Origin of the sequence: Pseudomonas macauensis (assembly GCF_047902425.1) — a bacterium.
Classification (GTDB): Bacteria; Pseudomonadota; Gammaproteobacteria; order Pseudomonadales; family Pseudomonadaceae; genus Pseudomonas.
Genome location: NZ_CP138377.1, coordinates 4645948 through 4702516 on the forward strand (window position 1 = coordinate 4645948; position 56569 = coordinate 4702516).

General features: G+C 63.7%; 54 protein-coding genes and 1 tRNA gene (2 of these 55 running past the window's edge). 15 read left to right on the forward strand and 40 right to left on the reverse strand.

Annotated features, from left to right (window positions below):
• On the reverse strand, positions 1-1841 hold the 5' portion of the coding sequence (locus tag SD196_RS21230) for a TonB-dependent copper receptor (RefSeq protein ID WP_343577689.1). It extends 253 nt beyond the left edge of the window; 1841 of the gene's 2094 nt are visible here — the first part of the coding sequence; it begins with the start codon at positions 1839-1841; its stop codon lies off the left edge, out of view.
• Positions 1842-1948: 107 nt separating this feature from the next.
• Entirely contained in the window at positions 1949-2401 is a 453-nt protein-coding gene (locus SD196_RS21235) for a DUF2946 domain-containing protein (protein ID WP_343577687.1), read from the reverse strand.
• Positions 2402-2796: 395 nt separating this feature from the next.
• On the opposite strand from SD196_RS21235, the gene leuA reads away from it, so the two are divergent.
• Both leuA and SD196_RS21245 read left to right on the forward strand, forming a co-directional pair.
• Positions 2797-4467 carry a 2-isopropylmalate synthase gene (gene leuA / locus SD196_RS21240; RefSeq protein ID WP_275608348.1) on the forward strand — a complete coding sequence of 557 codons (1671 nt, stop codon included), beginning with the start codon at positions 2797-2799 and terminating at the stop codon, positions 4465-4467.
• A gap of 73 nt (positions 4468-4540) precedes the next feature.
• Entirely contained in the window at positions 4541-5017 is a 477-nt protein-coding gene (locus tag SD196_RS21245; protein WP_343577685.1) for a hypothetical protein, read from the forward strand.
• Positions 5018-5071: 54 nt separating this feature from the next.
• On the opposite strand, the gene SD196_RS21250 is transcribed toward SD196_RS21245, so the two are convergent.
• Positions 5072-5404, reverse strand: a complete 333-nt coding sequence (locus SD196_RS21250) for a DUF5629 family protein (protein ID WP_343577683.1) — start codon at positions 5402-5404, stop codon at positions 5072-5074.
• 64 nt (positions 5405-5468) lie between these two features.
• On the reverse strand, positions 5469-6335 hold the full coding sequence (dapA, locus tag SD196_RS21255) for a 4-hydroxy-tetrahydrodipicolinate synthase (protein WP_343577680.1): 867 nt from the start codon (positions 6333-6335) through the stop codon (positions 5469-5471).
• A gap of 366 nt (positions 6336-6701) precedes the next feature.
• Here dapA and SD196_RS21260 point away from each other — a divergent pair, with 366 nt between their 5' ends.
• Positions 6702-7655 (forward strand): aldo/keto reductase, encoded by a 954-nt coding sequence (locus SD196_RS21260; protein WP_343577678.1) that lies wholly within the window; start codon positions 6702-6704, stop codon positions 7653-7655.
• A 151-nt stretch (positions 7656-7806) separates the two neighbouring features.
• On the opposite strand, the gene SD196_RS21265 is transcribed toward SD196_RS21260, so the two are convergent.
• The 21 genes from SD196_RS21265 to trmJ all read right to left on the reverse strand — a co-directional run bounded on the left by SD196_RS21265 (position 7807) and on the right by trmJ (position 26480).
• Positions 7807-8601 (reverse strand): amidohydrolase, encoded by a 795-nt coding sequence (locus tag SD196_RS21265; protein WP_275608353.1) that lies wholly within the window; start codon positions 8599-8601, stop codon positions 7807-7809.
• Positions 8589-9737 (reverse strand): pyridoxal phosphate-dependent aminotransferase, encoded by a 1149-nt coding sequence (locus SD196_RS21270; RefSeq protein WP_343577674.1) that lies wholly within the window; start codon positions 9735-9737, stop codon positions 8589-8591. The genes SD196_RS21265 and SD196_RS21270 overlap by 13 nt, the downstream gene beginning before the upstream one ends.
• Positions 9738-9818: 81 nt before the next feature.
• Entirely contained in the window at positions 9819-11306 is a 1488-nt protein-coding gene (gene der, locus SD196_RS21275; RefSeq protein WP_275608355.1) for a ribosome biogenesis GTPase Der, read from the reverse strand.
• An 85-nt stretch (positions 11307-11391) separates the two neighbouring features.
• Positions 11392-12534 (reverse strand): outer membrane protein assembly factor BamB, encoded by a 1143-nt coding sequence (gene bamB, locus SD196_RS21280; protein WP_343577672.1) that lies wholly within the window; start codon positions 12532-12534, stop codon positions 11392-11394.
• Between the two features lies 1 nt (position 12535).
• Positions 12536-13180 (reverse strand): YfgM family protein, encoded by a 645-nt coding sequence (locus tag SD196_RS21285; RefSeq protein ID WP_343577670.1) that lies wholly within the window; start codon positions 13178-13180, stop codon positions 12536-12538.
• 25 nt (positions 13181-13205) lie between these two features.
• Positions 13206-14495: a histidine--tRNA ligase gene (hisS, locus tag SD196_RS21290; protein ID WP_275608358.1), complete on the reverse strand. Its 1290-nt coding sequence runs from the start codon at positions 14493-14495 to the stop codon at positions 13206-13208.
• 18 nt (positions 14496-14513) lie between these two features.
• Positions 14514-15626: a flavodoxin-dependent (E)-4-hydroxy-3-methylbut-2-enyl-diphosphate synthase gene (gene ispG / locus SD196_RS21295; protein ID WP_275608359.1), complete on the reverse strand. Its 1113-nt coding sequence runs from the start codon at positions 15624-15626 to the stop codon at positions 14514-14516.
• Between the two features lie 2 nt (positions 15627-15628).
• Positions 15629-16660, reverse strand: a complete 1032-nt coding sequence (locus tag SD196_RS21300) for a RodZ family helix-turn-helix domain-containing protein (RefSeq protein ID WP_331319148.1) — start codon at positions 16658-16660, stop codon at positions 15629-15631.
• A complete protein-coding gene (gene pilW, locus SD196_RS21305) occupies positions 16657-17415 on the reverse strand; it encodes a type IV pilus biogenesis/stability protein PilW (protein WP_275608361.1) in 759 nt (252 codons plus the stop codon). Before pilW ends, SD196_RS21300 begins: the two co-directional genes overlap by 4 nt.
• Positions 17416-17431: 16 nt before the next feature.
• Entirely contained in the window at positions 17432-18580 is a 1149-nt protein-coding gene (gene rlmN / locus SD196_RS21310) for a 23S rRNA (adenine(2503)-C(2))-methyltransferase RlmN (RefSeq protein ID WP_275608362.1), read from the reverse strand.
• A gap of 27 nt (positions 18581-18607) precedes the next feature.
• Positions 18608-19039 carry a nucleoside-diphosphate kinase gene (ndk, locus tag SD196_RS21315; RefSeq protein ID WP_015478499.1) on the reverse strand — a complete coding sequence of 144 codons (432 nt, stop codon included), beginning with the start codon at positions 19037-19039 and terminating at the stop codon, positions 18608-18610.
• A gap of 251 nt (positions 19040-19290) precedes the next feature.
• The gene (gene iscX, locus SD196_RS21320; RefSeq protein WP_331319149.1) at positions 19291-19491 is read right to left on the reverse strand and encodes a Fe-S cluster assembly protein IscX; all 201 of its coding nucleotides are present in this window, start codon (positions 19489-19491) and stop codon (positions 19291-19293) included.
• A gap of 14 nt (positions 19492-19505) precedes the next feature.
• Complete coding sequence (fdx, locus tag SD196_RS21325) at positions 19506-19844, reverse strand: ISC system 2Fe-2S type ferredoxin (RefSeq protein WP_015478501.1); 339 nt, start codon at positions 19842-19844, stop codon at positions 19506-19508.
• 6 nt (positions 19845-19850) lie between these two features.
• A complete protein-coding gene (gene hscA, locus SD196_RS21330; RefSeq protein ID WP_275608364.1) occupies positions 19851-21710 on the reverse strand; it encodes a Fe-S protein assembly chaperone HscA in 1860 nt (619 codons plus the stop codon).
• A 45-nt stretch (positions 21711-21755) separates the two neighbouring features.
• Positions 21756-22277, reverse strand: coding sequence for a co-chaperone HscB (gene hscB, locus SD196_RS21335; protein WP_275608365.1), 522 nt, complete (start codon positions 22275-22277; stop codon positions 21756-21758).
• An 8-nt stretch (positions 22278-22285) separates the two neighbouring features.
• Positions 22286-22609, reverse strand: a complete 324-nt coding sequence (gene iscA, locus SD196_RS21340) for an iron-sulfur cluster assembly protein IscA (RefSeq protein ID WP_207887490.1) — start codon at positions 22607-22609, stop codon at positions 22286-22288.
• 28 nt (positions 22610-22637) lie between these two features.
• A complete protein-coding gene (gene iscU, locus SD196_RS21345) occupies positions 22638-23024 on the reverse strand; it encodes a Fe-S cluster assembly scaffold IscU (RefSeq protein WP_015478505.1) in 387 nt (128 codons plus the stop codon).
• 27 nt (positions 23025-23051) lie between these two features.
• Positions 23052-24266 carry an IscS subfamily cysteine desulfurase gene (locus SD196_RS21350; protein WP_275608366.1) on the reverse strand — a complete coding sequence of 405 codons (1215 nt, stop codon included), beginning with the start codon at positions 24264-24266 and terminating at the stop codon, positions 23052-23054.
• Positions 24267-24294: 28 nt separating this feature from the next.
• Entirely contained in the window at positions 24295-24789 is a 495-nt protein-coding gene (gene iscR, locus SD196_RS21355) for a Fe-S cluster assembly transcriptional regulator IscR (protein WP_152225360.1), read from the reverse strand.
• Between the two features lie 139 nt (positions 24790-24928).
• Positions 24929-25708, reverse strand: a complete 780-nt coding sequence (gene cysE / locus SD196_RS21360; protein ID WP_275608367.1) for a serine O-acetyltransferase — start codon at positions 25706-25708, stop codon at positions 24929-24931.
• A complete protein-coding gene (trmJ, locus tag SD196_RS21365; RefSeq protein ID WP_343577652.1) occupies positions 25701-26480 on the reverse strand; it encodes a tRNA (cytosine(32)/uridine(32)-2'-O)-methyltransferase TrmJ in 780 nt (259 codons plus the stop codon). The genes cysE and trmJ overlap by 8 nt, the downstream gene beginning before the upstream one ends.
• A gap of 149 nt (positions 26481-26629) precedes the next feature.
• On the opposite strand from trmJ, the gene suhB reads away from it, so the two are divergent.
• Complete coding sequence (gene suhB, locus SD196_RS21370; protein ID WP_275608369.1) at positions 26630-27445, forward strand: inositol-phosphate phosphatase; 816 nt, start codon at positions 26630-26632, stop codon at positions 27443-27445.
• 209 nt (positions 27446-27654) lie between these two features.
• Here suhB and SD196_RS21375 read toward each other — a convergent pair whose 3' ends face one another.
• From SD196_RS21375 to queA, 6 genes are all read right to left on the reverse strand, one after another.
• Positions 27655-28191 (reverse strand): glycine zipper 2TM domain-containing protein, encoded by a 537-nt coding sequence (locus SD196_RS21375; RefSeq protein ID WP_275608370.1) that lies wholly within the window; start codon positions 28189-28191, stop codon positions 27655-27657.
• 159 nt (positions 28192-28350) lie between these two features.
• Positions 28351-29268: a protein translocase subunit SecF gene (gene secF, locus SD196_RS21380; protein ID WP_343577647.1), complete on the reverse strand. Its 918-nt coding sequence runs from the start codon at positions 29266-29268 to the stop codon at positions 28351-28353.
• 10 nt (positions 29269-29278) lie between these two features.
• The gene (gene secD / locus SD196_RS21385) at positions 29279-31141 is read right to left on the reverse strand and encodes a protein translocase subunit SecD (RefSeq protein ID WP_275608372.1); all 1863 of its coding nucleotides are present in this window, start codon (positions 31139-31141) and stop codon (positions 29279-29281) included.
• Positions 31142-31205: 64 nt separating this feature from the next.
• Entirely contained in the window at positions 31206-31547 is a 342-nt protein-coding gene (gene yajC, locus SD196_RS21390; RefSeq protein ID WP_152225372.1) for a preprotein translocase subunit YajC, read from the reverse strand.
• Between the two features lie 36 nt (positions 31548-31583).
• Positions 31584-32702 (reverse strand): tRNA guanosine(34) transglycosylase Tgt, encoded by a 1119-nt coding sequence (gene tgt, locus SD196_RS21395; protein ID WP_416311762.1) that lies wholly within the window; start codon positions 32700-32702, stop codon positions 31584-31586.
• A 12-nt stretch (positions 32703-32714) separates the two neighbouring features.
• Complete coding sequence (gene queA / locus SD196_RS21400; RefSeq protein WP_343577643.1) at positions 32715-33758, reverse strand: tRNA preQ1(34) S-adenosylmethionine ribosyltransferase-isomerase QueA; 1044 nt, start codon at positions 33756-33758, stop codon at positions 32715-32717.
• Positions 33759-33864: 106 nt separating this feature from the next.
• Between queA and SD196_RS21405 the strand changes: the two genes are divergently transcribed.
• Positions 33865-33951: transfer RNA gene (locus SD196_RS21405), tRNA-Leu, on the forward strand.
• A gap of 216 nt (positions 33952-34167) precedes the next feature.
• Here SD196_RS21405 and SD196_RS21410 read toward each other — a convergent pair.
• The 7 genes from SD196_RS21410 to SD196_RS21440 all read right to left on the reverse strand — a co-directional run bounded on the left by SD196_RS21410 (position 34168) and on the right by SD196_RS21440 (position 42373).
• The gene (locus SD196_RS21410) at positions 34168-34674 is read right to left on the reverse strand and encodes a GspH/FimT family pseudopilin (RefSeq protein ID WP_343577641.1); all 507 of its coding nucleotides are present in this window, start codon (positions 34672-34674) and stop codon (positions 34168-34170) included.
• Between the two features lie 9 nt (positions 34675-34683).
• Positions 34684-37746 (reverse strand): pilus assembly protein, encoded by a 3063-nt coding sequence (locus SD196_RS21415; protein WP_416310628.1) that lies wholly within the window; start codon positions 37744-37746, stop codon positions 34684-34686.
• Between the two features lie 2 nt (positions 37747-37748).
• Positions 37749-38237 (reverse strand): hypothetical protein, encoded by a 489-nt coding sequence (locus tag SD196_RS21420; RefSeq protein WP_343577637.1) that lies wholly within the window; start codon positions 38235-38237, stop codon positions 37749-37751.
• On the reverse strand, positions 38234-39343 hold the full coding sequence (locus tag SD196_RS21425) for a PilW family protein (protein WP_343577635.1): 1110 nt from the start codon (positions 39341-39343) through the stop codon (positions 38234-38236). Before SD196_RS21425 ends, SD196_RS21420 begins: the two co-directional genes overlap by 4 nt.
• On the reverse strand, positions 39340-39891 hold the full coding sequence (gene pilV, locus SD196_RS21430) for a type IV pilus modification protein PilV (protein ID WP_343577757.1): 552 nt from the start codon (positions 39889-39891) through the stop codon (positions 39340-39342). The genes SD196_RS21425 and pilV overlap by 4 nt, the downstream gene beginning before the upstream one ends.
• 5 nt (positions 39892-39896) lie before the next feature.
• A complete protein-coding gene (locus SD196_RS21435) occupies positions 39897-40289 on the reverse strand; it encodes a type IV pilin protein (RefSeq protein WP_343577633.1) in 393 nt (130 codons plus the stop codon).
• 533 nt (positions 40290-40822) lie between these two features.
• A complete protein-coding gene (locus tag SD196_RS21440) occupies positions 40823-42373 on the reverse strand; it encodes an EAL domain-containing protein (RefSeq protein ID WP_343577631.1) in 1551 nt (516 codons plus the stop codon).
• A 165-nt stretch (positions 42374-42538) separates the two neighbouring features.
• Between SD196_RS21440 and SD196_RS21445 the strand changes: the two genes are divergently transcribed.
• A complete protein-coding gene (locus SD196_RS21445) occupies positions 42539-43051 on the forward strand; it encodes an RDD family protein (protein ID WP_343577629.1) in 513 nt (170 codons plus the stop codon).
• A gap of 73 nt (positions 43052-43124) precedes the next feature.
• On the opposite strand, the gene lptG is transcribed toward SD196_RS21445, so the two are convergent.
• Positions 43125-44192: an LPS export ABC transporter permease LptG gene (lptG, locus tag SD196_RS21450; protein ID WP_275608382.1), complete on the reverse strand. Its 1068-nt coding sequence runs from the start codon at positions 44190-44192 to the stop codon at positions 43125-43127.
• Positions 44185-45309, reverse strand: a complete 1125-nt coding sequence (gene lptF / locus SD196_RS21455) for an LPS export ABC transporter permease LptF (RefSeq protein WP_275608383.1) — start codon at positions 45307-45309, stop codon at positions 44185-44187. The genes lptG and lptF overlap by 8 nt, the downstream gene beginning before the upstream one ends.
• Before the next feature lie 201 nt (positions 45310-45510).
• Here lptF and SD196_RS21460 point away from each other — a divergent pair, with 201 nt between their 5' ends.
• The 9 genes from SD196_RS21460 to rlmF form a co-directional block, all read left to right on the forward strand.
• Complete coding sequence (locus SD196_RS21460) at positions 45511-46998, forward strand: leucyl aminopeptidase (RefSeq protein ID WP_331319155.1); 1488 nt, start codon at positions 45511-45513, stop codon at positions 46996-46998.
• Positions 46999-47158: 160 nt separating this feature from the next.
• Positions 47159-47587: a DNA polymerase III subunit chi gene (locus SD196_RS21465; RefSeq protein ID WP_416310629.1), complete on the forward strand. Its 429-nt coding sequence runs from the start codon at positions 47159-47161 to the stop codon at positions 47585-47587.
• Positions 47588-47606: 19 nt separating this feature from the next.
• Positions 47607-47987: a DNA polymerase III subunit chi gene (locus tag SD196_RS21470; protein ID WP_343577626.1), complete on the forward strand. Its 381-nt coding sequence runs from the start codon at positions 47607-47609 to the stop codon at positions 47985-47987.
• 191 nt (positions 47988-48178) lie between these two features.
• On the forward strand, positions 48179-51028 hold the full coding sequence (locus SD196_RS21475; protein WP_275608386.1) for a valine--tRNA ligase: 2850 nt from the start codon (positions 48179-48181) through the stop codon (positions 51026-51028).
• Positions 51029-51362: 334 nt separating this feature from the next.
• The gene (locus SD196_RS21480; protein ID WP_416310630.1) at positions 51363-53018 is read left to right on the forward strand and encodes a thiamine pyrophosphate-binding protein; all 1656 of its coding nucleotides are present in this window, start codon (positions 51363-51365) and stop codon (positions 53016-53018) included.
• 107 nt (positions 53019-53125) lie between these two features.
• The gene (locus SD196_RS21485; protein ID WP_416310631.1) at positions 53126-54955 is read left to right on the forward strand and encodes an SLC13 family permease; all 1830 of its coding nucleotides are present in this window, start codon (positions 53126-53128) and stop codon (positions 54953-54955) included.
• Positions 54956-54987: 32 nt separating this feature from the next.
• Positions 54988-55284 carry a winged helix-turn-helix domain-containing protein gene (locus SD196_RS21490; RefSeq protein WP_275608389.1) on the forward strand — a complete coding sequence of 99 codons (297 nt, stop codon included), beginning with the start codon at positions 54988-54990 and terminating at the stop codon, positions 55282-55284.
• Between the two features lie 10 nt (positions 55285-55294).
• A complete protein-coding gene (locus SD196_RS21495; protein WP_416310632.1) occupies positions 55295-55873 on the forward strand; it encodes a VTT domain-containing protein in 579 nt (192 codons plus the stop codon).
• A gap of 52 nt (positions 55874-55925) precedes the next feature.
• Positions 55926-56569: the 5' portion of a 23S rRNA (adenine(1618)-N(6))-methyltransferase RlmF gene (rlmF, locus tag SD196_RS21500; protein ID WP_416310633.1), read on the forward strand. It continues 367 nt past the right edge of the window; the window shows 644 of its 1011 coding nt (coding positions 1-644); the start codon lies at positions 55926-55928; its stop codon lies off the right edge, out of view.

Here is a 56569-nt window from a genome sequence, read left to right on the forward strand (position 1 = left end):
GCGACCCGTCCCTGGCGCGCCACCACCCGCCAGAGACCGCCGGCGCTCCAGGCGTCCCGCTCGTAGCTCAGGCCGAAGCGCGCTTCCAGAGGCGGCATCTGCGGCAGGGCGCGGTCGTCGGTGGTGTTCTTGCCCCAGGCGTAGGCCAGGGTCGCGTCCGTCGTCCAGTTCGTGGTGAGTGCATAGGCCGCGCCCAGTTCGCCGCCCATGATGCGCGCATCGACGTTCCGCGCCTGGGAGGTGGTGCCCATCATGCCGTCGCTGTACTCGAACAGGATGTAGTCGCGGATCACGCCGACATAGCCGGACGCCCAGGCCTTGAGCTTCTCGTCCTCGTACTGGGCACCGAAGTCCAGCTGGGTGGTCTTCTCCGGCTTGATGCTGTCGAAGGCGTTGACCGAGCCGGCCGGGCCGCTATCAGGGGAGAACAGCTCCCAGTAGTCGGGGAAGCGCTGCACATGGCCAAGGCCGGCGTACAGGGTGGTCGGCGTATCGGCCAGGTCGTGCTCGTAGCGTACGAAGCCGCTGGGCAGGGTATCGGCGCGAGTATCGTCGGCGGTGGGATTGGGATGGGTCATGTGCCCCGATCCCGTGGTCTGCCGGTAGTCCTTGGCCGAGGCGCGGTCCAGGCGCGCGCCGCTGATCACCCGGTCGCGCTCGGCGGCGTACCAGGTCAGCTCGCCGAAAGCGCCGTAGTTGTGGAAGACCGCGTCCTTGTTCCACGGCTGGTCATCGTAGGTATTGATGCCCATGCCCATTCGTTCGCGGTGCTCGTTGGTCTGCGCATCGACACCGGAAACCAGCTTGAAGTCGTCCCAGCGCCAGGTGGCGGCCAGGCGCCCGCCGAGGGTGCGGCGGTCGACGTTGGAGGCCATGGGGCCCGCCATCATCCCTGTACCCGAGGGCGTGCGCAGGCTGTAGTTGTCCATCACGTGGTCGGCGTAGTTGTAGTAGACCTGCGCCTCCAGCTTGTCGAGCACCTCGCCGAGATTGGACTTCTCAAAGCGCAGGCCGAGGCTTTCGCGCTTGAACTGCGAGCCATCCATTCCGCGTCCGGCGTAGCGGGCCTCGCCGTCGCCCTTGCCGGCGGTGAGTTCGACCAGGGTGTCGGCATCCGGCGTCCAGCCCACGGCCACGTCGCCGTTCCACTTGTTCCAGCGCGAGGGTACGGTGTCGCCGGCGCCGTCCTCGTAATCATCGGACTGCGATTTGTTACCGGTGAAGCGCAGGTAGCCTTCCGGCCCTCCGGCGGCGGCATCCAGAACACGGTCGAAGCGGCCGTTGGAACCGGCCACCAGGCTGCCGTTGATCCGCGAGCCCAACTCGCCAAAGCGTTCCGGCTCGCGGTCGAAGCGGATGGTGCCGGCCGATGCGCCCGGCCCCCAGACCACGGTTTCCGGGCCCTTGACCACGGTGAGCTTGTCGTAGGTTTCCGGCGAGATATAGGAGGTCGGCGCGTCCATCCGCGCCGGGCAGGCGCCGAGCATGGTGGTGCCGTTGGTGAGGATGTTCAGGCGCGATCCGAACATGCCGCGCAGCACTGGATCGCCGTTGGTGCCGCCGTTGCGGATGGCGGAGAAGCCGGGAATGGTCTTGAGGTAGTCGGCGCCATCGCTGGCCGGGATCGGCTGGCGCGGCTGCTTCGGGTCGGTGACGACGGTGAGCGGCGAGCTCTGCGCCACGGCAGTGATGACGCTGGGCTCCAGTTCCACGGCGTGGACGGCGTGGTCATCGTTCTCGGCCAGGGCCGGGACAGCAGTGAAACCGCCAAGGGCGGTCAGCGCGCACAGGGCGCGCAAGCCGACGGCACGTGGCCGACGGCGCATTGGCATGCGGGACATTGCATCTATTCCATGATCGGTGAATACGCCCGTTCCACGCGGACACGCACGGCGCACAGGCAACAGCGGTCATCCGCGCCTGCGGTCGATGGATTCGGGAGAAGGGATCAGCCGATCAGGGTCGGTGGAGCGCGGGAGCGTGCGCCGGGGAAGACCGGCGAGGCGGGAATGGTGCTGGAGGTGAACTGGACGGCGGGTGTACCGACGGCAGGCAGGCTGTGGTCCAGCAGGACCGGCGGCGGCGTCAGCGGGGGGCTATGGATCAGCAGGCTGCAGTAGCCGCACTTCTCCATGAAGGCATCGGCGGTGAGCGGCTTCCCGTCATGGGGGGCCGGGGCGGCGTGCTGGCCCGAAGCGCGATGACCGTCGGAGCAGGCCATCTCGTCCATGTCGGCCATGTCGTGCGCCGTGGACGCGCCATGCTCCATCGGCATGACGTGATCCATGGGCATAGGGTGATCCATCGGCAGCGACTGGGATACCAGCGGGCCGACATAGATCATCAGCATGGCGAACAGCGCCAGCCAGGTTCCTATGCCTTGTCGGGTGCGACGGGTCACGAAATGTCCTTGCGGATGGAGGCCCCGCCTTGAGCGGGTGCGCAATGATCGCACGGAGTTCCGCAGCTCCGCTGCGGCACGTGGACGCAGAATCAGTTAAGCACAGCGAAGGCATCTAATAAAAATTGCCAAATCCACATTATTTCAGCAATTTTTTATCATCCCAGGCAACAAATAGAGTTTTTCTACCAATTTTTAACGAATGCTTGCCATCACCCTCTCAGGCCATTAGGTTGGCACTCATGAAAACCGCACACACCCTCATCCTGCTTCGCCAACACGCCTGCCTGCGCCTGGTCAGCCCGCGACTGCGTGGCTGAACCCTCTTCCCGGTTTCATCTCTTTTTCATTTTTTCGCGCAGGCCCGCTGGCCAGAAAGAACAAGGATTCCGCTCATGAGCATGCTGAAAGATCCGTCGAAGAAGTACCGCCCCTTCACCCAGATCACCCTGCCCGACCGCACCTGGCCGGACAAGATCATCGACAAGGCGCCGATCTGGCTGTCCACCGACCTGCGCGACGGCAACCAGTCGCTGATCGAGCCGATGGACGCCGAGAAGAAGATGCGCTTCTTCAAGTGCCTGGTTCAGGTCGGCCTGAAGGAAATCGAAGTGGGCTTCCCGTCCGCCTCGCAGACCGACTTCGACTTCGTTCGCGAGCTGATCGAGGGCGGCCACATTCCCGATGACGTCACCATCCAGGTGCTGACCCAGGCCCGCGACGACCTCATCGAACGCACCTTCGAATCCCTGAAGGGCGCGAAGAAGGCCATCGTCCACTACTACAACGCCTGCGCACCGAGCTTCCGCAAGATCGTCTTCAACCAGGACAAGGCCGGCGTGAAAGCCATCGCCGTGGCCGCCGGCCAGACCATCAAGCGCCTGGCCGCCGCCGCGCCGGAAACCCAGTGGGGCTTCGAGTACTCGCCGGAAGTGTTCAGCTCCACCGAGACCGACTTCGCCGTCGAGGTGTGCAACGCGGTGATCGAGGTGTTCCAGCCGACTCCGGCGAACCGCCTGATCCTCAACCTGCCCGCCACCGTCGAGTGCGCCACCCCGAACAACTACGCCGACCAGATCGAGTGGTTCGGCCGCCAGATCAACAAGCGCGACAGCGTGATCATCAGCCTGCATACCCACAACGACCGTGGCACTGGCGTGGCTGCTTCCGAACTGGCCCTGATGGCCGGCGCCGACCGCGTCGAAGGCTGCCTGTTCGGCAACGGCGAGCGCACCGGCAACCTGTGCTTGGTGACCATGGCGTTGAACATGTACACCCAGGGCATCGATCCCGAACTGGACTTCTCCGACATCGATGCCGTGCGCAAGGTGGTCGAAGAGTGCAACCAGATCCCGGTGCACCCGCGTCATCCGTACGTCGGCGACCTGGTCCACACCGCCTTCTCCGGCTCCCACCAGGACGCCATCCGCAAGGGCTTCGCCCAGCAGAAGGAAGACGCCGTGTGGGAAGTGCCCTACCTGCCGATCGACCCGGCGGACATCGGCCGCAGCTACGAGGCCGTCATTCGCGTGAACAGCCAGTCCGGCAAGGGCGGCATCACCTTCCTGCTGGAGCAGGAATACGGCATCAGCCTGCCGCGCCGCATGCAGATCGAGTTCAGCCAGGTGGTACAGAACGAAACCGATCGCCTGGGCCTGGAAATGACCGCCGAGCAGATCTACAACCTGCTGCAGAACGAGTACCTGCAAGCCGTCTCCCCGTTCGGCCTGAAGAACTACCGCCTGCAGGAAGAGAACGGCATCTGCGCCATCGACATCGACGTGACCCACAAGGGCGAACAGCACCGCTGGCACGGCAAGGGCAAGGGCACCCTGGAAGCCCTGGTCGCCTCGCTGCCGGTGGACGTCGAGATCATGGACTACAACGAGCACGCCATCGGCGCCGGCACCAACGCCCGCGCGGCCGCCTACATCGAACTGCGCGTCGAGGGTGGTCGTTCGCTGCACGGCATCGGCATCGATGAAAACATCACCACCGCGAGCTTCCGTGCGCTGTTCAGCGCCCTGAACCGCGCCGTAACGCTGGGCCACGCGAAAGCCGCGTAAACCCGGTAACACCGCTGTCCCCTTTACCCTGGACGCCTCGCGCGTCCAGGGTCGTTTTCGAAGGAACGAAAACATGAGCGCACCCAAGGACAATCCGTTCCAGACACCGTCCGCCGTTCTGAAGAATGCGCCCGGCATGGCTGACGGCGAAGCGCTCTACCGACTCAGGGCTGTTGGCATCGCCACCTTTTTCGGCACTCCGCTTGCCGGGGCCTGGGTCATGACGCAGAACCTCCGCCACCTGGGCCTTCACGATCGCATTCAACAAGTCTGGTACGTAGGAATTGCCATCTCTATCGGGCTTGCATTGCTTGGGCTGCTCCCGGACGGCATCCCCCTGGCTCCCTTTACCATCGTCGCCGTGCTCTCCATGCATGAATACGCGAAACAGGTGACCGGAGATGCATTGGAGCAGCACGCGAGCCGTGGCGGAACGTTCCTCTCCAACTGGCGAGCCTTTGGCATCAGCCTGCTGTTCCTGCTAGCGGCATGGGGGGCTATCTTCGTCGTTACCCTGATCGTTGCCTACCTGCTGGGCATGAATACCTGAGTTTCGCCGGGCAAGCCCCAGAAACACCGAAGGCCCCACCGGAGCCTTCACGTCTTACTCGTCGTCGCCGCTGGCACTCACCGCCCCCAGGCAGCACAGGCGATGCTCCTTGTCACCGGCGTGCAGCAGCCATGCCTCCTCCCCAGCCTGATAGCGCGCCTCCATCACCTCGTTGTAGGTGAAGGCCCACTGACGGCGGTCGCGGCCATCAATGGACTCGATCAACAGCACCACCTCCTCGCTGGCAAAGGGCTGGTCCGAGTGGGCGGCGGCATCGGCCTGGTCGAGCAGTGACTCGTTCAGCTCGAACTGCCAGGCGTGCAGGCCGTCGATCAACAGCATGTCGGCGGTTTCCAGCTGGTCCAGCAGGTAGGGAGTCGTGGTCATGGCGGGCACTCGGCAATGGGCAGGCCGTCATGATAGAGCAAAACCCATTGCCGGCCCTCCCCTCCTAGTCAGCCAGCGCCGCCAGCACCCCGCGCAGCCGCTCGATGGTGGCCGGGGCGCAGCGCTGCATCGGCTCGCGCAGCTCGTCGGCGATTACCCCCTGCAAGGCCAACGCTGCCTTGACTGCTGCCGGGTTGGGCTCGGCGAAGGCGGCCTGGATCCATGGCAGCAGACGGTAGAAGGTCGCCCGCGCCGCGGCGAGATCGCCCGACTCGACCTGGCGCTGCATCCGCACATAGAGATCGGCGCGCACATGGGCCGACGCGGAAATCGCCCCGGCTCCGCCCTGGCACAGGTTGTTGAAGATCTGCAGGTCCTCGCCCGTGAGCACCTCGACCTCGCCATCGGCGATCAGCGCCAGGGTGGTCTCGAGGTCGCCGGCGCAGTCCTTGACCGCGGCGATGCGCGGATGACGCACGATGCGCCGCAGGGTCTCGCGATCGATGCGCGCTCCGGTGCGATAGGGAATGTCATAAAGCACCACCGGCACAGTGGCGGCATCGGCCACGGTCTGGAAGAAGGACTCCAGCCCCACCTGCGACGGACGGATGTAGTACGGCGCCGGCACCAGCAGACCGGCCAGCGGGCGGCGCTGGATCTCTTCCTGGAAGGCCAGCAGCTCACGCAGGTTATTGCCCGCCAGGCCCATGATCACCTGCGCGGGCGGCACCCACTGCAGCACGGCATCGAGGACGGCGAGTTGCTCCTCATGGCTCAGCGCCGCCGCCTCCCCGGTGGTGCCGCAGACCACGAAGCCAGCGACGCCATCTTCCAGCAGTCGGGAAACCAGGTTGTGCAGCGCGGCGAAATCGACTTCCCCGGCACGGAAGGGAGTGGCCAGGGCCACCCAGATTCCACGAAACGTAGACATGCAAAAACTCCTTGTGGCTGACCGTCTGGTCGCCGTCAGGGAGGGGTGCGGGAATCAAGCGGGGAGAATTGAAGACCTGGCGCCTTGTGTCCTGTCAGCCCATCTGACGGGACAGCACGCCCCGGTCAAATGAGCGACTGTTTCTTCGATTTCTTGGCAACGACGACGCATACGCCAGCCTGGGCGGAGAAGCCCGGGAGCGGCAGCGAGAAGTCGAAGTTGGCAAGCATGGGCAATTTCTGTGTGCGAAATCAGGTCACCGATAGTGCGCAAGCTCCTATACACCTGTCAACCATGTCCCACGTCTATCACGTCTCTGCCGTCTATGCTGGTTCAACGACAGTGCAGCCGGGGGAGACCTGACAGATGAAACGTCGCGAACTGGGCCAGTCCGGACTGGCGATTCCGCCCCTGGTGTTCGGCGGCAACGTGTTCGGCTGGTCGGCGGACGAAGCCACCTCCTTCCGCCTGCTGGATGCGGTGGTCGACGCGGGAATCAACTGCATCGACACAGCCGACGTGTATTCGCGCTGGGTGCCCGGGCACGTCGGCGGCGAGTCGGAAATCCTGATCGGCAAGTGGCTGAAGAAGACCGGCAAGCGCAATGAGGTGCAGATCGCCACCAAGGTCGGCATGGACATGGGCAACGGCCACAAGGGCCTGTCGGCGGTGTACATCGAGCAGGCCCTGGAACGCTCGCTCAAGCGTCTGCAGACCGACTACATCGACCTCTACCAGGCACATTGCGACGACCCGCACACGTCCCTGGAGGAAACCATGGGCGCCTTCGCCGAAGCGGTGGAGAACGGCAAGGTGCGGGTGATCGGCGCCTCCAACCTCGACGCCCGGCGCCTGCGCGAGGCCCGCGAGCTCTGCGACCGCCTGAAGCTGCCGAACTACCAGAGCCTGCAACCCAACTACAACCTCTACGACCGCGCCAACTACGAGACCAATCTGGAACCCACGGTGAAGCAACTGGGGCTCGGGGTGATCAGCTTCTACTCCCTCGCGGCGGGTTTTCTCACCGGCAAATACCGCAGCGAAGCGGACCTCAACAAGAGCAGCGTGCGCGGCTACAAGGTGAAGAACTTCATGAACGAGCGCGGCTTCGCCATCATCGATGCGCTGGAGGAAGTGGCCAACGAATTGAACGCGACGCCGACGCAGGTCGCCCTGGCCTGGCTGATGGCGCGGCCGACCATCACCGCACCGATCGCCAGTGCGTCGAAGCTGGAGCAGTTGCCGGACCTGATCGCGGCGATCGAACTGAAACTCAGCGATGAAGCGATCCAGCAGCTGAACACCGCCAGCGCGTACTGAAGGCCGAATAGACCTGTAGGAGCGAGCTTGCTCGCGAACGCTCTGGCTCTTGAGCGGGGTGGTTCGCGAGCAAGCTCGCTCCTACAAAAGCCGCATCGATCCTGGGTCGCTGGAATATCGGACTCTTAAGAGCATCGCGGACGAACTGATATCAGAGCTGGATATCGAACCGGTCCGCATCCAGATAGGCCGGGAAGCGCTCCCGGTAAGCCGCCAGCTCCGCTGCGCTCAGGGCGATCTGGAACACGCCATCGGCACTCCCCGCCGCCAGCAGGTTGTCGCCCTGGAAATCCAGCACCTGGCTGTCGCCGGAATAGGCGTGGCCCTTGCCGTCTTCACCGACGCGGTTGACCGCCGCGACATAGCACAGGTTCTCGATGGCCCGTGCCGGCAGCAGACGGTTCCAGTGCTGCCGACGCGCGGCCGGCCAGTTGGCGGTGTAGAGCAGCAAATCGGTGTCCCGGGCATCGCGGCTCCACACCGGGAAGCGCAGGTCGTAGCAGACCAGCGGGCGAATCCGCCAGCCCTTCCACTCCAGCAGCACCTGCTGTTCACCCGGCGTGTAGTGCTTGTGCTCACCGGCCATGCGGAACAGGTGGCGCTTGTCGTAGTGCTGCACCTCGCCGTCCGGGCGCGCCCAGAGCAGGCGGTTGCGATGGCTGCCGTCGGCAGCGCGGATGATCACGCTGCCACAGACCACGGCATCGAGCTTCGCGGCTTGCCCACGCAGCCAGGCGTAGGTCTCGCCCTCCTCCGCCTCGGCCAGCGCCTCGGAGTCCATGGAGAAGCCGGTGGTGAACATCTCCGGGAGTATCACCACGTCCGCGCCACGGGCGCTTTCCAGCAGCGCCTCGAAGCGCTCGCGGTTGGCCTTGGCGTCATGCCAGACCAGGGTGGTCTGCACCAGGGCCAGCTTGAGGTCGGGCAGTTGGCTCAGATCGCGCATAGTCTTTCCGCCGCCTGGCGCAGCGTCTCCTCTTTCTTGGCGAAGCAGAAGCGCACCAGGCGCATGTCCGCCGGGGCCTGCTGATAGAACACCGAGACCGGAATGGCGGCCACGCCATGCTCGCGGGTCAGCCATTCGGACATGGCGACGTCGTCCAGGTCCGGGCGGATCGCCGAGTAGTCCACCACCTGGAAGTAGGTGCCGGCGGCGCGCTGGAAGCGGAAGCGCGAACCTTCCAGCAGGTCGCAGAACAGGTCGCGCTTGGCCTGATAGAAGCCCGGCAGTTCACGCAGGTGTTCGGGGTGCGCGGCCATGAAGTCAGCCAGCGCCCACTGCAGCGGAGTCACGCCGCAGAAGTTCACGTACTGGTGGATCTTGCGCATTTCCGCCGACAGCGCCGGTGGCGCTACCACGTAGCCGGTCTTCCAGCCGGTGACGTGGTAGGTCTTGCCGAAGGAGCTGATGACGAAGGCGCGCGGGTAGAGCTCGTCATGGGCCAGCACGCTGGCATGCTGCACGCCGTCGTAGATCAGGTGCTCGTAGACCTCGTCGCTGATGACATAGATCTCGCGGTCGCGAATCAGCGCCGCTAGGCGATCCAGGTCGGCGCGGTCGATCAGCGCACCGCTGGGGTTGTGCGGGCTGTTGAGGAAGATCAGGCGGGTGCGCGGGGTGATGGCGTCGGCCATGCGCTGCCAGTCGATGCGGAAGTCCGGCAGGCTCAGCGGCACATGCACGCAGCGGCCGCCGGCCAGTTCCACCGAGGGCTCGTAGCTGTCGTAGCAGGGGTCGAGGACAATGGCCTCGTCGCCCGGGCGAATCAGCGCCTGCACCGCGCAGAAGATCCCTTCGGTAGCACCGGGGACGATGGTCACCTCGGTATCGGCGCTGACCTTGCGGCCATAGAAATCGGCGACTTTCAGCGCGACCTGCTCGCGCAGGGCCGGCAGGCCGGTCATCGGGCTGTACTGGTTATGCCCGGCCAGCACATGGCGGGCGACGGCTTCGAGCAAGGGCGCGGGGCTGTCGAAGTCGGGGAAACCCTGGGAGAGGTTCAGCGCACCACATTCGGCGGCGAGCTGGGACATGCGGGTGAAGATGGTGGTGCCGACGTTCGGCAGTTTGCTGGTGAGCATGGCGTGACTACAGGCTGCGGGCGATAAGAGGGAGGCCCCTACTCTATCGCCTACAGCCGTACGCCTGAAGTCCGACAGACGTTATTTACGCTTGTCTTTCTTCTTCTTCTCGGCCTTCTTGTGGTGCGACATCAGCCGGCGCTTCTTGTTGACCTGGCGTTCGGTGAGCTGGGTCTTCTTGCCCTCGAACGGGTTGTCGCCGCCCTTGTACTCGATGCGGATCGGCGTGCCGACCAGCTTGAGGACGCGGCGATAGGTTTTCTCCAGGTAACGGGTATACGCCTTGGGCACCGCATCCACCTGGTTGCCGTGGATAACGATAAGCGGCGGGTTGGCGCCGCCCAGGTGGGCATAGCGCAGCTTGATGCGACGGCCATTGACCATCGGCGGCTGGTGCACCTGGATGGCGTCTTCCAGGATCTGCGTGAGCTTGCTGGTGGGCCAGCGGGTCACGGCGGAGCGGAAGGAGTCCTGCACCGACTTGTACAGGTGACCGACACCGGTGCCATGCAGCGCGGAGATGAAGTGGATGTCGGCGAAGTCGGCGAACATCAGCCGGCGCTCGAGCTCGGTCTTCACGTACTCGCGCTCGGCCGACTCCATGCCATCCCACTTGTTCAGGGCGATGACCAGCGCGCGGCCGGTTTCCAGCACGAAGCCGAGCAGGTTGAGGTCATGCTCGACCACACCCTCGCGGGCATCCATGACGAAGATGACCACGTTGGCATCCTGGATCGCCTGCAGGGTCTTCACCACGGAGAACTTTTCCACCGCTTCGAAGATCTTGCCGCGACGGCGCACGCCGGCGGTGTCGATCAGGGTGTACTTCTCTTCGTTGCGCTCGAAGGGGATGTAAATGCTGTCGCGGGTGGTGCCGGCCTGGTCGTACACGATCACACGCTCTTCACCGAGCATGCGGTTGACCAGGGTGGACTTGCCGACGTTGGGACGGCCAATGATGGCGATCTTGATGCCATCCTTCTCGCTCGGACCGGGGATGCGCTTGGCTTCCTCGCCCTCGGCGACTTCTTCCAGCTCGCCGGGCAGGTCGTTGTCTTCCGGCGCCTCGGGCTCCGGAGCGAACATCTCGCCCAGGGCTTCCTGCAGCATCTGGGTGATGCCACGGCCGTGGGCGGCGGCAATCGGGATCGCGTGCCCCAGGGCCAGCGGGCTGAACTCGGCGCGGGCGATGTCCGGATCGACGGTGTCGACCTTGTTGGCCACCAGGAAGCTGCGCTTGTTCTTCTTGCGCAGGTGCTCGGCGATCATCTCGTCGGCGGCGGTGAGGCCGGCGCGGGAATCGACCATGAACAGGACGGCATCGGCCTCTTCGATGGCCTGCAGCGACTGCTCGGCCATCTTGGCGTCGATACCCTCTTCGTCACCGGAGATACCGCCGGTATCGATGACGATGAATTTCTTGCCCTGCCACTTGGCCTCGCCGTACTGCCGGTCGCGGGTGAGCCCTGCGTACTCGGCGACGATGGCGTCACGGGTGCGGGTCAGGCGGTTGAACAGGGTGGACTTGCCGACGTTCGGGCGGCCCACCAGGGCTATTACGGGAACCATGCGGCTCTCCAGGAAATTTCAGATTTTCAGAAAACACGACGGCCGCTGCCGTTTTTCACGGCAGCGGCCGGCAGTAACACTCAGCTTAGCGGAGCGTGTAGGCGACCAGCTTGCCGCTGTTGCCGAACACGTACATCCAGCTGCCGACTACCAGCGGGCGAACCCGCACGCCGTCACCGTCGACCTTCTCGCGGCCAACGAAACGACCATCCACCTGGCTCAGCAGGTGCACGTAACCTTCCAGGTCGCCTACCACTACGTTGCTCGAGAACACGGCCGGAGCGGACAGCTGGCGGCGAGCCAGGGCGTCGTTGCTCCACAGCGAGGACGAGCCACGGGAATCCAGGCTTTCCACAGTGCCAGATGCCTGGCTGACGAACACGCTGCCAGTACCTTCGGCGACGCCGACATAGCTGGAAGCTTCACGCTGCCACAGTACTCGGCCGGTGGTTTCGTCCAGTGCAGCGGCACGGCCCTGGTAGCTGACAACGTACAGAACGCCGTCCTGCAACACCAAGCCGCCGTCGATGTCGACTACGCGGTCCAGTTCGGAACGGCCCTGCGGAATGGCAACGCGCTGTTCCCACACCGGCAGGCCACGCTGTACGTCCACAGCAACGACCTTGCCGCTGGCCAGGCCAGCCAGCGCCAGGCGTCCGTCGATCAGCGGAGCACCGGTACCGCGCAGGGTCAGCACCGGTACGGTGCCTTCGTAGATCCAGCGCTGGTTGCCGGTGGCGGCATCGAAGGCGATCAGTTTGTCGTCCTGGGTCTGCACCACCACCACGTCACCGTTGGTGGCCGGGGCCGCCAGCACTTCGCTGGTGACCTTGGCGCGCCACTTCTGTTCGCCGCTGCCGGCGTTCAGGGCGATCACGTCGCCACGCATGGTGCCCAGCAGGACCAGTCCGTTGCCAACGCCAACGGCGCCGGAAACCGGCAGGTCGAGATCCTTTTTCCACAGCACGTCGCCGCTTTCGCGCTGGATCGCCATCACCCGGCCTTCGGCGGAGGCGGCGTAGATGGTCTGGCCATCCACCGCCGGTTCGATCAGGTTGTACAGCTCGCCCTGGCCGTCACCGACCGAGCGGCTCCATTGCTTCTCCAGACGGACCTCTTCCTTGAAATCGGTGAGTTCCGCCGGCGGCAGTTCTTTCTTGCTGTTGCTGCTGCAACCTACGGCCAACAGAGTCAGCGCGAGCAGCGCGGCATGTTTCCAGCGCAGCATGTCAGGCGTCTCCCTTGGCCAGGTCGTCGAGTTTCATCTGCAGGGCACCGACGGCGGCGTCTTCCGGCAGGGCGGCCTTGGCCTTCTCGTAGGCGCTGCGCGCCTCGTCTTCACGCTTGAGCTGGACCAGCAGGTCGCCGCGCAGTTCTTCGCGGGTGGCGACATAGGCCTTGTCGGCGTTGCCTTCGAGCAGCTTCAGCCCTTCCTCGGCCTTGCCCTGGGCGCCCATCACACGGGCCAGGCGCTGGCGCGCCAGCTCGCCGAGGGTAGCGTCCACCGGCTTGTCGACGATGGCCTTGAGTTCCAGAACGGCGTCATCCAGCTTGCCGTTGTCCACCGCGACCTTGGCGACGAACAGGCGGCCATACTGGGAGTACGGGGTACCGGCGTATTCGCTGGTCAGCTTGTTGGCCAGCTCGGCAACCTTGGCGGTGTCCGGCTTGCCAGTAGGGTTTAGGGCGGTTTCCAGCAGGGCCTGGTAAACCACGGAGGCACCCTGGGCCTGGTTGTTCTGGTACTTCTTCCAGGCTTGCCAGCCGAATACCACCACCAGTGCCAGGGCGGCACCGGTCAGCAGGGGCATGCCGTTGCGCTGCCACCAGTCCTTGATGTCGGCGATCTGTTCTTCTTCGGTACGCGTACTCACCCCAATACTCCTATCCGCTCGATTCTCAAGCCTGCTGCAGGCAGGCTGCCAGGTGCTCGGGCAGAGCGTCCCAGGCGATGTTCTGTTGTTCGCCCTCGCCACGCAGGGGCTTGAAACCTACCACGCGGTTGGCCAGTTCGTCGTCACCCAGAATCATTGCGAACTGTGCACCGCTCTTGTCAGCCTTCTTGAACTGGCTCTTGAAGCTGCCACCGCCGGCGTTGACCAGCAGGCGAATGCCGGGGATGGCGTTGCGCAGGCGCTCGGCCAGGCTCAGGCCGGCAAGCTCGGCCGCCTCGCCGAAGGCGCAGAGGTAGAGGTCAGCCGGACGGCTGAGTTCCTCGGGCACCAGGCCCAGGGTTTCCAGCAGCAGCACCAGGCGCTCCACGCCCATGGCGAAGCCCACGCCCGGGGTCGGCTTGCCGCCGAACTGGCTGACCAGGCCGTCGTAGCGGCCACCGCCGCAAACGGTGCCCTGGGAGCCGAGCTTCTCGGTAACCCACTCGAACGCGGTACGGCAGTAGTAGTCCAGGCCGCGCACCAGCTTCTGGTTGATCTCGTAGCGCAGGCCAACCGCGTCCAGACGGGCCTTCAGGCCCTCGAAGTGGGCGAGCGACTCTTCGTCCAGATAGTCGTGCAGGGTCGGCGCGCCGACCAGCAGGGCCTGGGTGCTCTCCACCTTGCTGTCGAGGATGCGCAGCGGGTTGGTGGTCATGCGGCGCTGGCTGTCTTCGTCGAGCTGGTCGAAGCGATCCTGGAGATAGGTGACCAGCGCATCACGGTAGCGCGCACGGGCCTCGCTGGAACCCAGGGTGTTCAACTGCAGGGTCACGGCATCGGCCATGCCCAGCTTCTGCCACAGGCGCCAGGTGAGGATGATCAGCTCGGCGTCGATGTCCGGTCCGGGCAGGTTGAAGACTTCCACGCCAATCTGGTGGAACTGGCGATAGCGGCCCTTCTGCGGCTTCTCGTAGCGGAACATCGGGCCGGTGTACCACAGCTTCTGCACCTGGCCGCCGCCGGAAAGGCCGTGTTCGAGCACGGCACGCACGCAACCTGCGGTACCTTCCGGACGCATGGTGAGGGATTCGCCGTTGCGGTCGAGGAAGGTGTACATCTCCTTGTCGACCACGTCGGTGCCTTCACCGATGCCGCGGGCGAAGAGTTCGGTGAACTCCAGGATCGGCAGGCGGATTTCTTTGTAGCCGTAGCCATCGAGCAGCTCGGCGAAGGTACTTTCCAGATAGCGCCAGGCCGGGGTCTGTTCCGGCAGGATGTCGTTCATGCCACGGATGGCTTGCAGGGACTTGCTCACGTAGGGTCCTTGTTGCGGTCAGCCACGCACGATCAGTGCGGCGTCGGCTTCGGCCTTCTCGGCCGCTTTTTCGCGGATCAGCCGTTCCAGCTCATCCACCAGGTTTTCGTTCTGCAGCTTCTGCGCCGGCTTGCCGTCGATGTAGATCAGGTTGCTCGGCGTGCCACCGGTGAGGCCGATGTGGGCTTCCTTGGCTTCGCCGGGGCCGTTGACCACGCAGCCGATCACGGCAACGTCCAGCGGCACCAGCAGGTCCTCCAGGCGGCCTTCGAGTTCGTTCATGGTCTTCACCACATCGAAGTTCTGCCGCGAGCAGCTCGGGCAGGCGATGAAGTTGATGCCACGGGAGCGCAGGCGCAGCGACTTGAGGATGTCGAAGCCAACCTTGATCTCTTCCACCGGATCGGCAGCCAGGGAGATGCGGATGGTGTCGCCAATGCCTTCGGCGAGCAGCATGCCCAGGCCGACGGCGGACTTCACGGTGCCCGAACGCAGGCCACCGGCTTCGGTGATGCCCAGGTGCAGGGGTTGTTCGATTTCCTTGGCCAGCAGGCGGTAGGCGGCGACGGCCATGAACACGTCGGAGGCCTTCACGCTGACCTTGAAGTTCTGGAAGTCCAGGCGCTGGAGGTGATCCACGTGGCGCATGGCCGATTCCAGCAGGGCTTCCGGGGTCGGTTCGCCGTACTTCTTCTGCAGGTCCTTTTCCAGGGAACCGGCGTTGACGCCGATACGGATCGGGATGTTGCGATCGCGAGCAGCATCCACCACGGCCTTCACGCGGTCTTCGCGACCGATGTTGCCGGGATTGATGCGCAGGCAGTCGACACCCAGTTCGGCGACGCGCAGGGCGATCTTGTAGTCGAAGTGGATGTCGGCAACCAGCGGAACCTTGACCTGCTGCTTGATCTTGCCGAACGCCTCAGCGGCGTCCATGTCCGGTACGGAGACGCGCACGATGTCGGCGCCGGCCTCTTCCAGACGGCGGATTTGGCCGACGGTGGCGGCCACATCCAGGGTGTCGGTGTTGGTCATGCTCTGCACGGCGATGGGGGCATCCCCACCCACCGGCACGTTACCCACCCAGATCTTGCGGGACGGGCGGCGTTTGATCGGAGACTCGCAATGCATCGTTACTGTCCACCCAAGGTCACGCGCGCGGTACCGCCGCGCGCCGGTGTCACTGCGACCGGCTGGCCGTTATAGCTGACCTGCGCACCGCGGGCGAAGCCCAGGCGCAGTTGCACCGGAGCCTTGGCCGCCAGCTCCAGGGTGTCACCCTTGCGCTTGAGCGAGCCGAACAGGACCTTGCCGTCGGCATCGGTAACCTGGGTCCAGCAGTCTTCAGTGAACTGGATCTTGACCACACCCTGACCCGCGGCGGCGACCACCGGAGCGGCCGGCTGGGCTTCGACCGGTGCGACCGGAGCAACCGGTGCAGCAGGCTGCGGAGCGGCGGCTGGTTGAGCGGGGGCTGCCGGAGCCTGGGCCGGAGCGGCCTCGGTGGCGACGGGCGCGCTCGGCAGCGCCGGAGCAGCGGGGTTGGCCGCAACCGGGGGCGTGCCTTCGGCCGGAGCCTCGGCAGCGACATTATCGCCGGCCGGCTCGGCAGGCACGGTCGAGGGATTGGCCTGGTCTTCGGCAACCGCCTGGTCTTCCGGCTCGTCGAGCGTATGGATTTCGGTGGTGCCGTCGGCGCTCTCGACCTCGACGTGCTCCATGTTCAGGCTGCCACTCTCGGCGGTGCGCGCTGCGCGCTCCTGCCACCAGAAGTAGCCAAAGCCGATCAGCAGGGCGAGCAGCACCAGGCTGAACAGGCGCAGCAGGTTACGCGACAGACGCACCGGCTCGACCACGCGGCCGAGGCTGTGCACGTTGCTGCCGGTGGCATCGGTGCCGGTGTACTGGTCGAACGCCTGGACCATCTGTCCCTGGTCCATGCCCAGCAGCTTGGCGTAGGCACGGACGTAACCACGGGCGAAGGTGTGGCCGGGCAACTGATCGAAGGAGCCCTGCTCCAGCTGGCGCAGGGAATGTTCGGTCAGGTTCAGCTGGCTTGCAACCTGGGCAACGCTCCAGCCTTTGTTCTCGCGCGCCTGGCGCAGCGTGTCGCCAGGATTGGCGCGGGTCGTGCCGATGACATCGGACTGCGACGTGCTCATCATTTATCCGCCTGGTATGCCTGGTATTCAGGAGAAGCGGGATACAGGCGCTTGAGTTGCAGCCCGTAGCTGGCAGCGGTATCCCGGTCGTCAAAGATCTTCGCCAGTCGAATTCCCAGCAGCAGGCTGCGCGCGGTCTGCGGGCCCTGCTTGAGGTATTCCTGGTAGTAGGCTCGCGCCGGAACGTACTGACGATCCTGGTAATTGAGTTCGGCCATCTCGATCAGCGCACTGGGCTGATTGCGATTGAGGCGAATGGCCTTCTCGAAGTATTCCTTGGCCTGCTCGCGCTGCTTGAGCTGCAGGCTGACCAGCCCGAGGTTCTCGAAGATGCGCGAACGCTCGGGATACAGACCATCCTCGGCGGCCTTGATATAGACGTCGTAGGCTTCCTTGTAGCGTTTCTGCTCGAACAGGAAGCCGCCGTAGTTGTTCAGGATGCGCGCATCATCCGAACGGGACGAAAGCGCCTTGCGGTATTCGGTCTCGGCCAGCTGCGGCTCCATCTCGGTCTGGTAGACCGCGGCGAGTGCGGTATGCGCATCGGCACTGGATGGATCGAGTTCCAGTGCCTGGCGCAGCGGGACCTTGGCCTGTTCGGCATTGCCGGCCCGCAGGTAGCCGAGCCCCAGCTGGATGTAGGCGTCACGCGCCTCATCCCGGCCCTTCTCGGTTTTCAGAGGATCCTGTTTACCAGACGTCACGCAACCCGTCAGCACGGTTGCCAACAGCAAGAACAGCGCGGCGCGCAGGGTCATTGGAATCCTCCCTTGATCAGTTTCGATTGGCGGCGTTCGACGCCTGCTCGTTTTCCGTCGCCAGCTGGCGGACGGCGATGTAGCGTTCGCTGCGGCGGGTGCGGTCCATCACCTGGCCCACCAATTGACCACAGGCGGCATCGATGTCGTCACCACGGGTGGTGCGCACCGTCACGTTGAAGCCACCTTTGTGCAGCATGTCCTGGAAACGGCGGATGGCATTGTTGCTCGGCCGCTCGTAACCTGAATGCGGGAACGGATTAAACGGAATCAGGTTGATCTTGCAAGGGAAATCCTTGAGCAATGCGATCAGTTGCTCGGCATGCTCGGGCTGGTCGTTGACGTTGGCCAGCAGGGTGTACTCGACGGTCAGCACGCGTTCCTTGCCCAGGCGCGTGATGTAGCGATAGCAGGCGTCGAGCAGCATATCCAGCGGGTACTTCTTGTTGATCGGTACCAGCTTGTTGCGCAGTTCGTCGTTCGGCGCGTGCAGCGACAGGGCCAGCGACACGTCGGTCACCTCGGCGAGCTTGTCGATCATCGGCACCACGCCGGAGGTGGACAGGGTCACCTTGCGCTTGGAAATGCCGTAGCCGAGGTCTTCCATCATGATGCTCATGGCGGTCACGACGTTGTCGAAGTTCAGCAGCGGCTCGCCCATGCCCATCATCACCACGTTGGTGATGGCACGGTCGATCTTGCCCGGGATGGTCCCGAACGATTGGTTGGCGATCCACACCTGGCCGATGATCTCGGCGGAGGTCAGGTCGCTGTTGAAGCCTTGCTTGCCGGTGGAGCAGAAGCTGCAGTCCAGCGCGCAACCGGCCTGGGACGACACACACAGGGTGCCGCGGCCGCCCTGGGGAATGTACACGGTCTCGACGCAACTGCCCGAGGCCACGCGCACCACCCACTTGCGGGTACCGTCAGAGGAAATGTCCTGGCTGACGATCTCCGGGGGACGAATTTCGGCAACGGCCTTGAGCTTTTCGCGCAAGGCCTTGCCGACGTTCGTCATGGCGTCGAAATCGACGGCGCCAAAGTGGTGAATCCATTGCATCACCTGGCCGGCGCGGAAGCGCTTTTCACCGATGGACTCGAAGAATTCCTCGAGCTGGGGCTTGGTCATGCCCAGCAGGTTGGCCTTTACAGCGGTATCAGTCATGGATTCACCCTCGCTCATTCGCCTGGATTAGCGAATGCGCTCGCACACCTCGGTGCTGGAGAAGAAGTAAGCGATTTCGCGAGCTGCGGAAGCTTCCGAGTCGGAACCGTGTACGGCGTTCTCGTCGATGGAAACGGCGAAGTCGGCGCGGATGGTGCCGGCGTCGGCTTTCTTCGGATCGGTGGCGCCCATCAGCTCACGGTTGCGCAGGATGGCGTCTTCGCCTTCCAGAACCTGAACGACAACCGGGCCGGAGGTCATGAAGGCAACCAGGTCCTTGAAGAAGGGACGCTCTTTGTGCTCGGCGTAGAAACCGCCAGCTTCGCGCTCGGACAGTTGAACCATCTTCGAAGCGACGACGCGCAGACCGGCTTTTTCGAAGCGGGTCAGGATTTCGCCGATGACGTTCTTGGCAACAGCGTCGGGCTTGATGATGGAGAAGGTACGTTGCAGGGCCATGGAAATAACTCCGGAAAGCAAGGTTGGTAAAGCCAAGAAGCCCCTGGCATAGGCCAGGAGCTCCTGTGATTCAAGGGTTTGCCGCAGGCGCCGCCCGGCGGACGGCGACGCGGGACCGTCCCCGACTGCTGCGGGGCCGGCGGCTGAAGAAATTCCCTCGGGAATTTTTTCAGAGCACACCTAAAGATAAAACCCGCGAATTATACGCGGGTTCATGACAAATGGGTACGCGGCAAGCGTGCCGCGCGCCCTCAGTCGAGCTCTTCGATCCAGGCGGCCTGGATGGCTTCCAGGACCTTTTCACCGCCGCGGGAAGGATCGTCGCTGAACTCCGGCAATGCCAGCACCCAGGAGTGCAGATCGACGAAATTCACGTAGCGCGGATCGACATCCGGCTTGGATTCGGCCAGTTGGATGGCGATTTCGAGCACATCAACCCATTTCAGACTCATCGTTGGCGCTCCGCTCAGTGACCTTCGGACACCTGGTTGATGGTGTACTTCGGAATCTCCACCACCAGATCTTCCTCGCCGACTACGGCCTGGCAGGACAGGCGCGAATCCGGCTCCAGGCCCCAGGCCTTGTCCAGCATGTCGTCTTCCAGCTCGTCGGAGGCTTCCATGGAGTTGAAGCCTTCGCGCACGATCACGTGGCAGGTGGTGCAGGCACAGGACATCTCGCAGGCATGCTCGATCTCGATGCCGTTGCGCAGTGCCGCTTTCATGATGGTTTCGCCCGGCTGGGCCTCGATCACCGCACCTTCCGGGCAATGTTCGGCGTTCGGCAGAAATACGATCTGCGGCATCTTGGCTTATTCCTCGATTTCGTTGAGCCGGCGACCGGCCAGTGCGGCCTTGACGGTGGCGTCCATACGGCGCGCGGCAAAGGCGTCGGTCACCTGGGACAGGCGCTTGATCTGTTGTTCGATGGCGGCGGTATCGCTGCCGGCCGCCAGTTCGCGCAGGGATTCCATGTTGGCATCAATCGCCACGCGCTCCTCGGCGTCCAGCAGGCGCTCGCCGTCGGCGTCCAGGGCCGACTGCACAGCCTCCAGCAGACGCTGGGCCTCAACCTGCTGCTCGCGCAGGGCGCGGGCGGCCATGTCGTCACCGGCGTACTGGAAGGAATCCTGCAGCATGCGGGCAATCTCGCCATCGGTCAGGCCGTAGGACGGCTTGACCTGGATGCTCGCCTCAACGCCCGAGGACAGCTCACGGGCAGACACGCCCAGCAGACCGTCGGCGTCGACCTGGAAGCTGACGCGGATCTTCGCCGCACCGGCCACCATCGGCGGAATGCCACGCAGCTCGAAGCGCGCCAGGGACCGGCAGTCCTTGACCAGCTCACGCTCGCCTTGCAGCACATGAATCATCATGGCCGTCTGGCCATCCTTGTAGGTGGTGAACTCCTGGGCGCGGGCCACCGGGATGGTGGTGTTGCGCGGAATCACCTTCTCCATCAGCCCGCCCATGGTTTCCAGGCCGAGCGACAGAGGAATTACGTCCAGCAGCAGCAGCTCTTCGCCGCGCTTGTTGCCAGCCAGGGCATCAGCCTGGATGGCGGCACCGATGGCGACCACCTGGTCCGGATCGATATCGGTCAGCGGCTCGCGACCGAACAGCTCGCCCACCAGTTCACGCACACGCGGCACGCGGGTGGAACCACCGACCATGACCACCGCGCTGACCTCTTCCAGCTCGACACCGGAATCGCGCACGGCGCGCCGGCAGGCCTTGAGGCTGCGCTGGATCAGCGGATCGATCAGCGACTCCATGTGCGAGCGACTCAGCTCACCACTCCAGCCCTCGTAGGCTACCGGAGTGCTGGCGCTATCGGTCAGCGCCTCCTTCGCCGCGCAAGCCGTCTGCAGCAGACGACGCTGGGCGCCCGGATCGAGATCGGCCGAGATACCAGACTGCTCGATGATCCAGCCGGCGATGACATGGTCGAAATCGTCGCCACCCAGAGCGCTGTCGCCGCCGGTGGCCAGGACTTCGAAGACACCACGAGTCAGGCGCAGGATGGATATGTCGAAGGTACCGCCGCCCAGGTCGTAGATGGCGACCACGCCCTCGGCGTTCTTGTCCAGGCCGTAGGCCACTGCCGCAGCGGTCGGCTCGTTGAGCAGACGCAATACGTGCAGGCCAGCCAGACGCGCGGCGTCCTTGGTGGCCTGGCGCTGCGCGTCGTCGAAATAGGCGGGAACGGTGATCACCGCACCGACCAGCTCGCCACCCAGGGTGGATTCGGCGCGCTGACGCAGGGTACGAAGGATTTCCGCCGAGACTTCCACCGGGCTCTTGGCGCCCTGGACGGTCTCGATGAAGGGCATGTGCGACTCGCCCTGAACGAAACGGTACGGCAGTTGGCCACCGAGCTGCTTCACATCCTCCAGGCCGCGCCCCATCAGACGCTTGACCGAGATGATGGAGTTCAGCGGGTCCAGGGCCGCACCGGCACGCACGCTCTCCCCCACCTCGATACGATCGGCGAGGTAGCGCACCGCCGACGGAAGGATGACTTCGCCGCGCTCATCGGGCAACGGAGCGGCAACGCCGCTACGCACGGCGGCGACCAGGGAATTGGTGGTGCCCAGGTCGATCCCCACGGCCAGCCGACGCTGGTGTGGCTGGGGGCTCTGTCCGGGCTCGGCGATCTGCAGTAGGGCCATGCGGTTTCTAATCAGGCTTATCGGGCGCGGCACGGGCCGCGCGGATTAATCGTCGAGTCGCTCTTCGAGCTGCCGCACTTCCTGCGCCAGCTTGTCGAGGAACTGCATGCGCCGCACCAGGCGCTCGGCCAACTCGCGGCGGGCCGGGTCATCCCAGCAATCGGCGAACTCCGCGTCCAGCTGCTGCTGGGCCGATTTCAGCTGGCGCTTGAAGTACGCCACGCCATCGAGATCGGCGCTGTCCTGCAGGTCTTCCAGCTCCTCGCGCAGACGCATCTGCTGCAGGAGGAACTCCGGATCCTGCACCGTGGCTTCCAGTGGCAACGCGTTGCCACGCAAGGCCAACAGGTAAAGGGCACGGCGCGGAGCGCTCTTGAGCGTCTGGTACGCGTCGTTGAGCTCGGCGGCCTTTTCCAGCGCCAGTCGCTGCTCGCGCTCGGAGGCATCGGCGAAACGATCCGGATGGACGTTGCGCACCAGCTCGCGGTAGCGGTTGCCAAGGGCTTCCAGGTCGATCCGGAAGCCTGGCTGCAGGTCGAACAGCGCGAAGTGACAGGGACTACCCACGCCCGACCTCAGACGTTGAAGCTTTCGCCGCAGCCACACTCACCGCGCACGTTCGGGTTGTTGAACTTGAAGCCCTCGTTGAGGCCTTCCTTGGTGAAGTCCAACTCGGTGCCGTCGAGGTAGACCAGGCTTTTCGGGTCGATGATGACCTTCACGCCGTGACTCTCGAACACCTGGTCCTCGGCTGCCAGCTCGTCGACGAACTCCAGCACATAGGCCAGACCGGAACACCCGGTGGTGCGCACGCCAAGACGAATGCCCTCGCCCTTGCCGCGCCCTTCGAGGGAGCGGCGAACGTGGTTGGCGGCGGCTTCGGTCATGCTGATGGCCATGGGAACTCCTTACTCAACGAATCGCAGTTCAGAGAAGACCTTTCTTCTGCTTGTAGTCGCGTACGGCCGCCTTGATGGCGTCCTCGGCGAGCACCGAGCAGTGGATCTTCACCGGCGGCAGGGCCAGCTCTTCGGCGATGGTGGTGTTCTTGATGGATTCGGCTTCATCCAGGGTCTTGCCCTTCATCCACTCGGTGGCGAGGGAGCTGGAAGCGATAGCCGAGCCGCAGCCGTAGGTCTTGAACTTCGCGTCTTCGATGACGCCCTGCTCGTTGACCTTGATCTGCAGGCGCATCACGTCGCCGCAGGCCGGCGCGCCGACCATGCCGGTACCGACGTCCGGGTCCTCGGCGTTGAGCTTGCCGACGTTGCGCGGGTTTTCGTAGTGGTCGATGACCTTGTCACTGTAAGCCATGGCTAATCCTCACATCTATGGGGCGGGTCAGTGGGCCTGCCATTCGACCTTGGACAGGTCGACACCCTCTTTGAACATATCCCACAGCGGCGAGAGTTCACGCAGCTTGGAAACGGCTTCCACCACCTTATTGGCGGCATAGTCGACCTCTTCTTCAGTGGTGAAGCGGCCGAAGCTGAAACGGATGGAGCTGTGCGCCAGTTCGTCGTTGCGACCCAGGGCGCGGAGCACGTAGGACGGCTCCAGCGAGGCCGAGGTGCAGGCGGAACCGGACGATACGGCCAGGTCCTTGAGCGACATCATCAGCGACTCGCCCTCGACGTAGTTGAAGCTGACGTTGAGGATGTTCGGTGCGTAGGAAGTGGCGCTGCCGTTGACGTACAGCTCTTCCAGGCCCTGGACCTGCTCGAAGAAGCGCTTGCGCAGGCCTTCGATACGAGCCATTTCCTGGTGCATTTCTTCCTTGGCGATGCGGAAGGCCTCGCCCATGCCGACGATCTGGTGGGTCGCCAGGGTGCCCGAACGCATGCCGCGCTCATGGCCGCCACCGTGCATCTGGGCTTCCAGGCGGACGCGCGGCTTGCGGCGCACGTACAGGGCGCCCATGCCTTTGGGGCCATAGACCTTGTGGGCAGAGAAGGACATCAGGTCGACCTTGAGCTTTTCCAGGTCGATGTCGATCTTGCCGGCCGATTGGGCGGCGTCGACGTGCAGCAGGATGCCGCGGGAGCGGGTCAGCTCGCCGATGGCAGCGATGTCGTTGACGCTGCCGACTTCGTTGTTCACGTGCATGACCGACACCAGGATGGTGTCCTCACGCAGGGCGGACTCGACCATCGCCGGGGTGATGATGCCCTCGGGAGTCGGCTCCAGGTAGGTGACCTCGAAGCCTTCGCGCTCCAGCTGGCGGCAGGTATCCAGGACCGCCTTGTGCTCGATCTTCGAGGTGACGATGTGCTTGCCCTTGGTGGCATAGAAGTGCGCAACACCCTTGATCGCCAGGTTGTCGGACTCGGTGGCACCGGAAGTCCAGACGATCTCGCGGGGGTCGGCATTGACCAGCTCTGCGACCTGGCGACGAGCGTTCTCGGCTGCTTCCTCGGCCTTCCAGCCGAAGACGTGGGAGCGCGACGCCGGGTTGCCGAAATTGCCATCTACCAGGAGGCAGTCAGCCATTTTCTGAGCGACACGCGGGTCCACCGGGGTTGTGGCGGAGTAGTCGAGGTAAATCGGCAATTTCATCAGGTAACTCCTACAGGCGGGCGTTCGCTCAATCGATGGCGGACGCTTCAATCTTGTCGAGGCGCGGCGTCTTGCTGCCCGAACAACGGCGCTCGTCCTGGCGCTGGGCGACCTCTTGAACTTCGCGGCGCTCGACCAGGTCGGCCAGGCTGATGCCGCTGAGGAACTCGTGAATCTGCTGGCTGAGGTCGCACCACAGGTGGTGGGTCAGGCAGGTATCGCCGGAGTGGCAGTCGCCTTGACCCTGACAGCGGGTAGCGTCGACCGACTCGTTGACCGCATCGATCACCTGGGCAACGTGGATGCCGGTCATGTCGCGGGACAGCTGGTAGCCGCCGCCCGGACCGCGCACGCTGACCACCAGGTTGCCACGGCGCAACTTGGCAAACAGCTGTTCCAGGTAGGACAGGGAGATGCCCTGGCGCTCGGAAATATCGGCGAGAGAAACCGGACCACGCTGGGCGTGCAACGCCAGATCGAGCATGGCGGTGACGGCATAGCGGCCTTTGGTGGTCAATCGCATGGGGAAATCCGGAAGAATCGCTGGTTTAGGGGGAGTATGCTCTTTTCCGACTATTTAGGTCAACTATAAGCCCTATTACTTTAGTCGGAATTAACCAGCGAGCGGCGGCGTATTTTAGCAGAGTGCCAGCGTCGGCGCATCACTGCGCCGACTTGCTGTCCTCGGTGTCCTTCACGCCAGCGAAGTCCTCTTCACGCAGCGCCGGCAGATCTTTCGCACAATAGTCGCTGCCTAGAGCCGTCAGCGCCTTGCACATCCCTTCCAGGCGGCCATCAACGGCCTGCAGGTGATCGAGCAACTGACCAATGGCACGCGCCACCGGGTCAGGCATGTCCTGGCTGACGCCGTAGGCATCGAAGCCAAGCTTCTCGGCCATGGCCTGGCGCTTGGCGGCCTGGTCGGCATCGTCCTTCATGATGATCCGACCAGGAATACCTACGACGGTAGCCCCTGGCGGTACCTCTTTCGTGACCACCGCGTTGGAGCCCACCTTGGCGCCAGCACCAACAGTGAACGGACCGAGCACCTTGGCGCCCGCCCCCACCACCACGCCATCGGCCAGGGTCGGGTGACGCTTGCCCTTGTTCCAACTGGTGCCGCCCAGGGTCACGCCCTGGTAGATGGTCACGTCGTCACCGATCTCGGCAGTCTCGCCAATGACGATGCCCAGGCCGTGGTCGATGAAGAAACGCCGACCGATCTTGGCGCCGGGATGGATCTCGATACCGGTCATCCAGCGCCCGAAGTTGGACACCATCCGTGCCAGCCACTTCCAGCCGGACGCCCACAGGGCATGAGCCAGGCGATGCAGCCACACCGCGTGCAGGCCCGGATAGCAGGTGAGCACCTCAAAGGCGTTGCGCGCCGCCGGGTCACGATGAAATACGCTCTGGATATCTTCGCGCACACGCTCAAACATCTTCATCACTCCGCTTGGAAAGCTCCCCACGGGCAGCCTTCTGTGTTTCGGTCAGAATACCCCTCAGGATATTCATCTCCAGCTTGCTGACGCCGCTGCGGCCGTACAAGCGGCGCAGGCGCGACATGAGATGGCGCGGCTTCTGCGGATCGAGGAACTGGATATCCACCAGGGTCGACTCCAGGTGTGCATAGAAGCGCTCAAGCTCATCCGACGTCACCGGAATGCTGTTGAGCATCGCGGTGGACTCCACCTTCTCCTGCTTGGTCGGCTGGCCTTGGGCCGCCAACCAGGCCATGCGCACCTCGTAGACCAGCACCTGCACCGCCGTCGCCAGGTTCAGCGAGCTGAACTCGGGATTGGCCGGGATATGCACATGGAATTGACATCGCTGCAATTCCTCGTTGGTCAGACCCGCATATTCGCGACCGAAGACCAGCGCGACCTCGCCACCCTGCTGCACGTGCTGCAGGCTGGTGGTGGCGCACTCACGGGGATCGAGCAGCGGCCAGGGAATGCGGCGGTCGCGCGCACTGGTGCCCAGCACCAGACTGCAACCGGCCAGGGCGTCTTCCAGGGTCGGCACGACCACGGCCGCATCGAGGATGTCATCGGCGCCGGAAGCACGGGCGCGCGCCTCGCCACTGGGGAAATCCATCGGATCGACCAGCACCAGGCGCGACAGGCCCATGTTCTTCATCGCACGGGCCGTACCGCCGATATTGCCGGGATGACTGGTGTTGACCAGCACCACGCGAATTCTGTCGAGCAACGCCAGCGACTCCACACAAAAGCGAAAAAAGGGAGGGAATCCTACCGCAGCGGTGGGTCTTGCGCCACGCAGGCGACAGGTCGCTCTATGAGCGCCATGGTTTTCTGTTAGAATGTCCGGCTTTCTTTAACGACCCAGGTGACCTCTCCATGCAGCCCATGCTGAATATCGCCCTGCGCGCCGCTCGCAGCGCCGGTGAACTGATCTTCCGCTCCATCGAACGCCTGGACACCCTCTCGGTCAACGAAAAAGAAGCCAAGGACTACGTCACCGAAGTCGATCGCGCGGCTGAACTCTCCATTGTCACCGCCCTGCGCAAGGCCTACCCGAATCACGGGATCATGGGCGAAGAAGGCGGCATGCTGGAAGGCAGCGGCGAAGGCGCCGACTACCTGTGGATCATCGATCCGCTGGACGGCACCACCAACTTCATCCATGGCGTTCCGCACTTCGCCATCAGCATCGCCTGCAAATACCGCGGCCGCCTCGAGCACGCCGTGGTCCTCGACCCGATCCGTCAGGAAGAATTCACCGCCAGCCGTGGCCGTGGCGCCGCACTGAACGGTCGCCGCCTGCGCGTCAGCAACCGCAAGAGCCTGGAAGGCGCCCTGCTGGGCACCGGCTTCCCGTTCCGTGACAGCCAGATGGACAACCTGGACGCCTACCTGGGCATGTTCCGCAGCCTGGTCGGCCAGACCGCCGGCATCCGCCGCGCCGGCGCTGCCAGCCTGGACCTGGCCTACGTCGCCGCTGGCCGTTACGACGCCTTCTGGGAGTTCGGCCTGTCCGAGTGGGACATGGCAGCGGGCGCCCTGCTGATCCAGGAAGCGGGCGGCCTGGTGAGCGACTTCACCGGCGGCCACGAATTCCTCGAGAAGGGCCAGATCGTCGCCGGCAACACCAAGTGCTTCAAGGCGCTGCTGACCAGCATCCAGCCGCACCTGCCGCCGTCGCTCAAGCGCTGAACCTGAGCCACGCAAGAAAAAGCCCGGCAATGCCGGGCTTTTTTGTGCCTGCGAGAACGCATTCCTTGCAGGAGCGAGCTTGCTCGCGAAGCTTTTTCATTCTGACACTACGGCTCTGAGCGAATCGCGAGCAAGCTCGCCCCTACGAAAAGCAAGGCAAAGAAAAAGGCGCCCCATGGGCGCCTTTTTCGTTCACTCCTGGCGACTGCTTATTGCTGACCCAGGATCAGTTGGCCGCTCTTGTCGACCGGAATCTGCGACCCCGGATCGCGATCCATGCGGACCTGGCCGGGCTTGCCGTCGAGCAGGTACTTCACGTCGTAACCGACGACCTTCTCGCTGGTGTCGTTGACGGTGCTGCAGCGGGTTTCATTGGTGGTGTAGGTGTCACGCTCCTGCATGCCTTCCTGCACCTTGTTACCGGCATAACCACCGCCGATGGCGCCCGCCACGGTGGCGATCTTCCGGCCATTGCCGCTACCGATCTGGTTACCCAGCAGGCCGCCAGCGATGGCGCCGATCGCCGTACCGGCGATCTGATGGGTGTCCTTCACAGGACGCTGATGAGTCACTGCGACGTCCTTGCAAACCTGGCGAGGAGTCTTGATGGTTTCCTTGACCGGCTGGACAGCGAGCACTTCGGCATATTGAGGCCCGCGATCCACCAGATTATAAGTGGCCACGGCGCCACCGGCAGTCACGCCTACAGCGCCCAGCACGGTACCGATGAGCAACGACTTGTTCACATAAACCTCCTGGTCTCTCGTCTTGTTCGGGCTCAGCCCTTCACCTTGCCTTGGAGCGCTTGAATTGTAAGAAAGTTCCAGCAAGTTCGTAGTGCACAGCCGACAAACGAAAACTCCCGCCGTAGCGGGAGTTTTCTGGAGGGGCCTGGAAGCGCTCTACTACGGGCGCTCGTCGGCTTCCTTGCTCGGCGGCGGGATCAGGTCCTCGCTGGACAGGTTCAGCCAGATCAGCACCACGTTGGCGATGTAGATCGACGAGTAGGTACCCGCCAACACACCGACGAACAGGGCGATGGAGAAGCCGAACAGGTTGTCGCCACCGAAGAACAGCAGCGCAGAGATCGCCAGCAGAGTCGACACCGAGGTGGCGATGGTCCGCAGCAGGGTCTGGCTGGTCGAGATGTTGATGTTCTCGATCAGGCTAGCCTTGCGCAGTACGCGGAAGTTCTCGCGCACCCGGTCGAAGATCACAATGGTGTCGTTCAGCGAGTAGCCCACCACCGCCAGCACCGCGGCCAGCACGGTCAGGTCGAAGGTGATCTGGAAGAACGACAGCACGCCCATCACGATGATGGCGTCGTGGATCAGCGACAGGATCGCACCCAGAGCGAACTTCCACTGGAAGCGGAAGCCGACGTACAGCAGGATGCCGCCCAGCGCCAGGAGCATGCCGAGGCCGCCCTGGTCGCGCAGCTCTTCACCCACCTGCGGGCCGACGTATTCGACGCCATTCACTTTCGCCAGGTTGGAAGCATCGGCCTTCTGCAGCGCGGCGGCGACCTTCTTGCCCAGTTCCGGGTCTTCGCTGGGCATGCGTACCAGCACATCCCGGGTGTCGCCGAAGCTCTGCACCACCGCCTCGCCGAAACCGGCGGCGACCAGTTGCTCACGCACCTTGGCAAGGTCCGCAGGCTGCTCGTAGGCCAGCTTGATCGACGTACCGCCAGTGAAGTCGAGGCCGAAGTTGATGCCCTTGACGAACCAGCTGCCGAGGGCGATCAGGGTCAGGATCAGGGTGCCGGCGAACGCAATGTTGCGAACGCCCATGAAGTTGATAGTACCGATCTTGATGTTCATCTCAGGCCCCTTAGATCCACAGCTTCTTGAAGTCGCGGCCGCCGAAGATCAGGTTGACCATCGCACGGGTGACCAGAATGGCCGTGAACATCGAGGTGATAATGCCGAGGGACATGGTCACGGCGAAGCCCTTCACCGGGCCGGTGCCCATGGCGTAGAGGATGCCGCCGACCAGCAGCGAGGTCAGGTTGGCGTCGAGGATCGCGGTGAAGGCACGGTTGAAGCCCTCATGGATCGCCCGCTGCACGGACATGCCGGCCGCCAGCTCCTCACGTATCCGCGAGAAGATCAGCACGTTGGCGTCCACCGCCATACCCATGGTCAACACGATACCCGCGATACCCGGCAGGGTCAGGGTCGCGCCAAGGATCGACATCAGCGCCACCAGCATGACCATGTTGAAGGCCAGGGCGACGGTGGCGATCACGCCAAAGAAGCGGTAGATCACGATGATGAACAGGGAGACGAAGACCATGCCCCAGAGGGAGGCATCGATACCCTTGGCGATGTTGTCCGCACCCAGGCTCGGGCCGATGGTGCGTTCTTCGGCGAAGTACATCGGCGCGGCCAGGCCACCGGCGCGCAGCAGCAGGGCCAGTTCCGAGGACTCGCCCGGAGCGTCCAGACCGGTGATGCGGAACTGGTTGCCCAGCGGCGACTGGATGGTCGCCAGGCTGATGATCTTCTTCTCTTCCTTGAACGCCGGAACAGCGACTTCCTGCTCGACGCCGTCGACCACCTGCTTGGCATAGCGGGTGATCGGCTTCTGCTCGATGAACACCACCGCCATGCTGCGACCGACGTTGTTGCGGGTCGCACGGTTCATCAGCTCGCCGCCGTGGCCATCCAGGCGGATGTTCACCTGCGGGCGGCCGTTCTCGTCGAAGCTGGCGCTGGCGTCGGTGACCTGGTCACCGGTGATGATCACGCCACGCTCCAGGGTCGCCGGCGGCCGGCGCGGCTCACGGAACTCGAAGGTTTCGGTGGCGGACTTGATCGCATCCGGCTCGGCGGCCAGACGGAATTCCAGGTTGGCGGTCTTGCCGAGGATACGCTTGGCTTCGGCGGTGTCCTGCACACCCGGCAGCTCGACCACGATGCGATTGGCGCCCTGGCGCTGCACCAGCGGCTCGGAGACGCCCAGCTCGTTCACGCGGTTGCGGACGGTGGTGAGGTTCTGCTTGATCGAATACTCGCGGATTTCCGCCAGCTTCGCCGGGGTCATGCCCAGACGCAGCACCTGCATGCCGGTGCGCTCGCTCTGGGTAACTTCGAAATCGCGGTAGTCCTTGGCGATGATGGACTTGGCCTTGTCCAGGTCGGCTTCTTCGGTGAAGCCCAGCTGGATGCCACTGTCCTGCGCCGGCAGGCTGCGGTAGCGCACGCGCTCCTTGCGCAGGGCGCTCTTGATTTCGCTTTCGTAGACCTTCATGCGGGCGTCGACCGCCTTGTCCATGTCCACTTCCAGCAGGAAGTGCACACCACCGGACAGGTCCAGACCCAGCTTCATCGGGTGCGCAGCGATCGAGCGCAGCCAGTTCGGGGTGGTCTGCGCCAGGTTCAGGGCGACCACGTAGTCGTCACCCAGGGCGCGGCGGACGATGTCCTTGGCCGGCAGCTGGTCTTCCTGCTTGGCCAGGCGGATCAGGCCGCTGTTCTTGCCGAGGGAGCCCGCCTTGACGGCGATACCCGCGTCGGTCAGCGCCTTGCTGGCCTTGTCCAGGTCGGCCTGCGACACCTGCAGCGCGGTGCTCGCACCACTGATCTGCACGGCCGGGTCATCCGGGTAGAGGTTGGGTGCGGAATAGATGAAACCGACGGCCAGGACCGCCAGGATCAGCAGATACTTCCACAGGGGATACTTGTTGAGCATGACACCGCCCGTTATGACGCGGGGCGCATCATGCGCCCCGTCGATTGGGTTTCTGTTGGTTGGCTCAGATGGCCTTCAGCGTGCCTTTCGGCAGGGTCGCGGCAATCGCGCCCTTCTGGAACTTCAGCTCGACGCTGTCGGAGACTTCGACCACGACGAAATCGTCAGCAACCTTGGTCACCTTGCCGGCGATGCCCGCGGAAGTGACGACTTCATCACCCTTCTGCAGGCCGGCGATCAGGTTCTTGTGCTCCTTGGAACGCTTGGCCTGGGGACGCCAGATCATCAGATAGAAGATGACCAGGAAACCGACCAGGAACACCCACTCGAAGCCGGTGCCAGCCGGGCCGGCAGCAGCGGCGGGGGCTGCAGCGTCAGCGAAGGCAGCGGGAATTAGAAAGCTCATTGGAAACTCCTGTCACAAAGCTTTTTCGATGAAAGGTCAGTCCGCCAGCGGCGGCGTGGGAAGGCCGCGCTTGGCGTAGAAGGCGTCGACAAAGTTCGCCAATGTACCCTGTTGGATTGCCTCGCGCAAACCAGCCATAAGCCGCTGATAATGCCGCAAGTTATGGATGGTATTGAGCATGCTGCCGAGCATTTCGCCGCACTTGTCCAGGTGGTAGAGATAGGCGCGGGAGAAGTGCTTGCAGGTGTAGCAATCGCAGGTCGGGTCCAGCGGCGATTCGTCATGTTTGTGAACCGCGTTACGGATCTTGATCACCCCGGTGTCAACGAAAAGGTGGCCATTGCGCGCATTGCGGGTGGGCATGACGCAGTCGAACATGTCGACGCCCCGGCGCACACCTTCCAAGAGGTCCTCGGGTTTGCCCACACCCATCAGGTAACGAGGTTTGTCAGCGGGCATGTGCGGCGGCAGGAAGTCCAGTACGCGGATCATTTCTTCCTTGGGCTCGCCCACCGACAGGCCGCCGATGGCCAGGCCGTCGAAGCCGATCTCCTGCAAGCCTTCCAGCGAGCGCATGCGCAGCTCTTCATGCATGCCACCCTGGACAATGCCGAACAGCGCGGACGGACTATCACCGTGGGCGATCTTCGAGCGTTTGGCCCAGCGCAGCGACAGCTCCATGGAACGCTTGGCAACGTCGAACTCCGCCGGGTACGGGGTGCACTCGTCGAAGATCATCACGATGTCAGAGCCCAGCGCGCGTTGCACGGCCATGGATTCTTCCGGGCCCATGAAGACCTTGGCGCCGTCCACGGGCGAGGCGAAGTACACGCCCTCCTCCTTGATCTTGCGCAGCGCGCCCAGGCTGAACACCTGGAAGCCGCCCGAGTCGGTGAGGATCGGCCCCTTCCACTGCATGAAGTCATGCAGGTCGCCGTGTTTCTGGATCACCTCGGTGCCCGGGCGCAGCCACAGGTGGAAGGTGTTGCCGAGAATGATCTGCGCGCCGATACCCTCGATGTCATGCGGGAGCATGCCCTTCACGGTGCCGTAGGTACCCACCGGCATGAACGCCGGGGTTTCCACCACACCACGGGGGAAGGTCAGGCGGCCGCGACGGGCCTTGCCCTCGGTGGCCAGCAGTTCGAATTTCATGAAACTCATGGATCAGTCCTCGGGGCCGCGCGGTGCCGGATTGCGGGTAATGAACATCGCGTCGCCGTAGCTGAAGAAGCGATAGCCCTGCTCCACCGCGGCCGCGTAGGCAGCCATGGTCTCCGGGTAGCCGGCGAAGGCCGAAACCAGCATCAGCAGTGTGGATTCGGGCAGATGGAAATTGGTGACCAGGGCGTCGACCACGTGGAACGGTCGGCCCGGGAAGATAAAGATGTCGGTGTCGCCACTGAAAGGCTTGAGCACGCCGTCGCGCGCGGCACTCTCCAGGGAACGCACACTGGTGGTGCCCACGGCGACCACCCGACCACCACGCGCCTTGCAGGCGGCAACGGCGTCGACCACGTCCTGGCTGACTTCCAGCCATTCGTGGTGCATGTGGTGATCCTCGATGCGCTCGACCCGCACCGGCTGGAAGGTGCCGGCGCCTACGTGCAAGGTGACGAAAGCGGTTTCCACGCCCTTGGCGCGGATCGACTCCAGCAGTGCCTCGTCGAAGTGCAAGCCGGCGGTCGGCGCAGCCACGGCACCAGCACGCTCGGCGTACACGGTCTGGTAGCGCTCGCGGTCAGAGTCTTCGTCCGGACGGTCGATATAGGGCGGCAGCGGCATGTGGCCGACGCGTTCCAGCAGCGGCAGCACCTCTTCGCTGAAGCCCAGCTCGAACAGCGCATCATGGCGCTGCAGCATTTCTGCTTCGCCACCGCCATCGATGAGGATCCTGGAACCCGGCTTGGGCGATTTGCTGGAGCGTACATGGGCCAGCACACGATGGCTGTCCAGTACACGCTCCACAAGGATTTCCAGCTTTCCGCCGGAAGCCTTCTGGCCGAACAGGCGGGCAGGAATCACCCGGGTGTTGTTGAACACCATCAGGTCACCCGGCTGAAGGAAGCCGAGGATGTCAGCGAATTGCCGATGGCTGAGCTCACCGCTCGGGCCGTCCAGCACCAGCAGACGGCTGGCGCGGCGCTCTGCGAGCGGATGGCGGGCGATCAGCGCCTCGGGCAGATCGAAATGAAAGTCAGCGACACGCATGGAGGGAGCTATCTCGAAGGGCCGGATATATTACTGGAATTGCCAAATTCTGACCAATCGAGCGGATTGACCGATGCAGAGCGTCTCCCTATACTCCGCCGCCATTGCCCCGGTGGCGGAATCGGTAGACGCGGCGGATTCAAAATCCGTTTCTGGCGACAGAGTGAGAGTTCGAGTCTCTCCCGGGGCACCACTGAACACCTCGAAATAGTGTCAGAACACCACTAAAAACCGGACTTAGAGCCGGTTTTTTGTTGTCTGCGATCTTGCCCTCGAGGGCCGTCTTCCGTGCGCACGCCCGCCCTCCGCCGATGTAATGCGGAATTTTGGCGAGGATCCAAAACTGATTGAGCAGGCCCGAAGGCACCAAAAGGAGCTTCTACGGATGCCTCATGGACTCAGGCGAACGTTACGAGCAACTGCCAGTGGTGGTTTTGCTGACGTAGGCACGTCCGGTTGCGTCGACTTGCACCACCCGCTCCTGCGAACCCGCCGTGGGTGTGGCACGACAGACGGTAATGCTGGCCTGGGTACTGCCGACGCCGGAGGGCTGGAAGTCGATCTGCGTGACACTGGAGGTGACTTTGAATCCCCCCGGCGCCGCTGCGTGCTTCTGAACCACAGTGGAGTCACTGGGAATGATGATGATCCATCCCTGCTCCCAACCACCACTACCGCAGCTGGTGCCATTGGTGGACACGCACATGCGGGCTACGGAGTTGCGCTTGATCGCCTCGCTCCGCCCTACCGCCACACCAGCAACTAGATCGTTGGCGCTGGCGGCAAGCTTGCCGGACAGGGTCGCTTCGGTGAACGATGGTACAGCAAGCGAGAGCAAAACCGCCGCCACCGCGATAGTCACCATCAACTCAATCAGGGTGAAACCAGCGGCCACTCGACGTAAGTGCAATCCCATCCTTCTCTCCTATCGCTCGATGTTCCAGTACACCCAGGACTTCGGCCGGATACCCGAAGCTGGCGGAACGGCTTCGCATCCCTGCAGCGAAGAGTCGGTAGCACAGTTACCGCCACCGATAATGAATGGCTTCTGAGTTCCATCATCGAGGATGACGACGCCAGCCACTGGCGACGGGGCCAGCCCGCCGCCCGCAATCACCGAAAAGCGATCGCCATTGGAACCGGCGGCATTCTTGTAGTTGATGTTGTAATTACGTGCCGTCCCGAGACTGACACAACTGGTCGCACTGACCACCGCCGGTTGGTGGGTACTGAAAATAATGGTATCGAACAACACCAACGCCGAAGTCACCACCTGCTCCGTCGATTGCAATGCCAGATACCAGCCCTTCGGATGAGCGTTTAGGTCGCTGGTCGATGGCGTCGCGGTGGTCGTAATAGCCAGCAACGAAGCGTTGCAGATTAGATTGGCACTACAAGTCGAGTTCTCCGAGGTCAGCCAGGTCGGGTCAGAGGGCTTGTCCCGCAGGCTGTAGAAGCGGTTGGACACAGAACTGGCGGAGGTATAGGCGAGGATAGGCTTCTCACGATCGCCTGAGCCGACAGCGATCACATACTCGCCATTGCTCACCGCAACTTCAGGACCGTACATGAACTTGCGATTCGCCGTGCAGCTGGAAGCGGTGTCACACCCCAGCGCGGCAATCTTGGTGATGGTCCAGTTGGCCGGTGCAGCTGTACCAATGGCGCTAGCAGCATCGACCCCGGAGATGCGGTAAATATTGCCTCCAAGATCCGCGGCATAACCATAGGTAGCCAAGCCATTGTCGTCGGTGAGTATGGTCACATCCCCCACCACGCCACGATCCGTGGCGAAGGTCTTGAGCAGCGCGCCAGTATCAGCATTCAGCAGATAGATCTTATTGCCCTTGGAGCTGGCGGTGCAGGTATTGGGATCACCATCCTCACAGGTGTCGTAACCGCCTCCCATGGCCAGCATCGTCGCATTCCCGCTGCTGTAACCCGCCGCCTTGAGGGCGGTCGGAGTTGCCCAGGTCTGGCCGATGCCGTCGAAACCGGTACTACAGCCGGTGTCATTATCCATGTTTGGGCAGCCCAGCTTCCATTTCAGCACCGGGCTGGCAGGAGTCGTGACATCGAATGCGTAGATCGATCGCCCACCACGACGCATGGCGGAATAGATCCAGGTGCTAGAGCCTTGCTGCACCGCGCTAACCGAGCCATCCATGCCATAGGACTTGGGCTGCGGCGTGGGCGTACCAGTGGTATGGCCAGGGAAACTGATAGTCACGCTGTTGTCGCGCAGCCGCTTGATGCTCGGATAGAACTCCGGTGGCATGAACGACCAAATCTCGCTACCAGGAGTCACCGAACCGATGTTAGTGGTGCGGTTGCCGTTGATGGCATGCAGCAGGCCATCGTTCCCTCCGTAGTAGACGACCACCTGGGGGGCGGCAGTCGTACCATAGTTGATGGCGGCCGGACGCGAATGCACGACGTCGCCGTGAACCGATGGGCGCATCTCGGTCACGTTGCTGTTGGTGTTTTCGTCCTGGTTATCGGAACCCACCGCCCAGTTGATGAGATTGTCGCGCTCGGTACTGCTGGCGGCACCCAGCAATGTCTGGGTAATCGCTGCGTTGCTCGTATTGAAGTCAGTGAGTGTGCTGCACCCCGTCGGGGCACAAGTCTTCATCGTGCGAGCGCTGTCCTGGCGTAACTTATAGGCTTGAGCGCCCTTCTCAACGATATTGCCATCGGGGTAGTTGGAAACATCCGAGCCGGGCACTGTCAGGCAGTTGCCTTGCGGCTTGAAGGCCCAGTAACCGTCCGTAGTGCTAGGCGTCCAGAAGCTCCTCGCACACTCGGTGATGAAGCCGGTTGCGCTGTTGATCGCGCTATTGCCGGCGGCATCCACCGTTTGCAGCTTGCCGTTGACCATCCCCAGCTTGTATTGCTTGAGGTTGCCAGCCCAGCGCGGGAATGAATCGGCATCCGGACGGAACATGCCGACATACACTTGGTTCAAGTAGGTGCTCTGGGTATTCACGCTCACCGGCAGGGTGACCGAGGCGAACACACTGTTGGTTGCTTGAATCTCGGAGAAGATAGCGTTCAGCGCATCGGCGATCTCCGTGCCGTTGGACGTCACGTCGAAGTACTTACCGCTGCTGACGTTGGCCATGCTCTTGAGCAAAGCGGTCCATCCTGGCCCCTGACCAGTGGTGACCTTGTTGATATCCACTGTATAGGTGGTAATGCCAAGGCTGCTCTTCTTCATGAAGCGCGCCCATTCATCTGCCACATTATCCTGCGAGCCGCTGGGCGAAATCGGAATCGCGGAGGTGTTGCCTCCCGCTGCAGACAGCGCTGCGGTGGCTTGTGTGATGTCGTTGTTATTGTCCTGTGCCGCGCCGTTGCTGATGTAGATGATGAAATTTTTCGCGCAGCCAGTGACGATAGGGTTGTTATACGGACTGCCATCCTTCGCCGACAGAGCATTGCCGCTAAGCGCGTAGATTGCGTTGGAAGCGGTACTACCGGAGGTATTTCCCGTATAGTCCGTCTTTACCTTCTTGTTACCGGCATAAGGGGCACTCGCCGAGTAATAGAGCCAGGCCTCTTCCATGGCCTTGCTGATCTTGCCACCGTTGGATTTGTCACCTCCAACGTCCAAACTGCCAACCAAGGTCTGGTACTTGGTCTTGGTGCCTGCATCAAGCAAACGTATGGCAGCCCGGACATAGGCACCGTCATTGCCTTTGTCACCGCCACCAGTCTCAGTGAACATCATCAGGCCAACACGGAACTTGTTCGCCTGGAGTCCATTGACTACCGACACCAGCGCGGCCTTCTCATTGTCAAAAGGAGTGTTCCAGTTGGCTGTGTTGTCGAGGACGATCAATACGTTAGGCGCATCCGCAGAGTTGGGTGGCGTGCCGACGAACAGGTCGATGTCCTCAGCGCGAGCCATCGAGTACGCGATGCACAGGGCGCAGAATGCAAACACTCGCCAGAGGCGGACCGAGACATTGCCATGAGTTTTCATTTTCATACTCCGCACACCGTGCGCTTCTGCGTATCGGTGAGCTGCACACGCACGCCCGAACGCACCTTGACCGAAGCACCGCTCACCAAATCCGTCACCGTTGCATTCAACGACCAAACTGTATTCCAATCCTGATTGCACATACTTTTGGTTCCCTGGCCACAGAGCGAAGAGTTGCCGCTCGGCCGGGCGCTCGTGCACACGGGTGTTGCCATACTCACCACGTAGTCCCGGGTACCATCGTTGTTTAGATCGACATCAAGGTCTTCGGCGGTCGGTGTCGTGGTGAAGGCCGAATCGAGCACCCGCTGGATACCGATGTTGGCGGAGGCGATCGCCTCGTTGCGGAATTGCATGTTGCCCACCGCTTTGAGGTTGCTACCACTCAGGGTGTAGGCGCTGCCTACCATCAACATCAGCATCAGCAGCATCACCAGAGTAACCACCAAGGTCGCGCCGCGCTGCATCTGTGCTTTGCCGCTCATGCTCATGGCGTCTGCCTCCTGCGGGAAACGTTCACCAGCGCCGCGCTGGAAGTGAACAGGTGTCGCTTGTAGCCATCCGTAAACGGCCCCAGGGTGACGCCCCCCAAGGCATAGGTCTTGTCCGAGGAATAGCCCGGCGTCGCCGTACGACTGCGCACCAGGACGTAAAGCTTGGCTTCCACCACATTCATCAATTCATCGACGGTACAGGAGCCCGCACCGCAATGAATGAAACTGCCGTCCGCCGATCCGTCCCCACGGTTGGTGGGCGACGTCTTGTTGTTGGGGTCAGCCCAGATGACCGCTTGGTCGTAGCGAACCGTGCCACCGGAATCACTGACATTGTCGATGCCCAACTCGACACGGAGCGCCTGGACACCCTCGATCAGCGGTACGGCCACCTGCTGAGCATTGACGCCAGCGGATAAGTCGAACTGCGAGCGCATCAGCGTGGGAATGCCGTCACCCGCCGTCACCGCGTAGTCGCGTACGTAATAGATGTCAGTGATGTACTTGCGACGCTCGGCCAAGTTGATGCAGTCGCGTTGGTGCAGGGTAAATCCGCCCGTACCGAGCACATAGGACGCGGAGGGCTCGGTGTCGCAGGATGACACTTGGAAATACACCTTGCCGGCCGTCAACGCCTCGCAATTGCCGACACCCGGTACACAGGTATCGACATGCCGAACCACCAACACGTCGGAATTGGCGGCCAGGTTGGTCACGACTCCGGAGCAGCCGGGGGGAACCGCCGAGTAGGTCTGCACTGCGATGCCGAGAGCGGCAGTCTTGTCCGCCAGCGTCCAGGTCGAGAAATCCCCGCATACCGGCGGCAGTGCCAAGGGTACATCCCCCGGAACATCGGAGGAGGTCAGGTCGTCGAACTGCGGGATGTAACCGTTCCAGAAGCCAGCATGGGCCAGATCTTCCTGCATCAACTGGACGGAGAAACGGCCGTTCTCAATCAACGAGTTGGTGTTGGCCATGTCGTCGTTAGTACGACGCAGATTCAGGTAGAGCGTCAGGACACCAACCATGATCAGCAGGCCGATGGTCACTGCGATCATCATCTCGACCAAGGTAAACCCGCGTTGCGGAGCGGTGCGCCTCATAGCGTGGCCACCCGCACGATGGTTGTCACCACACGCCGGCAGCGGTCGCTGGTGCAATCATTACCGCCATTGTAGCTACCGCTGCCGCAAGCCACGCTGCTGGGGGGCGCGGATATAGGGCTCATACCCTGCCAAGCCACGGTGATCAGATACTGCCCGCTACCCAGGGATTCGATGCAGCCACGCCCGCCCAGCATGGCGCCGGCCTTGACGTTACCACCACCGACCTCCGCTGCACCCTGCAGGCTGTTACACCAGTCCGCCATGTCCGACTGCTGACGCGTGGAGGTACTGGTGGGACAAGTCATTCCCGTGCCAACCGGGCTGGCGCTACCAGTGACGTAGCTGGAGGAGTTATTAGGATTGGCGGTCATCCGACTGGACATATCGTTGAGCAACAGCAGCGCCTGGGCGCGCTGGTACGACTCCATGTCCGACAGCTGCATACGAGTCTGCAGCTTGGCCAGCCCGAGCAGGCCCAAAGAAATGATCAGGATGCTGACCAACAGTTCGATAAGGGTCAAACCACGCTGTCGAGAGACGCCCATATCGCTCACCACTTGTTCGTCGGCATCTTGCTGCCGGTGCTGTCGAGGGTCAGGTTGCCATCGCTGGCCTGAGCGCCAGACGGTGTGAAGGTGATGGTGAAAGTCGGCGGCGTTGCCGCGTTGTTGACGGTGATGCTGTAGCCGTAGTTACTCGACACTTCACTAGGCAACGAATAACCGCCCGCCTCCAGCGCCGTCTTGTCCGCATAGGCTCGATTGGCCAGTAGGTACTGCTGCTCGCGGTTGGCGATATCCATCATCTGCGCCTGTGCCGCCGAGCGTTTGCCGCGAATGACGTACTGCTGATAGCTGGGATAGGCGATAGCCGCCAGAATGGCGACGATCGCAGCAACCACCATCAGTTCGATCAGGGTAAATCCACGGGAACGAATAGGCATTATTCGGACTCTTGTTCTTTAGCCTTCCCAGACAACTCTATTAGCGAAATGGCGAACTGCCATTCCATTGACCGGCAATTTGGGACCAGTCGTCGCTCAGCGCTGTATAGAAAATTAATCAACGAATAATTCACTGAATCCAATCCTTGAAAGGCCGATCAGTAACGGCCCAAGGCCAGCAAGGGCGCGCCATTAGAGCGAAACGCCCTGATCGCGACAAGTCTCATGGCGACTGCTTATAGCGATCGACTTCTTCAACTTTCCCCTGAAATGCGCGATCTACACGCAGCCAAGGGCTGAAACTCTCCCTTAATTCAAAATAACGAATGTCAAAAAAAAGTTAAACGGCAGGCCGTGCAAACTAAAAAGTGTGAACTAGATATCATTTTTATTTTGTCGCTATACCGGGATCGGAAGTAGGACGCAGAAGCGAAATGCGGCCAGAAAACTCCGTAGAAATTCCGCCACTGGGGACAGTCCAGCCGATTCACAGGCATGCACTGCGCGACCCGCCACGAAAGGCGCACCAGCCCTCAACGCGCCCGTTCGCTTTCCTCACGCATCGCCTGCACAAAAGCATCCAGCGACATCGGCTTACCGAACAAGTACCCCTGCAACACATCCACCCCGCGCTCGGCCAGGTAGCGCCGCTGCTCCTCGGTTTCCACCCCTTCGGCGATGATCATCAGGTCCAGCTTGCCGCATAGCTCGACGATGCTGTCGAGGATGCATACTGAAAGTGCTTCCACGCCGATCATCGCGACGAAACTCTTGTCGATCTTCAGCGCATCCACCTTGAAACGGTGCAGGTACGCCAGACTCGAGTTGCCCGTGCCGAAATCGTCGAGGGCCAACAGAATGCCCAGTGCATCCAGACGGTCGAACAACTGATCGGTGGCGTCATTGGCAGCGATAAGTTCCCGCTCGGTCAGTTCCAGCACCAGGGTCGGCCGGTTCGGCAGGAACTTCGCCTGCAGGCTCAGGCAATCATCGAGCAACCTCGCATCCGTGCAATGTACGGCGCTGATGTTGAAGCCCAGGTGGAAGTCCTCTCCCAGCAGCTCGCCATGGGGAGCCAATCCCTCCCCAACCTGGCGCATCAGCTCGCGCGTCATTGGCACGATCAGGCCGGAACGTTCGGCCATCGGGATGAACAGGTCCGGTCCAACCATTCCCTCGCGCGGGTGCCGCCAGCGCATCAACACCTCCGCACCGACCCAACGCCCATCGCGCGCATCCACCAATGGCTGCAGGTAGGGGATGAATTCTCCAGCCATCAGCGCCCGCTCGAGTTCCAGGCTCGGAGTTGCGGAACGCCCCCACAACCAGTAGCAGGCCAGCCCGGAGACAGCCCCCAGCGTCAGTAACAAGACGGCCAGCGGTAGCGCCTCCTGGCGGATATGGAGCCACGCAGCGCCTTCGGGAAAGCCCCCTATCACTGCGTACGGGTAACGTTCGGAGACCAGGCGTATATGGCCGATCGGCAATGGATCGGGCGTCCCGGCATGCACATGGCCGTCTTCATCCATCCACACCCCGCCGACTTGCAACTGCAGGTCGCTGCGTTGATCGACCAGTTGCAGGGTATTGCTCAGATAACGCCCATCAATGGAGGCCAGCGCGCCGTACTCCCCCTCGACCCGGCGCAGGATCAACACCGCAACATGGGGCGTCACCGGGTTGCCCGCCATCAGGCGCAGACGCCCATCCACGTAGTCGGAGCCGTACAACGGCGCTTTGAAGTCACCGAACAGGGAGGTGCAATAGATAGCATCGCCCCGCGTAAGGTTGACCGTGCGCACGAAAGGCACCACCGCCACCTGCTCGCGCAGCACCAAGGTCGAGTCGCTGCAGGGTCTCCCCTTCTGCGAGAGCGCCACCCGGGCAGCCCCCTCGGCATTTCCGAGCATGATATCGAACAGGTGCAGTGCCTCATTGGACGCCGTGCGCGCCTCGGCGGATAGAGTCCGCAGGGCCTGCCAATAGATAATGGAGCTGCCCAGCGCCAGGGGGAGAACCGCCATCGACAGGGCAAACACCAATCGCGGCACCAGCCGGCGTCGAGCATAGTTGCGTAAAGGCATCCTTGTTCCTTGCTGTACGACCGTTCGTTTCCAGGGAAACGGTATGAGTGCAGCTTAGAACAGGGCCAACCCGATAAAGGCCGAACCAGGCCAGAAACCGTATAATCCCGCCCCATTCATCCGGGGCAGTGCCCTGCCGATCCACGATTCTTTCCAGAAGGCGCCATGTCCATACCGCAGCTCCAGCCCGCGGGAAACTTCCCGCCCGCCACGCTCATCCGCCGCTTCGCCGCCATGTTCTATGACTTCCTGCTCTGCGTAGCGCTGATGATGGTCGTGACCCTGGTCTATCAGCAGGGCGTCCTGCGGCTCATCTATGGCGGCGAGAAGCTCAAGCAACTGGCCGACCAGGGCGGATTGATCGGCGATCCGTTGCTCTCCAGCCTGCTGTTCATCAGCGTGTTCGCCTTCTTCGCCAAGTTCTGGACCCACAACGGCCAGACCCTCGGCATGCAGGTCTGGGGTATTCGCGTGCAGAACGCCAACGGCTCGCGCATCAGCCTGCTCCAGGCGCTGCTGCGCTTCATCATCGCCATCGGCTCCTGGGCCTGCCTGGGCCTGGGCTTCCTGTGGATGCTCTGGGACAAGGACAAGCGCACCTGGCAGGATCGCTACTCGGAAAGCGTGGTGATCCAGATTCCCAAGGACGTACGCAAGGCGACTCAGGGGCGGCGCTAAGCCCCATTCGCCCATGAAAAAGCCCGCCGATTGGCGGGCTTTTTCGTTTGTAGCGTCCTTTGCAGGAGCGAGATCACCCCGCCCTTCGCAGCAACAGCATGCCGAGGAAGGCGCAGATCGCCGCGGGCACCAGCACCGCCAGCAGCGGCGGGAAGTTGAACACCTGGCTGGATGGACCAAGCAGATCCTGTGCGATACGGAAGCTGAAGCCCACCAGCACGCCGGTGAAGACACGTTGCCCCAGCGTCACGCTGCGCAGCGGGCCGAAGATGAAGGAAATCGCCATCAGCACCAGCGCCGCGGTGACCGCCGGCTGCAGGATCTTGGTCCAGAACGCCAGCCAATAGCGGTTGGCGCTCAGCCCCTGCTCCTGCAGGTAATGGATATAGCTCCACAGCCCACTGATCGACAGGGCCTCAGGCTCCGTAACGACGGTGTTCAGCAGTTGCGGGGTGAGCTGGATGTTCCACACTTCGCTGGGCTTGTTCACCACTTCGCTGCGTTTCTCATCCATGTGCAGAACCGTGGTGGTCACGTTTTCCAGTACCCACTGGTTATTCTGGAAGGTTGCCTGCTTGGCGAAACTGGCGGTCTGCAGGCGGCGCGCATCATCGAAGTTGTAGCGAGTCACACCCAGCAGCATCCCGTCCGAGCGCACTACGTTGATCTGGATGAATTCGTGGCCCTGACGGTGCCACAGGCCGTTCCGCGAACTCAGCACCCCGCCGTCGCTCTGGGCCATGGCGCGATCATTCTGGGCCTGGGTCTCGGTGTAGGGCACCACGTATTCGCCGAGCAGGATACCGGCGAACATCAGTACCAGCATCGGCTTCATCACCGCCCAGACGATGCGCTGCAGCGACACACCAGCGGCACGCATGATGGTCAGCTCGCTGCTGCTGGCCAGGCTGCCGAGGCCCACCAGGCAACCGATCAGCGCAGCCATCGGCAACATATCGTAGGCGCGACTGGGTGCGGTGAGGAGCACGAACTTGAGCGCATCGACGAGGGTGTAGGTCTCGGTGATCTGCCCCAACTGGTCGACGAAAGCGAACAGCTCGGCCAGGCCGAGAATCACCCCGAGCACGGCGAGGATGGAGATGAAAACGGTGATGCCGATGTAACGATCCAACTTACGCATGCTTCGGCTCCCGCCCAGAATTCGCCCGTGCGGCGGCCAGCTTGAGCCTCAGCGGCTCCCAATACAGAAGCAGCAACCCGATCGCCAGGAACAGCCCGTGGATCCACCACAGGCCCAGGGCGAGCGGGATCTTGCCCTTGTCGAGCATGCCCCGGCCGGCGATCAGCAGCGCCAGGTAAGCCATGTAGAGCAGTACCGCCGGCAGCAGCTTGAGGAAGCGACCCTGACGCGGATTCACCCGCGAGAGCGGCACCGCCAGTATGGTGACCACGAAGACCAGTAGCGGAATGGAAAGGCGCCATTGCAGCTCGGACTTCATGCGTACTTCATCGCTGCCGATCAGCTCGCTGGTGGGAATGGCGTCGCGGTCGTCGATCTCGCTGCTGACTTCCGGCTTGGGCAGCAAGACGCCATAGGTGTCGTACTTGATCGCCCGGTAATCGGCCTGCCCCGGCAGGCCATCGTAACGATAGCCGTCCTTGAGGATCAGGTAACGGCTGCCGTCGGCATGGATCTGCTGTTCGCCGCTGTTCGCCACCAGCACCGAGGCGCTGCCCGCCTTGCCATTGCGCGGCGGATTCTTGTCGGCAATGAACACGCCGCCCAGTTGCGTGCGTTCATTGGCCAGGGTCTCGGTATAGGTCACCCGCGAGCCGTCGCGCATCGACTGGAAACGTCCCGGCGCCAGGGTGTCGAACTCGGTCATCGCGTCCTGCTTGTTCAGCAGCAGCTGCATCTGCGCGATGCCCTGCGGTGCCGCCCACAGGCTCAGCCAGGCCACGATCAGCGCCACCAGGAGCGCCGGCGCCAGGGTATAGGCCGTCAGCCGCTGCTGGCTCATGCCGGTAGCGGTCAGCACCGTCATCTCGCTGTCCAGGTACAGCCGCCCGTAAGCCAGCAGGATCCCCAGGAACAGCCCTAGCGGCAGGATCAGCTGGAGGAAGCCCGGCAGGCGCGTACCCATGATCATGAACAGCGAGCCCGGATCGAGCATGCCTTGGGCGGCCTGCGCCAGGTACTTGATGAAACGGCCGCTCATGATGATGACCAGTAGCACGGCGCTCACTGCGCTCATGGTGATCAGCACTTCGCGGGACAGATAACGGAAGACAATCAAACCGGACACTCCAGGGTTGTCACGCTCGGGCGGCTACGCTCAAACTAGCCGTCGTGAAGCGTTTGCCGGCCCGCGCGAGCGCGATCCAGCGAAAATAGCCGGCATTATCCTGCGATTCGCCAGGCCTGTCACTGCGCAGTCTGCCTGAGCCTCGCGGACCACCTTGCCATCGTGAGCCTTTTGTCCTGGGGACACCAAGCCATGGAATTCCTTGTAAAAAGCGTACGCCCGGAAACCCTGAAAACCGCCACCCTGGTCATCGCCGTCGGCGAAGGCCGCAAGCTTGGCGCCACCGCAAAGGCCGTTGACGACGTCACCGGCGGCGCCATCGGCACCCTGCTCAAGCGTGGCGATCTGGCGGGCAAGGTCGGGCAAACGCTACTCCTGCAGGATTTACCCAATATTAAGGCCGAGCGCGTGCTGCTGGTCGGCGCCGGCAAGGAACGCGACCTCTCCGACCGCGCCTACCGCAAACTGGTTTCCTCGGTCCTCGCCACCCTGAAGAACCTGGGCGGCGGCGACGCCGTGCTGGCCCTGGGCGATCTCGCAGTGAAGGGCCGCAACGCCCACGGCAAGGCCCGCCTGCAGGTGGAGACCCTGGCCGATGGCACCTACGTCTTCGACCGCTTCAAGAGCCAGAAAGCCGAAGCGCCGAAGCTGAAGAAGATCACCCTGCTGGTCGACAAGGCCGATGCCGCCGCCGTCGAGCAGGGCGCCAAGGAAGCCCAGGCCATCGCCAACGGCATGGCCCTGACCCGCGACCTGGGCAACCTGCCGCCGAACCTCTGCCACCCGACCTTCCTCGGCGAGCAGGCCAAGGCACTGGCCAAGGAGCACAAGGGCCTGAAGGTCGAAGTGCTGGACGAGAAGAAACTGCGCGAGCTGGGCATGGGCTCCTTCCTCGCCGTCGCCCAGGGCAGCGACCAGCCGCCGCGCCTGATCGTCCTGCAGTACAACGGTGGCAAGAAGGACGAAGCTCCCCACGTCCTGGTCGGCAAGGGCATCACCTTCGATACTGGTGGCATCAGCCTCAAGCCCGGCCTGGGCATGGACGAGATGAAGTTCGACATGTGCGGCGCCGCTTCCGTGTTCGGTACCTTCCGCGCCGTGCTGGAGCTGCAGCTGCCGATCAACCTGGTGGGCGTGATGGCCTGCGCCGAGAACATGCCCAGCGGCGGCGCTACCCGTCCGGGCGACATCGTCACCACCATGAGCGGCCAGACCGTCGAAATCCTCAACACCGACGCCGAAGGCCGCCTGGTGCTGTGCGACGCACTGACCTACGTCGAGCGCTTCAAGCCGCAGTCGGTGGTGGACATCGCCACCCTGACCGGCGCCTGCATCGTCGCCCTGGGTTCCAACACCTCGGGCCTGATGGGCAACAACGACGCGCTGATCAAGCAACTGCTGAAAGCCGGTGAAGCCGCCGACGACCGCGCCTGGCAGCTGCCGCTGTTCGACGAATACCAGGAGCAGCTGGACAGCCCCTTCGCCGACATCGCCAACATCGGCGGGCCGAAGGCCGGCACCATCACCGCCGGCTGCTTCCTGTCGCGCTTCGCGAAGAAGTACCACTGGGCGCACCTGGACATCGCCGGCACCGCCTGGATCAGCGGCGGCAAGGACAAGGGCGCCACCGGCCGCCCGGTTCCGCTGCTGACCCAGTACCTGCTGGACCGCGTGAAGTAACGGAGTAGGACAGAGATGTTTTTTGGAGCCCAAAGCGTCGCGAGTGCAGCTCAGGCAAGGCGAAAGCCTGCGCAAATGCGCAGTTTACGCTTTGTAAATGAGCAATTTGCGCAGGTTTTCAACGCAGCATGAGCAAACGCAGCAGCTTTGGGGCCAAAAAATGACCCGGGTGGACTTCTACGTCATCCCCAGCGCCGATCCCGACGCACGCCTGACCATCGCCTGCCGCCTGGCCGAAAAGGCCTGGCGGCAAGGCATGCGCATCTTCGTGCTGTGTGCCGACGAGGCCCAGCGCGAAGCGCTGGATGCACGGTTGTGGAACTTCCGGGGCGAAACCTTCATCCCACACAACGCGGTGGAAGAAGACGCCGACTCGCCGGTCGTGCTCGCCCTGGGTGAGCCGCCGGAGGGCCACCGGGACCTGCTGATCAACCTGACCTTGGCCATTCCCCCCTTCGTCGACCATTTCAACCGGGTCGCCGAACTGGTGATCGAAGAACCGGCGATTCGTCAGGCCGCGCGGGAGAATTTCCGCCGCTACCGCGAGCAGGGCTATCCTTTGCAGGACCATCGCCTGCCGCGCCCTTGAGAACGCATCAGCCAAGACCATGGACAGCCGTAAGCCCCCGCACGACCCCGATCACCTGCTGGAAGACCTGAAATCGATCCAGGAACTGCTGGACGAGCCAGGTGCCGAACCGCCGCTGCTCACCGAATCCTTCGAGCCGGACAACATCCCACTGCTGTCCGACGTCATCGCTCCGGCGCCACGTACGCCGGAGCCGCCCGCTGCCGAGCCTGCCGAGCCTGCCGAGCCGAAAGTCTCGCCCCAGGCCAGCGAACTCAATCGCCTGGACCTGGAGCTGCGCGCCGCCGCCCAGTTGATCCTGCAGGACGTGATCGACGACTTCGCGCCGCAGATCGAAGCCGAGCTGCAGCGCCGTCTGGAAGCGCGGATGCAGCGACTGCTGGCCCAGCGCAAGAGCTGACCGCAGCGCCCCCTTTACTTGTAGGAGCGAGCTTGCTCGCGAACCGTTACCACTGCGAGCTTGCAGAGGAGCGTTCGCGAGCAAGCTCGCTCCTACAATTGCCTCCCTTGCCGCGCCGGTGGCCGGAAAGCCCCGCCTCCCGTTATACTCAGCGGTTTTCCGTCTAGCCTTATCAGGGTCCCGCCGCGCTCATGGACAAGACCTACCAGCCCCACGCCATCGAATCCCACTGGTACCCCCTGTGGGAGAAAGAGAACTACTTCGCCCCGCAAGGTTCCGGCGAGCCGTACACCATCATGATCCCGCCGCCGAACGTCACCGGCAGCCTGCACATGGGTCACGGCTTCAACAACGCCATCATGGACGCGCTGATCCGCTACCGCCGCATGCAGGGCCGCAACACCCTGTGGCAACCGGGCACCGACCACGCCGGCATCGCCACCCAGATGGTGGTGGAGCGCCAGCTGGCTGCCCAAGGCATCGCCCGTCATGACCTGGGCCGCGAGAAGTTCCTGGAGAAGGTCTGGGAATGGAAGGACCAGTCCGGCGGCACCATCACCCGCCAGATTCGCCGCCTGGGCTCCTCCGTGGACTGGTCGCGCGAGCGCTTCACCATGGACGACGGCCTGTCCAACGCCGTGAAGGAAGCCTTCGTGCGCCTGCACGAGGACGGCCTGATCTACCGCGGCAAGCGCCTGGTCAACTGGGACACCAAGTTCCACACCGCCATTTCCGACCTGGAAGTGGAGAACCACGACGAGAAGGGCCACCTCTGGCACCTGCGCTACCCGCTGGCCGACGGTCACAAGACCGCCGACGGCAAGGACCACCTGGTCGTCGCCACCACCCGTCCGGAAACCCTGCTCGGTGACAGCGCGGTCGCCGTTCATCCGGAAGACGAGCGTTACGCCGCCCTGATCGGCACCTTCGTCGACCTGCCGCTGGTGGGCCGCCGCATCCCGATCATCGCCGACGACTACGTCGACCGCGAGTTCGGCACCGGCTGCGTGAAGATCACCCCGGCCCACGACTTCAACGACTATGAAGTCGGCAAGCGCCACGACCTGCCGCTGATCAACATCTTCGACAAGAACGCCGCCATCCTCGGCACCGCCCAGGTGTTCAAGCTCGACGGCAGCGTCAATGTCGAACTGGACGCCAGCCTGCCCGCCGCCTATGCCGGCATGGACCGCTTCGTCGCGCGCAAGCAGATCGTCGCCGACATCGAAGCCGCCGGCCTGCTCGAGAAGATCGACGACCACGCGCTGAAAGTGCCCAAGGGCGACCGCTCCGGCACCGTCATCGAGCCCTGGCTGACCGACCAGTGGTACGTCTCCACCAAGCCGCTGGCCGAACCCGCCATCGCCGCCGTGGAAGACGGCCGCATCCAGTTCGTGCCCAAGCAGTACGAAAACATGTACTTCAGCTGGATGCGCGATATCCAGGACTGGTGCATCAGCCGTCAGCTGTGGTGGGGCCACCGCATTCCGGCCTGGTACGACGAGGCCGGCAACGTCTACGTCGGCCGCAACGAGGCCGAGGTACGCGCCAAGCACAATCTGGGCGACGCCAACCTGCGCCAGGACGAAGACGTCCTCGACACCTGGTTCAGCTCGGGCCTGTGGACCTTCTCCACCCTCGGCTGGCCGGAACAGACCGAATACCTGAAGACCTTCCACCCCACCGACGTGCTGGTGACCGGCTTCGACATCATCTTCTTCTGGGTTGCGCGCATGATCATGCTGACCATGCACCTGATCAAGAATGGCGATGGCACCGCGCAGATCCCGTTCAAGACCGTCTACGTCCATGGTCTGGTGCGCGACGGCCAGGGCCAGAAGATGTCCAAGTCCAAGGGCAACGTCCTCGACCCGCTGGACATCGTCGATGGCATCACCCTCGACGAGCTGCTGGAGAAACGCACCAGCGGCATGATGCAGCCCAAGCTCGCCGAGAAGATCGCCAAGCAGACCCGCGCCGAGTTCCCCGAAGGTATCGCCAGCTACGGCACCGACGCCCTGCGCTTCACCTTCTGCTCGCTGGCCTCCACCGGCCGCGACATCAAGTTCGACATGGGCCGCGTCGAGGGTTACCGCAACTTCTGCAACAAGCTGTGGAACGCCGCCAACTTCGTCATCGAGAACACCGATGGCAAGGACACCGGCGTGAATGGCGAGCCGGTCGAGCTGTCCTCGGTGGACCGCTGGATCATCTCCGCCCTGCAGCGCACCGAGATCGAAGTCGCGCGCCAGCTGGACGCCTTCCGCTTCGACCTGGCCACCCAGGCCCTCTACGAGTTCATCTGGGACGAGTACTGCGCCTGGTACCTGGAGTTGGTCAAGCCGGTGCTGTGGGACGAGAACGCGCCCATCGAGCGTCAGCGCGGCACCCGTCGCACCCTGGCGCGCGTGCTGGAAACCGCACTGCGCCTGGCGCACCCGTTCATGCCGTTCATCACCGAGGAAATCTGGCAGCGCATCAAGGGCGCAGCAGCGAAATCCGGTGACACCCTGATGCTGCAACCCTGGCCGGTCGCCGACGAGTCGAAGATCGACGCCGCCGCCGAAGGCGACATCGAGTGGGTCAAGGCCCTGATGCTGGGCATCCGCCAGATCCGTGGCGAGATGAACATCTCCATGGCCAAGCGCATCGACCTGGTGCTGAACAACGCATCGCCCGAAGACCATCGCCGCCTGGCCGACAACGAGCCGCTGCTGATGAAGCTGGCCAAGCTCGAGACCATCCGCGTGCTGGGCGAAGGCGAAGAGCCGCCGATGTCCGCCACCGCGCTGGTCGGCGACCTGCAAGTGCTGGTACCGATGGCCGGCCTGATCGACAAGGCCGCCGAAATGGCCCGCCTGGACAAGGAAATCCAGCGTCTGGAAGGCGAAGTCAAACGCGTCGGCGGCAAGCTCGCCAACGAAGGCTTCGTCGCCAAGGCCCCGGCGGATGTGATCGAGAAGGAACGCGCCAAACTGGCCGAAGCGGAACAGGCCGTAACCAACCTGATCCAGCAGCGCGAGAAGATCGCCAGCCTGTAAGCGCCACCACAAGGCCCGCAAATGCGGGCCTTGTGCTTTTCCGGGGGCGCAATCCCCCGTACGCGGCGTGCCCTCCTTGTAGGAGCGAGCTTGCTCGCGAACAGAGTTCCCCGGTTGCATTGGTGTTGGGTAGTTCGCGAGCAAGCTCGCTCCTACATGAAGAGCCCTCCCAGCAGACGCATTACGTCATTCCCCCACGGAATAACCTCACGAAGAATGGTCACTTGGCGCCCGCCGCGCTTTGCGCCGAAGATCGCAACGCCGGGCCGCTCCAGGGGTTCGTCGGCGCTCTTCCGGGAGCGGCCCCGGTATCAGCCCAAGGAGCCCGAAGTCCATGTCCGACCTCCCCGTCCGCAATGGCGGCCAGATCCTCGTCGAAGCCCTGCTGCGCAATGCGGTCGACACCGTCTACTGCATCCCCGGCGAGAGCTACCTGCCGGTGCTCGATGCCCTGCATGACGCCCACTCGATCCGCACCGTCGTCACCCGCCACGAAGGCGCCGCCTCGAACATGGCGGATGCCTACGGCAAGCTCACCGGGCGCCCGGGAATCTGCTTCGTTACCCGTGGACCGGGCGCGACCCATGCGGCCAGTGGCGTGCACACGGCCAAACAGGATTCGACGCCGATGATTCTCTTCGTCGGCCAGGTGGAAAACGCCTTCAAGGGCCGCGAAGCCTTCCAGGAAGTGGACTACCGGCAGATGTTCGGCGGCCTGGCCAAGTGGGCTACGGAGATCGACGACATCCAGCGCATCCCGGAAGTGGTCGCCCAGGCCTTCGCCATGGCCCAGTCCGGACGTCCCGGCCCGGTGGTGGTGGCGCTGCCGGAGGAAGTGCTATTCGGCTCGGCACCGGTAGCGGACGTCCCCGCGCCGCGCATTGCACAGGTCGCTCCGCCGCCGGCTGCGCTGGAAGAACTGCGCGGCCTGCTGGCCCGCGCCCGCAAACCGCTGCTGGTGATCGGCGGCACGGGCTGGGACGACGCCGCACGCCATGCCCTGCAGCGTTTCGCCAAGGCCAACGACCTGCCGGTGGTGGCCTCGTTCCGCCGCCAGGACCTCTACGACAACCGCGACGCCCAGTATGTCGGCCAGCTCGGTTTCGGCGCTTCGCCCAAACTCACCGCCCGGGTGCAGGAGTCCGACCTGCTGCTGGTGCTCGGCTCGCGCCTGAGCGAAACGCCCAGCGCCGGCTACACCCTGGTGCAGAGCCCGAATCCCGTTCAGACGCTGATCCACATCCACCCGGACGCCAGCGAACTGGGCCGGGTCTACCAGGCCGACCTCCCCATACAGGCCAGCATGCCAGCCATCGCAGCGGCCCTCGACACCCTTGCGCCCCTGAATGAACGTCTCTGGGCCGACTGGACCGCCGCGGCTCGCGCCGACTACCTCGCCTACTCCACCCCGCCGCAGAACGCCGAGCGTCCGCAAGGCGTGGATTTGGCCGAGGTCGTCAGCTACCTCAGCGAGACCCTGCCCGAGGATGCGGCAATCAGCAACGGCGCCGGCAACTACGCCGTCTGGGTGCACCGCTTCTACCGCTATCGCTCCGCGCGCAGCCAGCTCGCGCCCACCAACGGCGCCATGGGCTACGGCTTCCCCGCCGCCATCGCCGCCAAACTGCGTGACCCGCAGCGCAGCGTCGTGTGCTTCGCTGGCGACGGCTGCTTCATGATGTATCCGCAGGAGCTGGCCACCGCCGTGCAGTACGGCGCCGCGCTGGTCGTCATCGTGGTCAACAACGGCATGCTCGGTACCATCCGCATGCACCAGGAGCGCGAGTATCCGGGCCGCGTCAGCGCGACCGAGTTGCGCAATCCCGACTTCGTCGCCCTCGCCAAGGCCTTTGGCGCACACGGCGAACTCGTCGAGCGCACCGAGGACTTCGCCGCCGCCTTCCAGCGCGCCCAGGCCAGCGGCAAGCCGGCGTTGATCGAGCTGCGCACCGATCCCAGACAGATCACGCCCATCGCACGCCTGCCGTAACGATTCGCCGCCACGCAGGACCACAGGCTTCGCTAAGCTGCACCGGATCAAGACATTGCGCCCGCCTCGGCGGGCACAATGGCGCCGAATACTCGCTAGGGAAGCGCATGAGTCTGCCACTGATCTGGGTCCTCGCCCTGCTCGCCACCGCTGTCGGGCTGTTCGTCATCAACCGGCCACGGATGGACGTGGTCGCCCTGCTGGTGATGGTCGCCCTGCCCCTCTCCGGCATCCTCAGCGTGCAGGAGTCGCTGGCCGGATTCGCCGATCCCAACGTCATCCTCATCGCCGCACTCTTTGTCATCGGCGAAGGCCTGGTGCGTACCGGCGTGGCCTACCGCATCGGCGAATGGCTGACGCGCCGCGCTGGCGCCAGCGAGACGCGCCTGCTGGTGCTGCTGATGCTCGCCGTGGCCGGACTGGGCTCGGTGATGAGTTCCACCGGCGTGGTCGCCATTTTCATTCCCGTGGTACTGAGCATCGCCGCGCGCCTGCACGTTTCGCCGCGCCGGCTGATGATGCCGCTGAGCTTCGCCGGGCTGATCAGCGGCATGCTCACCCTGGTCGCCACCGCGCCCAACGTGGTGGTGCACAGCGAGCTGGTGCGCGAAGGCTCGGCCGGGTTCGGCTTCTTCAGCTTCACCCCCTTCGGCCTGGTCATTCTCGCCCTGGGCATCGGCTACATGCTGGTGGCACGGCGCTGGCTGGGCGACGACGATGGCGACGACAAGCAAAGCCTCAAGCGCCGCACCCTGGGCGATCTGATCCGCGATTACCAGCTGGCCGGCCGCGAACGCCGCCTGCGCATCCGCGCCGACTCGCAGCTGGTGGGCGCGAGCCTGGGCGACGTGGAGCTGCGCGCCCGCGCCGGCACCAACGTGGTCGCCATCGAACGCATGGTGCACTTCCGCCTGAAGATTCTCGGCCCCAGCGCCAGCATCGTCCTGCAGGCCGGCGACGTGCTGCTGGTGGACATCTACGGCGAGCGCGGCGACCTGCTGGGCCTGTACCACGAATACGGCCTGGAGCCGCTGAGCCTGCAGGGCGACTACTTCACCGAACGCGCCCACGAAGTGGGCATGGCCGAAGTGACCCTGCCGCCGGAGTCCGCCCTGCAGGGCAAGAGCGTGCTGGAGCTGGGCTTCCGCAGCCAGTACGGGCTCAACGTGGTAGGCCTGCGGCGCAACCGCGAGGCGCTGGTGGAAGGCCTGCTGGAAGCCAAGCTGAAAGTCGGCGACACCCTGCTGGTGATCGGCGCCTGGAAGGACATCCGCCAGTTGCAGGCGCGCGGGCGCGACTTCCTGGTGCTCAGCCTGCCGGCCGAGGTGGACGAGGCCGCCCCCGCCGCCAGCCAGGCGCCCCATGCGCTGTTCAGCCTGGCGGTAATGGTGATCCTGATGGTCAGCGGCCTGGTGCCCAACGTCATGGCCGCGCTGATCGCCTGCCTGCTGATGGGCGCCTTCCGCTGCATCGACATGGACAGCGCCTACCGCGCCATCCACTGGCAGAGCCTGCTGCTGATCGTCGGCATGCTGCCCTTCGCCCTCGCCCTGCAGAAGACCGGCGGCATCACCCTGGCGGTCAACGGCCTGGTCGGCGCCCTCGGCGGCGCAGGGCCCTACGCGATCCTCGCCAGCCTGTTCGTGCTCACCGCGTTGATCGGCCTGTTCATCTCCAACACCGCCACCGCAGTGCTCATGGCGCCCGTCGCCATCGCCACCGCCAAAGCCCTCGGCGCTTCGCCCCAGGCCTTCGCGATGATCGTCGCGCTGGCCGCCTCGGCCGCCTTCATGACGCCGATCTCCTCGCCGGTAAACACCCTGGTGCTCGGCCCCGGACGCTACCGCTTCGGAGATTTCGTCAAGGTTGGCGTACCCTTCACGATTCTGGTGATGATCGTCAGCGTTCTGCTGGTACCCTGGCTGCTGCCGCTGTAGTGGACCCACAAGGCCAACAAGGAAACGTCTCGATGGAAGTAAGCAAGACGAAAAGCAGTTTCTACCGCCGCCTCTATGTCGCCTGGCTGATCGACAGCGGCACGGCCACCAGCGTTCCCGCGCTGATGGAGGCCACCGGCATGCCCCGGCGCACCGCCCAGGACACCCTGGCCGCGCTGGCCGACCTGGACATCGACTGCACCTTCGAGCAGCACGACGGCGAGCGCAACAACGCCGGGCACTACCGCATCCGCAACTGGGGCGCCATCGATCCGCGCTGGATCGCCCAGCACCTGGCGCAGATCAAGGGCGTGCTGCAGTACCCCTGAGCCCACCCACATGCTTGCCGTCCCGCCCGTCGTCTGGCGTTTTCGCCGACTGATCCTGCTGCTCGCCTTCGCCCTGGTGCTGTTCGCGCTCTACCGCGCCAGCGGCCTGCACGAGGATTTCAGCCTCGACTACCTGCGCAGCGAGCTGCAGGACAACCGCGTGCGCGGCCTCCTGCTGTTTGTCGGGCTGTTCGCCCTGGGCAACCTGCTGCACATCCCCGGCCTGCTGTTCCTCGCCGCCGCCGTGCTGGCGCTGGGCAAGCTGTGGGGCGGACTGATCACCTACGGCGCGGCGGTGTTCTCCTGCGGCTCTACCTTCCTGGTGATACGCGCGGTGGGCGGCGACGGGCTGCGCCTGCTGAACAACCGGTTCACCCGCGCGGTATTCAGTCACCTCGACCAGCGCCCGGCCGGCAGCGTGTTCCTCCTGCGCCTGGCGTTCATCACCGCCCCCACGCTGAACTACAGCCTCGCCTTGTCCGGCGTCGCCTTCTCGCCCTACATGCTCGGCACCCTGCTCGGCCTGCCCATTCCGCTTCTGCTGTGCTGCCTGCTGTTCGACCACCTGGGCAACGCGCTGCTCGGCTGAGGCGCCCATCTGTGGGAAAATCCCCCACCGCTTACCTGCCCAGCGCGCCCTCATGTCGAAATCGCCGAAACCACCGAAACGCCCCGCCACGCCCGCTCAGAGCCTGCGCGACCCCGCCGCCAAGCGGCCGAACCTGCTGCACCCGCGCAACCGGCACCAGGGGCATTACGACTTCCCGGCGCTGATCGAGGGCTGTCCGGCGCTGGGCCGCTTCGTCATCACCAATCCCTACGGCAAGCCGAGCATCGACTTCGCCAATCCCGAGGCCGTGCGCGTGTTCAACCGCGCGCTGCTCAAGGCGCAGTACGGCATCGCCCAGTGGGACATCCCCGCCGGCTTCCTCTGCCCACCGATTCCGGGCCGCGCCGACTACGTGCACTACCTGGCCGACCTGCTCGGCGAGGAGAACGCCGGCCGGGTTCCACGCGGGCCGGAGGTGCGCGTGCTGGATATCGGCGTCGGCGCCAACTGCATCTACCCGCTGATCGGCCACCGCGACTACGGCTGGCGCTTCCTCGGCTCAGACATCGAGCCCGCCGCCCTCGCCTCGGCCCACGCCATCCTGAACGGCAACCCCGGCCTCAACGAAGCCATCGAACTGCGCCAGCAGCACGACCCCAAGCACATCTTCCGTGGCCTGCTGGGTGCCGATGAACGCTTCGACGCGACCCTGTGCAACCCACCCTTCCACGCATC

Bases quoted from the DNA above. Each gene is read 5' to 3' on its own strand.
- leuA (WP_275608348.1), top strand. From the start codon at position 2,797: ATGAGCATGCTGAAAGATCCGTCGAAGAAGTACCGCCCCTTCACCCAG.
- SD196_RS21245 (WP_343577685.1), top strand. From the start codon at position 4,541: ATGAGCGCACCCAAGGACAATCCGTTCCAGACACCGTCCGCCGTTCTG.
- SD196_RS21250 (WP_343577683.1), bottom strand. From the start codon at position 5,404: ATGACCACGACTCCCTACCTGCTGGACCAGCTGGAAACCGCCGACATG.
- dapA (WP_343577680.1), bottom strand. From the start codon at position 6,335: ATGTCTACGTTTCGTGGAATCTGGGTGGCCCTGGCCACTCCCTTCCGT.
- SD196_RS21260 (WP_343577678.1), top strand. From the start codon at position 6,702: ATGAAACGTCGCGAACTGGGCCAGTCCGGACTGGCGATTCCGCCCCTG.
- SD196_RS21265 (WP_275608353.1), bottom strand. From the start codon at position 8,601: ATGCGCGATCTGAGCCAACTGCCCGACCTCAAGCTGGCCCTGGTGCAG.
- SD196_RS21270 (WP_343577674.1), bottom strand. From the start codon at position 9,737: ATGCTCACCAGCAAACTGCCGAACGTCGGCACCACCATCTTCACCCGC.
- der (WP_275608355.1), bottom strand. From the start codon at position 11,306: ATGGTTCCCGTAATAGCCCTGGTGGGCCGCCCGAACGTCGGCAAGTCC.
- bamB (WP_343577672.1), bottom strand. From the start codon at position 12,534: ATGCTGCGCTGGAAACATGCCGCGCTGCTCGCGCTGACTCTGTTGGCC.
- ispG (WP_275608359.1), bottom strand. From the start codon at position 15,626: ATGCATTGCGAGTCTCCGATCAAACGCCGCCCGTCCCGCAAGATCTGG.
- SD196_RS21300 (WP_331319148.1), bottom strand. From the start codon at position 16,660: ATGATGAGCACGTCGCAGTCCGATGTCATCGGCACGACCCGCGCCAAT.
- pilW (WP_275608361.1), bottom strand. From the start codon at position 17,415: ATGACCCTGCGCGCCGCGCTGTTCTTGCTGTTGGCAACCGTGCTGACG.
- rlmN (WP_275608362.1), bottom strand. From the start codon at position 18,580: ATGACTGATACCGCTGTAAAGGCCAACCTGCTGGGCATGACCAAGCCC.
- ndk (WP_015478499.1), bottom strand. From the start codon at position 19,039: ATGGCCCTGCAACGTACCTTCTCCATCATCAAGCCCGACGCTGTTGCC.
- iscX (WP_331319149.1), bottom strand. From the start codon at position 19,491: ATGAGTCTGAAATGGGTTGATGTGCTCGAAATCGCCATCCAACTGGCC.
- fdx (WP_015478501.1), bottom strand. From the start codon at position 19,844: ATGCCGCAGATCGTATTTCTGCCGAACGCCGAACATTGCCCGGAAGGT.
- hscA (WP_275608364.1), bottom strand. From the start codon at position 21,710: ATGGCCCTACTGCAGATCGCCGAGCCCGGACAGAGCCCCCAGCCACAC.
- iscA (WP_207887490.1), bottom strand. From the start codon at position 22,609: ATGGCCATCAGCATGACCGAAGCCGCCGCCAACCACGTTCGCCGCTCC.
- iscU (WP_015478505.1), bottom strand. From the start codon at position 23,024: ATGGCTTACAGTGACAAGGTCATCGACCACTACGAAAACCCGCGCAAC.
- SD196_RS21350 (WP_275608366.1), bottom strand. From the start codon at position 24,266: ATGAAATTGCCGATTTACCTCGACTACTCCGCCACAACCCCGGTGGAC.
- iscR (WP_152225360.1), bottom strand. From the start codon at position 24,789: ATGCGATTGACCACCAAAGGCCGCTATGCCGTCACCGCCATGCTCGAT.
- cysE (WP_275608367.1), bottom strand. From the start codon at position 25,708: ATGTTTGAGCGTGTGCGCGAAGATATCCAGAGCGTATTTCATCGTGAC.
- suhB (WP_275608369.1), top strand. From the start codon at position 26,630: ATGCAGCCCATGCTGAATATCGCCCTGCGCGCCGCTCGCAGCGCCGGT.
- secF (WP_343577647.1), bottom strand. From the start codon at position 29,268: ATGAACATCAAGATCGGTACTATCAACTTCATGGGCGTTCGCAACATT.
- secD (WP_275608372.1), bottom strand. From the start codon at position 31,141: ATGCTCAACAAGTATCCCCTGTGGAAGTATCTGCTGATCCTGGCGGTC.
- yajC (WP_152225372.1), bottom strand. From the start codon at position 31,547: ATGAGCTTTCTAATTCCCGCTGCCTTCGCTGACGCTGCAGCCCCCGCC.
- tgt (WP_416311762.1), bottom strand. From the start codon at position 32,702: ATGAAATTCGAACTGCTGGCCACCGAGGGCAAGGCCCGTCGCGGCCGC.
- queA (WP_343577643.1), bottom strand. From the start codon at position 33,758: ATGCGTGTCGCTGACTTTCATTTCGATCTGCCCGAGGCGCTGATCGCC.
- SD196_RS21410 (WP_343577641.1), bottom strand. From the start codon at position 34,674: ATGGGATTGCACTTACGTCGAGTGGCCGCTGGTTTCACCCTGATTGAG.
- SD196_RS21415 (WP_416310628.1), bottom strand. From the start codon at position 37,746: ATGAAAACTCATGGCAATGTCTCGGTCCGCCTCTGGCGAGTGTTTGCA.
- SD196_RS21420 (WP_343577637.1), bottom strand. From the start codon at position 38,237: ATGAGCATGAGCGGCAAAGCACAGATGCAGCGCGGCGCGACCTTGGTG.
- SD196_RS21425 (WP_343577635.1), bottom strand. From the start codon at position 39,343: ATGAGGCGCACCGCTCCGCAACGCGGGTTTACCTTGGTCGAGATGATG.
- pilV (WP_343577757.1), bottom strand. From the start codon at position 39,891: ATGGGCGTCTCTCGACAGCGTGGTTTGACCCTTATCGAACTGTTGGTC.
- SD196_RS21435 (WP_343577633.1), bottom strand. From the start codon at position 40,289: ATGCCTATTCGTTCCCGTGGATTTACCCTGATCGAACTGATGGTGGTT.
- SD196_RS21440 (WP_343577631.1), bottom strand. From the start codon at position 42,373: ATGCCTTTACGCAACTATGCTCGACGCCGGCTGGTGCCGCGATTGGTG.
- SD196_RS21445 (WP_343577629.1), top strand. From the start codon at position 42,539: ATGTCCATACCGCAGCTCCAGCCCGCGGGAAACTTCCCGCCCGCCACG.
- lptG (WP_275608382.1), bottom strand. From the start codon at position 44,192: ATGCGTAAGTTGGATCGTTACATCGGCATCACCGTTTTCATCTCCATC.
- SD196_RS21460 (WP_331319155.1), top strand. From the start codon at position 45,511: ATGGAATTCCTTGTAAAAAGCGTACGCCCGGAAACCCTGAAAACCGCC.
- SD196_RS21465 (WP_416310629.1), top strand. From the start codon at position 47,159: ATGACCCGGGTGGACTTCTACGTCATCCCCAGCGCCGATCCCGACGCA.
- SD196_RS21470 (WP_343577626.1), top strand. From the start codon at position 47,607: ATGGACAGCCGTAAGCCCCCGCACGACCCCGATCACCTGCTGGAAGAC.
- SD196_RS21475 (WP_275608386.1), top strand. From the start codon at position 48,179: ATGGACAAGACCTACCAGCCCCACGCCATCGAATCCCACTGGTACCCC.
- SD196_RS21480 (WP_416310630.1), top strand. From the start codon at position 51,363: ATGTCCGACCTCCCCGTCCGCAATGGCGGCCAGATCCTCGTCGAAGCC.
- SD196_RS21485 (WP_416310631.1), top strand. From the start codon at position 53,126: ATGAGTCTGCCACTGATCTGGGTCCTCGCCCTGCTCGCCACCGCTGTC.
- SD196_RS21490 (WP_275608389.1), top strand. From the start codon at position 54,988: ATGGAAGTAAGCAAGACGAAAAGCAGTTTCTACCGCCGCCTCTATGTC.
- SD196_RS21495 (WP_416310632.1), top strand. From the start codon at position 55,295: ATGCTTGCCGTCCCGCCCGTCGTCTGGCGTTTTCGCCGACTGATCCTG.